Raw genomic sequence first — 57,144 nt, 5'->3', positions numbered from 1 at the left:
GTGCCCCAGGTCCACGGATGCTTGATCCGCTCACTGGGGCCACCGCGGGGCCGGTCCTCCGGCAGGACGTGATGGGCCGGGCGGTCGCTCGCGTAGAACTCCGCGTCGGTCGGGTAGCGGTTGCGCGGATCGCTGAGCGCGCGTGGATCGATGCTGTGCAGGCTGGCCATGACGACTCCTGGCGCGAAATACACCTCAGTGTCAGGATTCCCCGGCGGACGCCTGGCCACACGTCATGACCGGCGCCTCATCACCACTTGCCCGGGGCGTAGTCCTTCAGGAAGACGCCGTACAGGTCCTCGCCCGCCTCGCCGCGCACGACCGGGTCGTAGACGCGGGCGGCGCCGTCGACGAGGTCGAGGGGGGCGTGGAAGCCCTCCTCGGCGAGCCGCAGCTTGTCGTAGTGGGGGCGCTCGTCGGTGATCCAGCCGGTGTCGACGGAGGTCATGAGGATGCCGTCGGTCTGGAACATCTCCTGGGCGCTGGTGCGCGTGACCATGTTCATCGCGGCCTTGGCGGCATTGGTGTTCGGGTGCCCCGCGCCCTTGTAGCCGCGGCCGAAGACGCCCTCCATGGCGGAGACGTTGACGACGTACGCGCGCTTCGAGGACGCCTTGCGCGCGGCCTCCGCCATCGACGGGCGGAGCTTGCTGATGAGGATGAACGGCGCCGTGTAGTTGCACAGCTGGGTCTCGAGGAGCTCCACCGGGGAGATCTGCTCGATGGTCTGCACCCAGGTGTTGGTGTCGACGACGTCGGGGACCAGGCCGCCGGCGTCGATGGCGGTGCCGTCGAGGTGCCTCGCGACGCTGGCGTTGCCCGCGACCAGGGCGAGGTCGGCGACCTGCTGGGCGTCGAGGCCGGAGATGCCGACGGGCAGGGCGGCCAGGCCGTCGACCGCGCCGGAGCCGAAGGCGCCGATGACGTGGTGGGCGGGGAGCTCACCGGCCGGCAGCGGGGCGCTCTCGCCCTCGACCAGGGCGGCGTACGCGGACGGCAGACGCCGTACGGTCTGGGTCGCGTTGTTGATCAGGATGTCCAGCGGGCCCGCCTCGGCGACCTGGTCGGCGAGGGCCACGGCCTGGGCCGGGTCGCGCAGGTCGATGCCGACGACCTCCAGGCGGTGCATCCAGTCGCCGGAGTCGTCCATGGCCTTGAAGCGGCGGATGGCGTCCTTGGGGAAGCGCGTGGTGATCGTCGTGTGGGCGCCGTCGCGCAGCAGCCGCAGCGCGATGTACATGCCGATCTTGGCGCGGCCGCCGGTGAGGAGGGCGCGCTTGCCGGTGAGGTCGGCGCGGACGTCGCGCTTCTCGCGGTTCACACGGGCGCAGTCCGGACAGAGCTGGTGGTAGAAGTAGTCGACTTCCACGTACCGGGTCTTGCAGGTGTAGCAGGAGCGGGGGCGCTGCAGTATCCCCGCGATCCTGCCCTCCTCGGTGATCGACGACGGCAGGATGCCTTCCGTCTCGTCGTCGATGCGCTGGGCGGAGCCGGTCGCCGTGGCCTCCGTGACCGCCTTGTCGTGGGCGGTCTTGGCGGCCCGGCGCTCCTGGCGGCGGCGCTGCTTGACCGTGCGGTAGATGCCGGCGGTGGCGCGGCGCACGGCGATCGCGTCGGGGTGGTCGACCTCCAGCTCGTCGAGCTCGTCGAGCACGCTGAGGCAGACGGCGAGCCGCTCCGGGTCGATGCCGGGGCCGTACTCGATCCCGTCCACGGCCGCTTCCGTGGCCGTCGGGCCGTCCTCTGTCACCGTCATCGCGCTGTCGTTTCCTTGGCTCACCGTGCGGCGCTCCGACCGCGTCCGCTTTCGAACGGGGAATTCTACGGAGCGCCGGGCCGGTCCTCCAAAAACGCGGAGGGTCAACCCTCGCAGGCGGTGATGAGCGTCTCGACCTCCTCGGTGATGGCCTTGGCCAGCACATCGAGGTCCGGTACCGCTTCGGCGTCGGCGACGAGGCCGTAATGGACCTGCCCCCGGTAGGTCGAGACCGCCACGGCCAGGGACTGTCCGTGGGCGAGCGGAGCGAACGGGAAGACCTCGACGACCGGGTTGCCGCCGAGTTTCAGGCCGAGGCTGGGCAGCGGGACGCTGGTGACCAGGATGTCGAACCAGAGCCGGGCGGCCTGGCTCACCAGGGGTCCGCCGAGCCGGTGGCCGAGCGCGGGGACGTGGTCGGCGAGCAGGGCGACGGCACCGGCGCCCCGGTTGGGTCCGGCGTCCTTGTTGCGGTCCATGGCCGTGCGGACCGTTTCGAGGCGGGCGAGCGGGTCGGGGTCGTCGACCGGGAGCCGTATCAGGTACCCGGAGAGCCGGTTGCCCTGTGGGTGCGCGGTGCGCGGGCGGCGCTTGGAGACGGGGATCAGGGCGCGGGGCGCGACGCCGTCGCTGCCGTCGCCGCGCTCGTCCAGCCAGCGGCGCAGGGCGCCTGCGACGACGGCGATCAGTACGTCGTTGACGGTGCCGCCCCGGGTCTTGCGCACCCGGTGCACGCCGTCGAGGTCGACGACCACGCCTGCGGTACGGCGGGTTCCGCTCGGCTCGGAGGTCAGTGCGGAGGACGAGCGCACCCCGACGGTGGACAGGGCGACCGACGCACCGATGTCGAGGGCGCGGCCCACGTCGGAGACGGTGCCCTTGATGAGGCCGGGCAGTTTGCGGACGTCCGGGAAGAAGCCCTTCGACGGCTCCTCGGGGCGCGGCTTGCGGGCCGGCAGGTCCATCGGGTCGAGGATGGCGGCGGCCAGGGTCAGCGCGCGCAGTCCGTCGGCCAGGGCGTGGTGGAACTTGAAGAGCACGGCGAAGGAGACGCCGTCCTCCCCCGGCAGCACATGCGCCTCCCACGGCGGCCGGCCGCGCTCCAGGGGGCGTTCCATGAGCCGTCCGGCGACGGTGTGGAAGTCGGGGGTGGGGGCGTGCAGCCGTACGTGGTCCAAGGGCTCGAAGTCGGGGGCGGGCTCGCGCGTCGCACCCCCGAAGGCCAGTGGCTGCCAGACGTCCCGGATCCGCATCCGCAGTCCCGGCACCGCCGCGGCGCGTGCGGCGAGCAGGTCGGCGGCGTGGGCGCCCGCGGTGGGCGAGTGCGCCGAGAAGACGCCGAGGGCGCCCAGGTGCATGGGGTGTTCCGCGGACTCGATGTTCCAGAAAGCCAGGTCGAGAGGTGCGAGCAGGTCAGAAGTCAATGGCTTGCCTCGCGTCGACGACGGGTGAGCAAGCAGTCAATCGCCCGCACGCGATTACGGTCAAGTACGATCAAGCTACGCACAGTTAACAGCAGATTAAGTCCGGCCATGGGCACCCCAGGGGTCACAGGGGTGCCCTGAGATGTGTCTCGCGGGGCGTCTCGTGCTGGGTCGTGGCGTGTTCAGGACACCTGTCGGCCCTTGCCCAGGGCGATCACCCCGCCCTTGGAGACGGTGTAGAGCTCCGCGTCCCGCTCCGGGTTCACCCCGATCGTCGCGCCCGGCGGCACCTCGACGTTCTTGTCGAGCACGGCCCCGCGCACCACCGCGCCCCGGCCCACGCGGACGTTGTCGTGCAGGATCGAGCCCTGGACCACCGCCCCCGGGTCGACTCTGACGCCCGGCGACAGAATCGACCGCGTGACCTGGCCGCGGATCAGACAGCCTGCGCTGATGATCGACTCGCTGGCCATGCCGCCCGCGTTGAACCGGGCCGGGGAGAGCTGTCCGGAGTGGGTGTAGATGGGCCACTGCCGGTTGTAGAGGTTGAACGCGGGGCGCTCGGCGATGAGGTCCATGTGGGCGTCGTAGTACGCGTCCAGGGTGCCCACGTCCCGCCAGTAGCCCTGGTCGCGCGTCGTCTCGCCGGGCACGTGGTTGAGGCTGAAGTCGTACAGCTGGGCCTCGCCGCGGTCGGTGAGCTGGGGCAGGATCGAGCCGCCCATGTCGTGCACCGAGTCCTCGTCGTCGGCGTCCCGCTGGAGCGCCTCTATCAGGGCCTTGGTGGTGAAGATGTAGTTGCCCATGGAGGCGAAGACGGTCTCCGGGTCGTCCGCGAGGCCGGGCGGGTCGGCGGGCTTCTCCAGGAAGCGCTCCACGCTCAGCCCGTCCGAGCCGGGTGTGATCACCCCGAACTGCGAGGACTCCGAGCGCGGCACCCGGATGCCGGCCACCGTCACCCCCGCCCCGCTCTCGATGTGCTGGGCGAGCATCTGCCGCGGGTCCATCCGGTACACGTGGTCGGCGCCGAACACCACGACGTACTCGGGCCCTTCGTCGTGCACCAGGTTCAGCGACTGCAGGATGGCGTCGGCGCTGCCCAGGTACCAGCGCTTGCCGAGCCGCTGCTGGGCCGGGACCGGGGTGACGTAGTTGCCGAGCAGGCTCGACATCCGCCAGGTGGTGGTGATGTGCCGGTCCAGCGAGTGCGACTTGTACTGCGTCAGGACACAGATGCGCAGGATGTCGCCGTTCACTAGGTTGGAGAGGACGAAATCGACGAGGCGATACGTTCCTCCGAAGGTGACCGCTGGTTTCGCGCGGTCCGCGGTCAGGGGCATCAGGCGTTTGCCTTCTCCGCCCGCCAGTACGATTCCGAGCACCGAAGGTCCACCACGACGCATGGCCGCTCCCCTCACCCTGGTTGAACCATGCCTGCCCCTGCCCGGGGCGCGCTACGCCTGTTTGAGGATCTCCTCGTAGAGCCGCACCGTCCGCCGCGCCACCGCGTCCCAGCCGAACTCGCCCACCGCGCGCTCCCGTCCGGCCTCGCCCATCCGCCGGGCGCCCTCCGGATCGGCGAGGACCGAGTCCAGCGCGCGTGCCAGCGCGGGCTCGAAGTCGTCGTCCACCGGGACGAGTACGCCGGTCTTGCCGTCGTCCACGACCTCGGGGATGCCGCCGACCTGGGAGGCGACGACGGGGGTCCCGCACGCCATGGCCTCCAGGTTGACGATCCCGAGGGGTTCGTACACCGAAGGGCAGACGAACACGGCGGCGTGCGTGAGAAGTTGGATCACATCCGGGCGCGGCAGCATCTGCGGGATCCAGTGGACGCCCTCGCGGACACTGCTCAACTCCCGGAAGAGGTCGCGGAACTCGCGGTCGATCTCCGGGGTGTCGGGGGCTCCGGCGCACAGCACGACCTGTGCCGCCGGGTCGATGTCCCGTACCGCGCGCAGCAGATGGGGCACGCCCTTCTGCCGGGTGATGCGGCCGACGAAGAGCACGAAGGGCCGGTCCGGGTCCAGGCCGATGCGGGTGAGGGCCTCGGTGCCGTGGTCGGGCCGGTAGAGCGTGGTGTCGATGCCGTTGTGCACGATGTGCACCCGGGCCGGGTCGAGCGCCGGGTAGCAGGCCAGGATGTCCTCGCGCATGGCGCCGGAGACCGCGATCACCGCGTCGGCGGACTCGATCGCGGTGCGCTCGGCCCAGCTCGACAGGGCGTAGCCGCCGCCGAGTTGCTCGGCCTTCCAGGGGCGCAGCGGCTCCAGCGAGTGCGCGGTCATCACATGCGGGATGCCGTAGAGCAGCTTGCCCAGGTGGCCTGCGAGATTGGCGTACCAGGTGTGGGAGTGCACGAGTTCGCGGCCTTCGAGGCCCGCGGTCATCGCGAGGTCCACGGAGAAGGTGCGCAGCGCGTCGTTGGCGGTGTCCAGCGCGGACCAGGACCGATGGCGTGCCACGCCCACCGCGCGTCCCTCGCCCCAGCAGTGCACCTCCAGGTCGATCAGGGAGTGCAACTCCCGGGCGAGGAACTCGACATGGACGCCCGCGCCGCCGTACACGTCCGGCGGGTACTCCCGGGTCAGCAGTCCCACTCGCACCCGGAACCCCCTGTTCTCAGCGGCTGGTTGCACCTCATGGTCACCCAGATGCGGCGCGCGGGGAAGACCGCGGGGGCCGGGTGAAGCAGCAGTCTCCGCAGACACCGCCGCCGGGGACGCGGTAGTAGAGGCAGCAGCTGCGGCGCCGGAGGGTCGCGGGGTCGAGCCTGCCTGCGAGGGCGGGGCGGGCCAGCAGCTCCGCGGTCAGGGCGCGGGTACGGGCGGCGACGTCGGTACGGCCGTTCGCGTGCGCCCATCCCAGCAGCTGACGGGCGGCGCCGGCGAGCGCCGAGGCCGCGTTGCCGCGCAGCAGGCCCGTGGCGACCCGGTACCGGTCCCGGAGGGCCGTGGCCAGGGGTTCGAGGTGGCCGTCCAGGACGACCGCCGCGAGGGTCGCCGCGTCCCCGGGCAGCGGGCGGAGCTCGGTGAGCCAGAGGTCGTCGGGGGCGCCGGCGTCCCAGTGCAGGAGCCGGGGGTCCAGGTCGGGGATCCGGCCGTGCAGGGCGGCGCAGCCCAGGGAGACCGACCAGAGCCGGGCGGCGAGCCCCTGCTGGGCCACCGAGGCCGCGATCCGCAACTCGGGGGCGCGGAGGGCGTCCGCCACCTTCTGGACACGGAAAGTCATAGAATTTTCGTAAACCTCCGGCCCAGGATTTTCATAGGCCTCCGCGAGCGTCGACGGCGTCGGACGAGGCACTGCGTCCGTGCGTAGTACGAAGAAACCGCCGAGCGGGCGGAGGGCGGCGAGATCGAGGTCGAGGTCCACGAAGAGCAGTAGTACCAAGGCCCCTAGGGGACACCTCCAAGTGGGCCAGGGCCGGACTCACCCACCCTGGGGAGGACGGTGCCCGATTCGTACTCCATCGGCAGTAGGACCCAATGCCTGCTCAGGTACGACGACGGGAACAGCTTTTCGCGGCATCGTGTTGCACATGGAAGCCGACCGTTCGCCACGCCGGGGTCACTGCCCCCGCTTCACGCAGAGGAGCAGCTCATGAGTGCCCTCGCGTTGTCCGTGGTCCTGTCGCTCGTCTCCGCCGTCGCGTACGCGGGTGGGGCGATCGTCCAGGAGCGCGTCGCGGAATCCTCCCCCGAGCAGCAGTTCGCCCCGCTGCGCCGGGCGAGCTGGTGGGTGGCGGTCGGGCTGAACGGCCTCGGCGGTCTGCTGCACGTGGTCGCGCTGGCCTACGGCCCGCTGAGTGTGGTGCAGCCGCTGGGCGCGCTCACCATCGTGTTCGCGCTGCCCATGGCGGCGCTGTTCGTCGGCCGCAGGGCCGGGACGACGGCCTGGCGGGGCGCGATCATGGCGACCGTGGGTCTGGCCGGTCTGCTGGCCCTGGTCGGCGCCTCCGACGCACAGTCGCTGGACACGGCCCAGCGGGTGGCGGTCGCCTCGGTCACCGGTGCCGCGGTCGTGGCGCTGATGATCGCGGGCCGGGCGGCGCACCGGCATCCGGCGGTGCGCAGCATCCTGCTCGCCACCGCGTCCGGCATAGCGTTCGGCATGTCCTCGGTCTTCACCAAGACCGTCGCGGTCGACTGGACGGGCGGGGTGAGCGCGGGCGACCTGCCCTCCCTCGCCGTGATCGGCGTCCTGGCCACGGCCGGCATGCTGCTCTCCCAGGCCTCCTACCGCGGCGCGGGCCTCGCGGCCCCGCTGGCCACGCTCACGGTCGTGAACCCGGTGGCCGCGGCCGCGGTCGGCATCACGATGTTCGGCGAGACCTTCCGCCACGGCACCATCGGCACCGTGCTCGCACTGAGCTGCGGAGTGGTGGCGACGGGCGGCCTGATCCTGCTCACGACGGAGCGCATCGCACGCGCCGAGACGCTGCCGCTGCCGCTGCCCGAGCAGACCCCCACCCGGGCCGCCGAGGAGCTGCCCGCGGACCTGTCCGGGCCCCTGACCGCCGAGACACTGCTCGCCGGCCTCCCCGAGCAGTCGGGGATCCCGGCGGACGCTCTGGTCGCGGCGGACGCTTCAGCGGCGGACCGCGAACTCCCGGACCCCGACGACGGCTCCCCGGTCTACCTCTACGGCCCGCTCTACGGAGCCTCGTACGTCCCGATGCCGGTCCTGGACCGGCATCGCATGCGCATCAAAACCTGACCGCCCCGACCGGACCACGCCGCCTACCGGAACAGACCGAAGCAGACCTCAGAGCCTGACACCGCCGGCCCGCAGATACGCGACCGGGTCGATGTCGGTGCCGAAGCCGGGCCCCGTCCGCACCTCGAAGTGCAGATGCGGGCCCGTGCTGTTGCCCGTGGACCCGGAGCGCCCGATGCGCTGTCCGCCGCCGACGCTCTGCCCGCTCTTCACGGAGATCGCCGAGAGATGGGCGTACTGGCTGTAGCGCCCGTCGGCATGCCGGATGACGACCTGGTACCCGAAGGACCCCGCCCACCCGGAACTGACCACCCGCCCCGCCCCGACCGCCTTCACGGAGGTGCCCGTCGGGACGGCGAAGTCGACACCGGTGTGGTAGCCCTTCGACCAGGAGGAGCCGGCCTTGTGGTACGGCGTGCCGGTGGGCGCGCTCACGGGGGCGACGAGGGAGCGACTGCCCTGCTCGGTCCCGGTGTCGGTGTCGTCGTCGGAAGCGGTCTTCTCCGGAGACGTCTGAGAGGACGACTGGGAGGACGTCTGCGTGGTGGCGGTGACCGACTTGCCCCGCAGATGCAGCCGCTGCCCGGGGACGATGAGGTCGGGATCGGACCCGACGGTCTTCCGGTTCGCGGCGTAGAGCCGCTGCCAGCCACCCTTCACGTCCTGCCGGTCGGCGATGCCGGAGAGGGTGTCGCCGTGGACGACGGTGTACATCTCGGCGGTCCCGGCCCGCGACTGGGGCGTGGTCTGCGGCTGCACGTCCGGCACCGAGCTCTTGGCCGACCCTGCGGGGTGGACGTCCGGGGTGTCGCCGCCACGGGTGAGCCCGGCCCGGACCGAGCAGACCGGCCAGGCGTCCGGCCCCTGCCCGTCCAGCACCTTCTCCGCGACGGCTATCTGCTGGTCCTTGGTGGCGAGATCGGCCCGCGGCGCGTACCTCGTGCCGCCGAACGCCTCCCATGTGGACTGGGCGAACTGCAGTCCGCCGTAGTACCCGTTGCCGGTGTTGATGCTCCAGTTGTTGCTCGACTCGCACGCGGCGACCTTGTTCCAGGTGTCCACGTCGGCCGCGTGAGCCGTACCGGAACCCGCGCCGATGAGCGGGACCACCATTCCGGCGCCGCCCGCCGTGACGGTGAGTGAGGCGCGGTTGATCCTGTTCGGCTGATACCGGCGGTGCCGGCCGCGTACGGCCATGGAGCTTCCCCCTCGACACACGTGCACATGGGCATACGTCAGGAGGGCCAAAAGTAAACGCCGCGAACAGGCCATGACAAGACGGCAATCGGCCGCCCTTCGGCGGTGCCGGGACGGTGGCAGGGCGGTCCCGTCCCGGCGGATGCGGCGGTGCTGAACACAACGGGGCCGACGGACCGTATCTGCATCTGCGTAGGCTGCTAACCAGCACAACCGGCACCACCGATACACGACCTACGCGATCCACTGGATCTTTGGGAGCAGACGGTATGAGCACTACAGCGCAGATCGGCGTCACGGGCCTCGCGGTCATGGGCAGCAACCTCGCCCGAAACTTCGCCCGCAACGGATACACGGTCGCGGTGCACAACCGGACGGCGTCCCGTACGCACGCCCTCGTCGAGGAGCACGGCCACGAGGGCGACTTCATCGCGGCGGAGACCGCGAAGGACTTCGTGGCGGCGCTGGAGCGGCCGCGCCGCCTGGTCATCATGGTGAAGGCCGGCGGTCCGACGGACGCGGTGATCCAGGAGTTCGCCCCGCTCCTGGAGCCCGGCGACATGATCATCGACGGTGGCAACGCCCACTTCGCGGACACCCGGCGCCGCGAGCGCGAACTGCGCGAGCAGGGCATCCACTTCGTCGGCACCGGCATCTCCGGCGGCGAGGAGGGCGCGCTCAACGGACCGAGCATCATGCCGGGCGGCTCGAAGGAGTCGTACGAATCGCTCGGTCCCATGCTGGAGAAGATCTCGGCGAAGGCGGCGGACGGGGCGCCCTGTGTGACGCACGTCGGGGCCGACGGCGCCGGGCACTTCGTGAAGATGGTGCACAACGGCATCGAGTACGCCGACATGCAGCTGATCGGCGAGGCGTACCAGCTGCTGCGCGATGTCGCCGGGTACTCGCCCGCGCAGATCGCGGAGATCTTCCGGACCTGGAACACCGGCCGCCTCGACTCCTACCTGATCGAGATCACCGCCGAGGTGCTGTCCCACGTGGACGCCGCGACCGGCAAGCCCTTCGTGGACGTCGTCGTGGACCAGGCCGAGCAGAAGGGCACCGGCCGCTGGACCGTGCAGATCGCCCTCGACCTGGGCGTTCCGGTGTCCGGCATCGCCGAGGCCGTCTTCGCGCGCTCGCTGTCCGGGCACGCGGCGCTGCGGGACGCCTCGCGGGGGCTGGCGGGTCCCAGGGCGACCCCGTTGAGCGAGGCGGAGGCCGGCGCGTTCGCCGACCGGGTCGAACAGGCGCTGTACGCCTCGAAGATCGTGTCGTACACGCAGGGCTTCCATGAGATCGCGGCCGCGCGGGACGAGTACGACTGGGACATCGACCTCGGTGCGGTGTCGTCGATCTGGCGCGGCGGGTGCATCATCCGGGCCGCGTTCCTGGACCGGATCCGGGCCGCGTACGACACCCGCGCCGATCTGCCGAGCCTGCTCTCCGACGAGACCTTCGCCCGCGAGATCGCCGACGCGCAGGACGACTGGCGTGAGGTGATCGTCGCGGCGACGCGTCAGGGAGTGCCCACGCCCGGGTTCTCGGCGGCGCTGGCGTACTACGACGGGCTGCGGTCCGAGCGGCTGCCCGCGGCGCTCACGCAGGGGCAGCGGGACTTCTTCGGGGCGCACACGTACCGGCGGGTGGACCGGGAGGGGTCGTTCCACACGCTGTGGGGCGGCGACCGGTCCGAGGTGTCCGCCTGAGGGCTTGTGTGTTCGCGTCGCGGGTGCGGCTGCAGGGGCGTGGGGGCTGGTCGCGCAGTTCCCCGCGCCCCCAGAGGCGTTGGCCCCTAGAGGTGTTGGTGGCCCCTAGGCGCGTTGGCCAGCCGTTTCTCAGGAGAGCGGCGGTCCCGGCTCAGGGTTCGGCACCGGTTCCGGGCCCGGTGGGATCGGGGACGGGGTCGGGTCCGGAGTCGGCACCGGGCCGGGACCCGGCGGCGGGGTCGGTGCCGGCGGCTCCGGGTTCGGTCCGGGGGGCGGCGGCTCCGGGGTCGGGCCCGGGGTCGGCCCCGGCGGGACGGGGTCCGGGTACGGGTTGGTCATCGTGTCCTCCAGCCAGTGGTGACGTCGGCTCTGGACTACTCCCCCGCGTACCCGCCGCCCGGCCCCGCAGTCACCCGGATGGGCCGGGTCAGAAACGGCCGGGATGGGCCACCAGCCACTCCTTCGCCGCGCGCAGCAGCTCGGGGTCGGCGGCCGGGGCCTCGTCGGGGTGGCGTTCGGCCCACTTGACGACGTAGGGGCAGAGGGGGGCGACCACGATGCCCTCGCGCTGTGCGATGGCGTACAGCTCGCGGGCCAGTGAGCCGGCGATGCCCTTCCCCTCGTGGGCCGGTTCCACGATCGTGTGGACGGGGACCAGGGCGCGCTCGGGCGATTCGAGGACGAAGTACTCGATGTGGCCGACGACTTCGCCGTCGCCGACGGCCTCCAGACGGCCCGCCGGCCGGTCGTCGCGGATCTCGATGTCGCTCATGGGCACGCTCCTGGTCTCGACCGTCTCTGACTCAGGCCGGTACGGCCTGCGGGCTGCGCTGCTGGTCCGAGCCCGGCACCGGCTCCGACGGGTCCGCGCCCAGGGCCACGATCCGGTTGTCGCGGTCCACGTGCACGACCCGGGGTTCCAGCGCCCGTGCCTCGGCGTCGGTCACCTGAGCGTAACTGATGATGATCACCAGATCACCGGGGTGGACGAGATGGGCGGCGGCCCCGTTGATCCCGACGACGCCCGATCCGCGTTCGCCCTCGATGACGTACGTCTCCAGACGGGCGCCGTTGGTGATGTCGACGATGTGGACGAGCTCGCCGGGCAGCAGGTCGGCGGCGTCGAGGAGGTCCGCGTCGATGGTCACCGATCCCACGTAGTGCAGGTCGGCCTGGGTGACGGTGGCTCGGTGGATCTTGGACTTGAACATGGTGCGCAGCATGAAGTGCTCCGAGGTGTCGGCTCCCTGCCTGGTCCCGCCAGGTCAAGGGCTCTGTGTGCACGGGCGCGTCCAGGGTACGGAACGGGGCCCCGGCCGCGCACCGAGACCCCCGTCACGTCACAGGCGGTGCTCGGCCTTCCCGGGGTCCGGCAGGCGTGCACCGCCCGTCAGCGGCCGTCTCGGCGTGCGTACGCCTCCGCCAGCAGCAGGTAGCCGGCGGCGGTCCAGGTGTAGGCGCGGTCGCGCAGTCCCGTTCCGGTCAGCGCGTCGAAGTTCTCCGCGAAGCCGTGCGTCTCGCAGAGCGCGCGGAAGCGGGCGCTGATGTCGTCGGCCAGCCGGTGGTGCCCGGCTCGGCGCAGTCCGTCCTCGATGAGGACGGTGGCGGGTGCCCAGATCGGGCCGCGCCAGTAGCCGTCGGCGAGATAGTGCGGGGAGGTCGTGAGCTCGGTGGCCAGGCCGTACGGCGTCAGGTGGGCCTTGATGCGGTCGGCGAGGGCGCTGCCGATCTCGGCGGGCAGGTGCTCGCCCAGCACGATGGGCATCAGGTCGAGCAGGCTCGAGCTGCTCCAGGTGTTCCCCGTGGCGGCTCCCCGGGCGACGAACCGGTCGCCGGTCCAGAGCTGGTCGAGGAGCGCGGCCTGCGTCTCCTCGGCCGCTCGCGTCCACCGGCGCTCGTCGTCCCGCTCGTCCAACTCTGCGGCGAGAGCGGCGAGTTCCCGCATCTGGAGGGCCAGGAAGGCCGCCAGGTCCGCGGTGACGACCACGCGCTCGGGGTCGAAGGTGGTGGCGTTGTCCCAGCCGCTGTCGTTGCCGTGCTGGTAGTGGGGCAGTTCGGCGCCGGGGGCGCGCCGCGCGGTGAGCCAGAAGTCGGTCCAGCGCTCCAGTCGTTCGTAGGACTGCGCCAGTTCGGCCTGGTTCGGCGGCATCGGCAGCCGTCGGCGCAGATGTCCGGACGCCCAGCCGTGGATGGGCGGTTTGACGAAGTTGTGGAGCACTTCGGAGTGGGTGACCGAGTCGGGCAGGGCGCCGGTCTCGTCCTGGTGGTCGAAGGGGAGGTGGAACTGGTCGACGGCCAGCTCGGGGCAACCGGGGGCCAGCGCCAGGGCGTTGAAGCAGTGGTCCCAGCTCCAGACCTTGTCCATCCAGTGCTTGGACATCAGCACGGCGGGCCGGGTGACCAGACCCGCCGGCCGTACGGTCGCCGACCACAGGACGTAGGCGGCGAGTTCGGCGGCGGGGGTGGCGGCCGAACGCCAGGGGGCGACGGCGTCGACGAAGTCCGCGAACGCGGCCCGTGCCGACTCCACGACCTTCTCGAAGGACAACTCGGACGTGAACGGCGGCCGGGCGGTGTCGAGTTCCTCGACGGCGATCTCCCACACCCCGTCCGCCTCCGCGGTCACCGTGAGGCCGCGGTCGGCGCTGCCCAGGGTCTGTTCCCCGGCCGTCTCTGCGACGGCGCCGCTCAGCACGGTGACCCGGTAGCGGCGTCCGGTCTCGTACGACGTGAACACGTAGGCGTCGGCCGCCGGATCGTGGAAGAAGTAGGTGCCGCTGAACGGGGTCAGGGCCTCGGCGGCGGCGAACAGCCCCATCCCGAGGCCTCTCCCCCGCAGGCGGACGGTGTCCGGCGTCTCGTAGGCGAGGCCGACGCCGCCGCTTCCGCCGGTCCAGGTGAGCAGTCCCGGCGTCGCCTCGACGCGGGTCTCCGCCCGGTCGCCGGTCGCCTGGCCCACGGGCACCAGACGGAGCACGGCGTGCATGCCGTTCTGGTGGGAGACGAGGTGGAGGTCCTCGGCGTATGTCTTCTCCGCCACCACGGGCGAGATGTCGAACCAGGATCCGTACGTGCTGAACGGGATGTCGTGGACGGAGAAGGCCGGGCCGGGAAGGGCGGCGGTCATGAAGTACGACTCGTTTCTCGAGCACGGGGACTCGAACAGAGGGAAGGGGCGCGGTCCTTGACGGGCTCAGTCCTTGACGGCTCCGGCGGTGACGCCGGCGGCGATGTAGCGCTGGGCGAGGACGAGGATGACCGTGGCGGGCAGTGAGGCCACGACGGCGGTGGCCATGATGGCGTTCCACTCCTGGTTGTTGTTGCCGATGTAGTGGTAGATGCCGAGCGTGATCGGCTCGTGGGCGCCGCCGTTCACGAGGGTGCTGGCGAGGACGAAGTCGGACCAGGACCACAGGAACGCGAACAGCGACACCGTGACGACGGCGTTGCGGCTCATCGGCAGCACGATCGACCAGAAGGTGCGCAGGGCGCCGGCGCCGTCGGTCTTCGCCGCCTGGAGGAGTTCGCCGGGGATGCCGGACATGAACGCGGTGAAGACGAGCACCGCGAAGGGGACGGCCAGGGTGGAGTCGGCGACGATCAGGCCGGGGACGGACTGGAGCAGGCCGAGTTGGAGGTAGATGGCGTAGAAGCCCATCGCCATGATGATGCCGGGGATCATCTGGGCGGCGAGCAGGAGGAAGTTGAGGACGCCTGCTCCGCGTGGGCGCAGTTTGGCCAGGGCGTAGCCGGCGGGCGCGGCGAGGACCACGGTCAAAAGGACGGTGCCGAGGCCGATGACGAGGCTGGTGCCGAGGTAGGGCAGTTGCTCGCCCAGCACCTTGCGGTAGCCGTCGAGGGTGCCGTGGACCGGGAACAGGTCGGGTGGGCTCTTGCGCATGTCCTGGTCGCGGGTGAAGGACACGTTGACCATCCAGTAGACCGGGAAGAGCATGATTCCGGTCAGCAGGACGCCGAGGGCCGTCTTCCATCGAGTCTTCATGACAGCGCCTGCTTTCTCTGCGCCCGGACGTAGATCAGGCCGAAGACCAGCGCGGCGACCACGAGCAGGTTGCCGACGGCCGCGCCGGGGCCGAAGGCGGGCACCAGGTTGCCGAAGCCGAGCTGGTAGGACCAGGTGGCGAAGGTGGTGGACGCGTCGGCGGGACCGCCCTTGGTCATGATCCAGATGATGTCGAAGACCTTGAGCGTGTAGACCAGGCCCAGCAGCAGGGTGATCGCGGACACCGGGCGCAGCAGCGGGAAGGTGATCCGCCAGAACCGCTGCCAGGCGTTGGCCCCGTCGATGGCCGCCGCCTCGTACAGCGAGGTGGGGATGGACTGCAGGCCGCTGTAGAGGACGACCAGGTTGAACGGGACGCCGATCCAGATGTTCGCGATGATCACCGAGGTCAGCGACCAGTCCGGCGAGGTCAGCCAGTTGACGGGGTCGATGCCGACGGCGCTCAGCAGGGCGTTCACGACACCCGATTCGCTGTTGAGCATCCACGACCAGGTGGACGCCGACACGATCAGCGACAGCAGCCACGGCACCAGGAACAGGGCCCGCAGGGTCGCCGAGAGCCGGAAGTGCTGGTGGAAGAAGACCGCGAGGGCGAGGCCGATGGCGTACTGGAAGAGCAGACACACAGCGGTGAACACCGCGGTGTGCAGCAGGGCCGGGGCGAAGGTGGGGTCGTCGAAGACAGTGCGGTAGTTGGCGAGGCCGGTGAAGGGGGCGTCGCCCTGGACGAAGGAGCGGACGGTGTAGTGGCGCAGGCTCAGGTCGAGGTTGCGGTAGAGCGGATAGGCGTAGAAGAGGATCAGATAGAGGGTGACCGGGGTGAGGAAGGCCCAGGCGGCCCACTGCTGGGAGGCGGGGCGGCGGCGCGGTGCGGCGGGGGCCGGACCACCGAGCGTGGCCCGGTGGTCCGACTTCTGGAGGGTGGCACTCATCAATTCGCCCTGAGATCCGGTCACTTGACGGCGGACTGGGCGGCGGCCAGTGCGTCCTTCGGGGACTGCGCGCCGCTGAGCGCGGACTGGACCGCCTTCCACATCTGCTCGGAGATCTTCGGGTACTTGGTGCCGAGGTCGTCGCTGGTGCGGCCCTTGGCGGCCTTGACCGCCTCGACCCACGGCTTCAACTCCGCGTTCGCCGCGACCTGCTTGTCCTGGACCTCGCTGGTGGGGGCGACGTAGGACAGGGTGGTGTCCGTCTCGAAGAGGTTGTCGGTGCTGGTCAGGCAGGTGACCAGCTTCTGCGAGGTGGCGTAGCGGCCGGTGTCGCCCTGCACCGGGATCGTGACGAACTCGCCGCCGGTCGGAGCCGCCGCGTCACCGCCCTTGGCTCCCGGTATCGGCAGGACACCGTAGTCGAAGCCCGCCTTGTCGGCGTTGGCGAGCTGCCAGGTGCCGTTCTCGGCGAACGCGTAGTCACCGCCGGCGAACTCCTGCCAGCTGGTCGTCTGGGTGTTGTTGATGACCGAGTTGGGCGCGTACCCCTTCTTCAGCCAGTCGCTCCACAGGGCCAGCGCGGAGACGCCCTCGGCGGAATCGAGTTCGGTCAGCTGGGCGCCGGAGCCCCACAGCCACGGCAGGAACTGGAAGCTGCCCTCCTCGGTGCCGATCGCGGAGAAGGTGATGCCCTTCTTGCCGGCCTTGTCGACCTTGGCCAGGGCCGCCGTCAGCGAGGCCCAGTCCTTGACCGAGGCGATGTCGACGCCGGCCTCCTTCAGGACCTCCTTGTTGTAGTACAGGGCGAGGGTGTTGGCGCCGATCGGGGTGCCGTAGGTCTTCCCGCCGGCCTGGCCGGCCGCCAGCAGGTTGGGGTCGACCGCGGAGGTGTCCAGTTTGTTGTCGTCGGTCGTGGTGAGCACCCCCGCCTCGGCCAGCGTCGACACCACCGGGTTGTCGACGATGAGGACGTCCGCGGAGTTGTCCTGCTGCGCCGCCAGCAGCGCCTTGTTCGACAGATCGCTGGTGTCGAACCCGGTCCGCTTGACCTTCACCCCGGCCTCAGTGCCGCAGGAGTCCAGCAGCTTGGCCCAGGCCGAGCTCTTGTCGAACTGCGGGTAGGGGTCCCAGATCGTGTACGTACCGCTGTCCGCGGCGTTCGCCCCGCCACCACCCGAGCCCGAACCGCAGGCGGTGGCGGTGGCGGTGGCGACGAGGGCCAGGGCGGTCAGGGTGGCTGCGGTCAGACGGCGGTGACTCAGGGTGCTGTTCATCGCGGGTTCCTTCGGTTCTTGGCATGCGGGTGCCGAGGCACGGGCTTTTCGGGCATGGAGGTGCCGAAGCGGTGAGGTGCCGGCCGGAAACGGGTACGGCGAACGGGGCCGTGGTGCGATGGCGCTGAAAGAGATCTCTGCGTGCTGTGAATATGGGGGCGGGCCGTCGGTTCGGCCCTGGTGACTCCCGGGGGTCAGTCCGTCGGTTCGGTCCTGGTGACCCCCGGTCAGTCCGTCGTGTCGGCCCGCGTCACTCCGGCGGGCCCTGTGCTGGCCCGCAGCGAGATCGGCGGCGTGAGCAGATGGTGCCGGGGTGGTCCAGCCGCTCCACCAGCAGTTCGACGGCGAGCCGTCCCAGGTCGGCGGCCGGTACGTCGGCGGCGGTGAGCTGCGGGGTCACCGTCTCCGCCCAGCGGCCGGCCACCACCCCGGTGACGGAGAAGTCCCGCGGGACATGGCGGCCCGCCCGGGCGAGCCCCCGGTAGAGGCCGCCCAGGGCGGCCTCGTTCAAGGTCACCAGGGCCGTGGTGGCCGGCTCGTCGTGCAGGATGCGTTCCACACAGGACTGCCCGGACGCGGCGTCGTCCCCGCAGCAGTACGTCCGGACCGTCAGCCCACGCTCGGCCGCGGCCTTGGTGAAACCGTCCAGGCCCCGCTGCGCGGACTCGTACCCGGCCCGCAGCAGCTGCTCCGGCCGGTTGACGAAGGCGACCCGGCGATGGCCGAGGTCCGCCAGGTGGTGCACGCACGCCGCCGCCAGGGCGGTGTGGTCCAGAGCCACCCACCAGCTGCCCTCGGGACGGGCGGTGCGCCCGATGGCGACGGAGGGGAAGCCCAGCTCGGCCAGGTGATCCACCCGGTCGTCGGCCAGCCTGATCTCCATCAGGATCGCGCCGTCGACCCGCCGCTCCCCCAACAGCCGCTGGAAGGAACGGTCGCTGTCCACGCCGCTGGGTGAGAGCAGCACGTCGTAGTCGAAGGCCGCGGCCGCCTCCACCACACTGCCGATGAAGTCCAGCTGCATGCCCGTGTAGTGGTTCCCGGCCGGCGGGAAGACCAGCCCGATCGTGCTGGTCCGCCCGTTGGCCAGGGCACGGGCGCTGGCACTGGGCCGGTAGCCCAGCTCGTCGACGACCCGCTGGATCCTCCGCCGCGTCTCCTCCGACACCGGACGCTTGCCGCTCAGCGCATAGGACACGGTGCTCCGCGAGACACCGGCCCGCCGGGCGATCTCACCGATGTTCACGGGAACTCCTTGCTCGAACAGATTCCAGTGCGAACCGTTGTCGAACCGGTTCGCGTGAAGTGACGGTAGAAACGGTCCGAGCGGCTGTCAACGCCTCGGACGGCATCAAGAGTTCCTTGCTCCAGGGGATTGTCCGCCGCTTGTCCCGGTGCTAGCTTGCCGAACCGGTTCGACAGGAAGATCCACAGCAGATCCGAAACAGCCGCCGACCGTCACGCCCGGTGTCGTCGAACCAGTTCGAGTTCCCGAAGAGTCGCCGAACTCAAGGATTGAGGACGCAATCCATGTCATCCCCCGAGAGATCCGCCCGGCGCCACGCCCCGGCCGCCGTCGCACTGACCCTCGGCGCGGGTCTGCTGGCCGCACCCGCCGTGTCCGCGCAGGCGGCCGAGACCCCCCAGCCCACCGCCCGCTACACCTTCGACCAGGACGACCTCGCCTCCGGAAGGATCACCGACAGCTCCGGCAACGGCCTCACCGCGACCCTGGTGAACGGTTCCACCGCCCGGTCGGTCGACGGCACCGGCGGCGGAAAGGCGCTCGCCCTGCCCGGCGGGGCGCCCACCTCGGACGGCGCCTACGTCCGTCTGCCCCGTGAAGTGGTCGGTGACGCCAGCGACCTGACAATCTCCGCCCGTGTGAAGTGGAGCGGCGACAAGTCGTCCTGGCAGCGCATCTTCGACCTCGGCACCAACACCACCAGATATCTGTTCAGCACGCCGTACAGCGGCAGCGGCCTGTTCCAGACCTCCGTGACCACGGGCGGCGGCGGTGCGGAGACCCAGGTCCGCGGGTACGCGCCGCTGCCCGCGGACGAGTGGCGCACGGTCACCGTCACCCTCGACACCGCCGCCGGCCGGCTCACCACCTATCTGGACGGCGTGGCGGTCTCCTCCTCCGCGACCGGCATCAAGGCCAAGGAACTGCTGGAGGACCAGGCCACGGCGGCCGGTTACATCGGCAAGTCCTTCTGGCCGGACCCGCTGCTCAAGGGCGCGATCGACGACTTCGCCGTGTGGCACTCGGCCCTGAGCTCCGCGCAGGTGGCCGGCCTGGTCGAGGCGGTACCGACCGTCGGGGAGCTCTCCCGGACCTCCTTCGACGTCCGTACGACGACCGGGACCGCCCCCGCCCTCCCCACCGCCGTCCGCGCCGCCTTCTCCGACGGCTACGACCGTGACACTCCGCTGACCTGGGACGCCGTCCCGCCGGAGAAGTACGCCCGGCCGGGAACGTTCACCGTCGCAGGCGCGGCGGCCGGGCGGGAGGTGAAGGCGACGGTCACCGTGGTGCGCGAGGGGCAGCTCACCGTCGACCTCGGCTCGGACACCGGCGCCTTCCACGGCGGCGCCTCCGGCACCCTCTACGGGGTGTACGGGCCGGACGTCCCCACCAACAACCTCATCGAGGGCATGGGCCTGCGCACGGTCTCCACCAAGGCGCAGGACGGCCCGCAGCACCCGGGCGCAGACGCCCTGGAGGTGGTGCAGCCGCTGGCCGACTCCACCGACGGTGATGTGTACATCTACATGACCGACATCCACCGCGGCTTCCCGTACCAGTGGCCGGGCGACACCCCCGCCGAGAAGGTCGAGTTGTACGAGGAGAAGCTCGCCAAGCAGGTCGACCAGGTCCTCCGACTGCCGAAGCGGTACCAGGACAACGTCGTCTTCGTGCCGTTCAACGAGCCCGAGGGCAACATGTTCGGCACCGGCGAGTGGAGCTACGACAAGGTCAGCTGGCTCGACGACCCCGACGACTTCTTCGCCGCCTGGGACTCCGCCTACCGGCTCATCAAGGACAGGATGCCGAGCGCCCGGACAGCCGGGCCCAACACCAGCATCCTGTACGACCAGGTGAAGGGCTTCCTGACGCACGCGCTGGCCGCCGGCACCCTCCCCGACGTCATCACCTGGCACGAGCTCAGCCACCCGGAGGCGGTGCGCGAGAGCGTCGCCAAGTACCGGACGTGGGAGAAGGATCTTTTCCGGGGCACGGACCGCGAGGGCACCCGGCTCCCCGTCAACATCAACGAGTACGCCTTCAACTACCACACCTCGGTCCCCGGCCAGATGATCCAGTGGGTCTCCGCGATCGAGGAGTCCAAGGTCGACGCCGACATCGCGTACTGGAACATCGACGGCAACCTCTCCGACTCCGCGGTGCAGTCCAACCGCGGCAACGGGCAGTGGTGGCTGCTGAATGCGTACGCCTCGATGAGCGGGCACACGGTGGCCGTGAGCCCGCCGTTCCCCGGCGAGAACTACAGCATGCAGGGCGTCGCCACGCTCGACGAGAGGAAGAAGCAGGCCCGGCTGGTCTTCGGCGGGTCGGACGGCAAGGGCCACATCGTCTTCGACGACGTCCCGAAGAAGGTCTTCGGCGGCCGGGTGCACGCCTGGGTGCGGGAGATCGAGTGGAGCGGACAGGTCGGCGACCACTCCGGGCCGAAGCTGCTGACCGAGACGAGCCTCGAGGTCGGTGACGACGGCAAGGTGATCGTCGACTTCGGCGACGGCGGTCTGCCGACGCTGAAGGAGTCCTCCGCGTACGAGATCGTCCTCAGCCCGGCGGGCGAGGCGAAGGGCACCCTGGCCGCGCCCACCCGCTGGCAGGGCTCCTACGAGGCCGAGGACGCCGCGCACACCGGATCCGGCTGGTCGAAGAACGGTCCCGAGGGCTCACCGCGTGACGTGTCGAAGTTCTACACCTCCGGCGGCTACGACGTCGGCGGACTGCGCACCGGCTCCGACGTCACGCTCGACTTCACGGTGGACGTGCCCGAGGACGGCACCTACGACCTGAGCGTCTTCGCCAACTCCCTCAACACCTTCGACAAGGTGACGGAACAGGGCCCCACCAATGTCTTCCTGCGTGTGGACGGCCGGGCGGAGACCGAGCAGGAGCTGTATCTGCCGCTCGGCTACAAGTGGGTGGTGTGGGACCACACCGACACCCGGGTCGAGCTCACCCGGGGCAGGCACACCCTGACGCTCGCCGCTGAGAGCCTCGACGGCAAGCGCGTCACGAAGGGCGACGCGATCGTCGACCGGCTCACCCTGTCCCTGCCGGACGCCTCGGCCGCCAGCCGGGTGTACGAGGGCGAGCTGGCCTGGCTGGGCGGCGGGGCGAAGCCCGTCTACGACCTCCCGAAGCAGGACACCCCGGCCACCGGATCGGGCGCGGCCCGGCTCGCCAAGGGGCAGACCGCCACGTTCTGGGTCTACTCCCCCGCCGACCGCGAGGCCACGATCGACGTGGCCACCCTCGGCGGCACCGGTGCCCGGCTCTCCGTCAACGGACATGACGTCCTGCGCCTCGCCAAGCGCAGGAGCAGCGTCGCGGTCTCCCTCTCCGGCGGGGTCAACAAGGTGACGCTGACCGGCGGTTCGGCCCCGACCCTCGTCGACCGGCTCACGGTCACGCCCACCGAGGGCACGCTCCCGGTGCGCACGTACGAGGCCCAGGACGCCCGACTGGCCGGTTCGGCCTCGCTCGCCCAGCTGTCCCTCGCGACGGGCGGGACCGCGATCACCGGGATCGGCGGCGACCCGGGCAACGGCAACACCGCCACCTTCAAGGTCACCGCGGACCGGGCCGGCCTCCATGCCCTGCGCATCCGCTACTCCAACCCCGAGCAGTCCGAGGCCACCCACTACAACCCGGACCCGCTGGCCCGGCACGCCGACATCACCGTCAACGGCGGTGAGACACGCCGCGTGGGCTTCCCGCACAGCTTCCACCGGAACAACTTCTGGGAGCTGACCGTCCCCGTCCAGCTGAAGAAGGGCGAGAACACGGTCACCTTCCGCTCCGAGGAACTGCCGAACTTCGACGGCACGACCTACGCCTCGGACACCTTCCCGGGGGTGCTCCTGCGCTCCCGCTACGCCCCGCTGATCGACCGCATCAGCGTGGCGCCGTACGCGAGGGAGGTGCGGTGAGCCGGTAGCCGGTGACACGGGTCGGCGCGGACGGTCCGCGCCGGCCCGTGCTCCCGTCACTCCACCCCGGTGGGCCGCCGCGACGCCGCCGTCGCCTCCCGTACGTCCGTCAGCGGCCGCAGCCGGTACGTGTACGCGTAGTCCCGGTTCGCGAACAGCTTGTACTCGTCGTGCGTGTGCGCACCCCAGCTGTTGTCGCCGCCGACGCCCATCTGCCGGTACGCCAGCCGCAGGACGACCTCGTCGCGCGGGGTGAGCTGGTAGTCGTGGCGTGCGCCGACCGAGAGGTCCTCGGGGGTGAAGCGCGAGGCGTTGACGTCCAGCAGGGGCTCGCCGGAGACGAGCAGGCCCGTGCCGTCCGTGCCGGTGAGGGCGATCCAGCGGATGTCGCTCCTGCCGCCGTTCTCCTGGGGGCGGATGTAGGGGGTCCACTGGCCGGAGACGGTGCCGGACCAGCGGCCGACGTCGGTGCCGTTGTTGCGGTCCCACTGGTTCTCCTCGGGACCACGGCCGTAGTAGTGGAGCTTCTCCAGACGGCCGGGGAGGAACAGCATCGTGCCGACCTCGGGGATGTACGGCAGTGAACTCGCCCCGGGGTGCAGGGTGTTGTCGACCTTGATCTCGGCATTGCCGAAGACCGTGTAGGTGGTGGTGTAGGTCGATTCCGTCGTGGTCGGCAGCGTGCCGGTGACCTTGATCTGGACGGCCCGGTCGCGCAGCGCGCGCACGTCGACGGATGTCACCTTGCGGTGCGCGCCCGCGTCCCGCCAGGTCTGGTTGCGGGTGTGCTGGCCGTTGCCGCGGTCGTTGTCGGTGGGCGCCCGCCAGAACTGCGGGGCGGGACCGGAGGTGATGAGCTGTCTGCCGCCGGCCCGGTAGGAGGTGATGACCCCGGTGGCCTTGTCGACCGTCACCGAGAAGCCCTTGCCCGTGACCGTGACGGTCGTGTCGCCGTCCTCGTGGGTCAGGGCCGGGACGCTGTCCAGCGGCGCCGGGGTGACGGCGGGGCTGTGGGCGTCGACGGTGAGCTGGGTGCGGGCCGTCTCGAAGCCGGCCTTGGCCCACTTCGTGGATTCCCTGGTGGTGAAGGAGAGTTCGAGGTGGTACTCAGTGCCCGGTGCCGGGGCGGACGGCACCTCGAAGGGGATCACGACGTCCTTGCTCGACAGCGGTGGGACGTCGAGCTGGGCACGGCTCAGCTTCCCGCGCCGCACCGCCCTGCCGTCGGCGAGGAGCGCCCAACTGCCGTCGAGTTCCCGGAGGTTGGTGAACAGGTTCTCGTTGGTGAGGGTCACCGCCGGTGAACCGGCGGGCGCCCAGGCCGCGTTGACGGTCTGGTAGATCCGTTTGACCTCGGCGGCCTTGCCGGTGTGGCCGCGGTCGGCGGTGACGATGCCGTCGGCGACGAAGTTGCCGTCGTTGGGGTTGTCGCCCCAGTCGCCGCCGTAGGCGAAGAAGGTCTTCGCGCGCGGCCGTTTCTCGGTCAGGCCGGCCGTGGCCGCGTCGAACCAGAACCGCACCCCTTCGTCCCCGGGACCGCGGCTGCCGTCGGCCAGTTCGGCGGCGCTCAGGGCGCGGGCGTAGACCCGGGCCCGGCGGACGGTGCCACTGAACTCGCGCGTGGAGTTGTCGACGTCGGTGGCGAGGGAGAGGGGGGCGGTGTTGCTGCCGGGGCGGCGGGTCGTGGTGCGGACGGTCTTCGGGTCACCGTCGACGTAGAGGGTGAGCGTGCCGGCGTCGGCGTCGAAGACGCCCGCGACGTGGTGCTCGGTGCCGGTCCAGTCGTCGGGCACGGCCCAGCCGGCCGAGATCCACTGGCCGCCGCCGTGGATGAAGAACTCGATGGTCCTGTCGGTCTGTTTCAGGGCGTACTGGGTGTCGCCCTTGGCCAGGATCGGCTGGTGGTAGCCGGTGACGTGCGGGGTGATCCATGCTTCCAGCGTCAGGGAGCCGGTGAGGTCCAGGCTCGGGTCGCGGGGGAAGACGGTGCCCCCCGAGACGCCCCTGCCGCGGTCGAAGGTGCCGCCGGGGGCCATGATCTCGCCGCGCAGCCCGCCGGGGCCGGTCTCGGTCAGCAGCTTGCGCGTCGGGGTGGGCCAGCTCAGCGCCTGGTCGACGAAGTCCCAGATCCAGCCGCCCTGGAGAACGGGGTAGCGGCGGACGACGTCCCAGTACTTCTTGAAGTTGCCGCCCGAGTTCCCCATCGCGTGGGAGTACTCGATCATGACGTACGGCCGGGTGTCGGCGGTGTTCTTCGCCCGTGCCTCCACGGTGGCGGGGCTGTCGTACATCTCCGAGCGGATGTCGCTGACGGCCGGCCGGTCGTCGCCCTCGTACTGGACGACGCGGGTGGTGTCGTACGACTTGATCCAGTCGCGCATGGCGACGAAGGTGCTGCCGCCGCCGGCCTCGTTGCCCAGGGACCAGATGACGGCGCAGGCGTGGTTCTTGTCGCGGTGGACCAGGTTCTGGGCGCGGGCGACGCACGCCTCGGTCCAGTCGGCGTGGTCGCCGGGGTACTCGCCGCGGATGCCGTGGGTCTCCAGGTTGGTCTCGTCGACGACGTAGAGGCCGTACTCGTCGGCGAGTTCCATCCACGCGGGGTTGTTGGGGTAGTGCGAGGTGCGGACGCTGTTGATGTTCATCCGCTTCATGACCGTGATGTCCTCGATCATGTCGGCGCGGGTGAGGGACATACCGCGCTCGGGGTGCATCTCGTGGCGGTTGGTGCCGCGGAAGGAGACGGGCTTGCCGTTGATCCGCATCAGGCCGTCCCTGAGCGCGAACTCACGGAAGCCGACCCGGTGCGAGAGGGTCTCGATGACCTTTCCCGCCGGGTTCCGCAGCCTCAGCACGGCCGTGTAGAGGTAGGGGTGTTCGGCCGACCACAGTCGGGGCGCGGGCACGGCCTTGGCGGACCGGACCGTCACGTCCTCGCCGGTCCCGGTCACCTCGGCCCGCTGGAGCAGCGGCCGGGACCAGACGGGGTGTCCGGCCGCGTCGTACAGCTGGGTCTCCACGGTGTGGCGTCCGGTGCCGCCGTCGGCGTAGGCGCGCACGGTCGAGGTGACCGACAGTTCGGCGGAGGTGTGATCGTCGCCGAGCGGGGTGTCGAGGCGGAAGTCGCGCAGGTGGACGACCGGGGTGGAGTAGAGGTGGACCGAGCGGAAGATGCCGCTCAGCCGGATCATGTCCTGGTCCTCCAGCCAGTCGCCGTCGGAGTAGCGGTAGACCTCGACCGCGATCTGGTTGGTGCCGGGCCTCAGGTGCTCGGTGATGTCGTACTCGGCGGGGCTGAAGGAGTCCTCGTGGTAGCCGACGAGCCGGCCGTTGATCCACACGTAGTGGGCCGACTTGACGCCCTCGAAGTGCAGGAAGGTGCGCCGCCCCGACCAGTCCCGGGGGACGGTGAAGGTGCGCCGGTACTGGCCGACGGGGTTGCGGCGGGTGGGCGCGGCGGGCGGCTGCGCCTCCTCGCCCAGGCCGTTGGGACCCCACCAGGGGTAGGTGATGTTGACGTAGATGGGGCGGTCGTAGCCGTGCAGTTGCCAGGCGGAGGGGACGGGGATCGTGTCCCAGTCGCGGTCGTCGAGGTCGGTGCGGTGGAAGTCGGGGTCCCGGTCGTCGGGGCGGTCGGCGTACGCGAACCGCCATGTGCCGTCCAGGCTCAGCCGGTACGGGGAGCGGGTGCGGTCGGCGGCCAGGGCCTGTCTGACGTCGGCGTACGGCATGAGGGTGGTGTGCGGTGGTTCGGCGCCGAGCCGGAAGAGCGCGATGTTGCCGTTCCACTCCGGGGTTTCGGCCCTCGCCCCGGCCGCGTGTGCCGCGGTGATCGGGCCGGGCAGGGCGAGTGCGCCGAGGGCGGCGGCTCCCCCCTCCAGCAGACGGCGGCGGCTGACGGGAGACACGGGAAACTGCGGCATGACCGTGGCCTTCCTCGAAACGACAGTGTGGGGGCACTGCTTGAGTGGGCGTCAGATCCTGTTCGGTGCTGTGGGGAAACCGAACGCACACTAGGGTCTCGAGCAAGGCGAAGCAATGATGCTGTCGGTCTTTGTGTGATCCTGCGGGGTTGACGTTGCTCGCGAGGCGTGCGATGCCGCACGCGCGGTGACCGGCCTGCGAGGGGCGCCGCGCCTACGCCGCGACCTCCCTCACCGCCCCCGTCCGCTCCGCGAACTGCGTCCGGTGCAGCTCCGCGTACCGTCCGCCCAGTGCCAGCAGTTCCTCGTGGGTGCCCCGTTCCGCGATCCGGCCGCCCTCGACCACCAGGATCTGGTCGGCCGCGCGGATCGTGGACAGCCGGTGGGCGATGACGATCGCGGTCCGTCCCTCCAGAGCCTCCGTGAGCGCCTCCTGGACGGCCGCCTCCGAGGTGTTGTCGAGGTGGGCGGTCGCCTCGTCGAGGATGACCACGCGCTGGCGGGCCAGCAGCAGCCGGGCGATGGTCATGCGCTGGCGTTCGCCGCCGGAGAGGCGGTAGCCGCGTTCGCCGACGACCGTGTCGAGACCGTCGGGGAGGGAGTCCACGAGGGTGTCGAGGCGGGCGCGGCGCAGGGCGTCGCGGAGTTCGGCCTCGGTCGCGTCGGGGCGGGCAAGCAGCAGGTTGGCGCGGACGGTGTCGTGGAAGAGGTGGCCGTCCTGGGTGACCATGCCGAGGGTGGCGCGCAGGGAGCTCGCGGTCAGATCGCGGACGTCGGTGCCGCCGATGCGTACGGCGCCCTCGTCGACGTCGTACAGGCGCGGCAGCAGCCCCGCGATCGTCGACTTGCCCGCGCCGGAGGAGCCGACGAGGGCGATGGTCTCGCCCGGCTCGGCGCGGAATGAGATGCCCTTGAGGACCTCTTCGCCGCCCCGGGTGTCCAGGGACGCGACCTCCTCCAGGGAGGCCAGGGAGACCTTGTCGGCGGCCGGGTAGCCGAAGCGGACGTTCTCGAACTCGACCGCGACCGGCCCGTCGGGGGCGTCGACGGCGTCCGGCTTCTCCTCGATCAGCGGCTTGAGGTCGAGCACCTCGAAGACCCGCTCGAAGCTGACCAGCGCGCTCATCACCTCGACACGGGCGCCGGCGAGGGAGGTGAGCGGGGCGTACAGCCGGGTCAGCAGCAGGGCGAGGGAGACGACGGCGCCGGGTTCCAGGGTGCCGCGCAGGGCGAACCAGCCGCCGAGGCCGTAGACGAGGGCCAGGGCGAGGGCGGAGACCAGGGTGAGGGCGGTGATGAACACCGACTGGGCCGTGGCCGTGCGGACGCCGATGTCGGCGACCCGGCGGGCGCGGGCGGCGAACTCCTCCGATTCCTGCTCGGGGCGGCCGAAGAGCTTGACCAGGGTGGCGCCGGGCGCGGAGAAGCGTTCGGTCATACGGGTGCCCATCGCCGCGTTCAGCGCGGCCGCCTCCCGCTGCATCCGGGCCATCCGGGTGCCCATGCGGCGGGCCGGGATCACGAAGACCGGGAGCAGGGCGAGCGCGAGGAGCGTGATCTCCCAGGACAGGGTGAGCATGACGGCAAGGGTGAGCAGCAGGGTGACGAGGTTGCTGACGACCCCGGAGAGTGTGTTGCTGAACGCCCGCTGGGCCCCGATGACGTCGTTGTTGAGTCGGGAGACCAGCGCTCCCGTACGTGTGCGTGTGAAGAACGCGACCGGCATGCGCTGCACATGATCGAACACAGCCGTCCGCAGATCGAGGATGAGTCCCTCCCCGAGCGTCGCCGACAGGCGCCGCCCGAGGATGCCGAGGGCCGCCTCCACGACCGCGATGAGCGCGATGAGCAGGGCGAGTCGTACGACCTTGCCCTCCTCGTCGCCCGTCACGATCGCGTCCACGACGTCCCCGGCCAGCACCGGGGTGGCGACGGCGAGCAGCGCGGTCGCCACCCCCAGCACCACGAACTGTGCGATACGGGTGCGGTGCGGCCGGGCGAACGCGCCGATGCGGCGCAGCGTCGCGCGGGCGAAGGGGCGGGTCTGCTCCTGGGCGTTCATGACGCCCTGAAGCTGTGTCCAGGCTGTGGTCTCCATGCTCATGGGAGCGAACGTAGGACCTCAAGCGTTGTTGAGGTCAACACTTCTCGGACGTCCCCCCGCTCGAAGGATCCGATGACCGTACGCAATCCCCCGGCCGCCCTTCTGCAACCCGTGGTTGGCACGGCCGGGGAAACCTCCTCTGACGTGAGCCCCCGTCGCGTCCCCGCCCGCAGGATCCGCCAGATCCTGTGTCTGCTTCCGCTCCTGCTGGTCACGGTGGTCGCCGTGCAGCACCGCTCGGTCCTCGCCGAGGGCTTCGGGCATCTGAGGTCCGCCGAGTGGCCCTGGCTGCTGGTCGCGGTCTGCGCGACCGGCCTGACCTGGGTCGCGGCGGCCTGCACCCGGCAGGGCGCGGTCGTGCAGGGTCTGCCCAAGCGGCGGCTGCTGGCCACCCAGTTCGCGGCCGGCGCGGCCAACCATCTGCTGCCGACCGGCCTGGGCGCGAGCGCGGTCAACCTCCGTTTCATGACGGTGTGCGGGCTGCCGCTGGCCCGTTCCTCGGCCGCGCTCGCCCTGTATCTGCTGGCGGAGTCGGTGGGCCGCCTCGGTCTGCTGGCCGCCCTGCTGATCGCCTTCCCGGACGCGCTGAGCCTGGGCACGCTCCTTCCCGAGGGGGCCGTCGGCGCCCTGCTGCCCGCCGTCGGTGTGGTGCTGCTCGGGGCGGCGGGCGTCCTCGTGGGGGTACGACGGGTGCGTACGGCCGTGACGTCGTTCCTGCGCACCGCTCTCTGCGAGGCGCGCGAGGTGCACACCAGGCCCGCGCGGGCCCTCGCCCTGTGGGGCGGCTCGTTCGCGTTCCCGGCGCTGCAGGCGGCCGGGCTGGCCGCGGTGGGGCAGGCGCTGGGGCTGCCGGTGCCGCCGCTGCACATGGCGGTGGCGTATCTCGCGGCCACGGTCGCCGTGGCGCTGGTGCCCACGCCGGGCGGGATCGGCTCGGTCGAGGCGGCGCTCGTGGTGGCGCTGGTGGCGGCGGGCGGTCCGGCGGCGATCGCGACGGCCGTGGTGCTGGCCTATCGGATCATCACCGTCTGGCTTCCGCTGCTTCCGGGGGCGTTGACGCTCGGGGCCCTGGTACGAATGAAGGTCATCTGATGCAGGTGGCCTGACCGAAGGAGCCCGCGATGCCCGTCCGGACCGAACGCAACGGCCCCGTCACCACCGTCGTCCTGTCCCGCCCCGCGGCCCGCAACGCGGTCGACGGCCCGACGGCCGCGGAACTCGTCGCCGCCTTCCGGGAGTTCGAGGCGGATCCCGGGGCGCGGGTGGCGGTGCTGTGGGGCGAGGGCGGTACGTTCTGCGCGGGCGCCGACCTCAAGGCCCTCGGTACCGAGCGCGGCAACCGGGTCACCGAGGACGGCGACGGCCCGATGGGACCGACCCGGCTGCGGCTGTCCAAGCCGGTGATCGCGGCGGTCGCCGGGCACGCGGTGGCGGGCGGTCTCGAGCTGGCGCTGTGGTGCGATCTCCGGGTGGCCGAGCAGAACGCGGTCTTCGGGGTGTTCTGCCGCCGCTGGGGCGTTCCGCTGATCGACGGCGGCACGGTACGGCTGCCCCGGCTGATCGGCACGAGCCGCGCACTGGACATGATCCTGACGGGCCGGCCGGTCACGGCCCCGGAGGCCCACGCGATGGGCCTCGCCAACCGGGTCGTCCCCACCGGCACCTCGCGCACGGCCGCCGAGGAACTGGCCGCCGCTCTCGCGGAGTTCCCGCAGGCGTGCCTGCGCTCGGACCGGGCGTCGGTCCTCGACCAGGAGGGGCTGGCCGAGGAAGCCGCCCTGCGCCGGGAACTCGGCCATGGCATGGGTGTGTTGGCGGAAAGCCTGGAGGGGGCGGCCCGGTTCGCCTCCGGGGCGGGGCGGCACGGTTCGTTCAAGGACGGGTGAGCCACTCCCGGGTGGCCTTCGTCACGGTGCTGTTCCGTCTGCCGCAGGTGCCGCCGGTGACGGTCGACACGATGAACTACGCGTCCCTCGCCGTCGTAGTCGTCCTCGTCACCGTGTGGTGGTACGCCGCCCGCCGTTCGTACGGATCGTCGTCCGGGCGGGGGCATCCGCCGGGCTGGCCGGCTACGAACTCCTGTGCCCGATACGGCAGGATGAGCGGTCGCGTCGCCGTGGCGCCGGCACGGTCGCGCGGTCGCTCATCCGGCAACCCGAACAGGTGGCAACGTGACAGCTTTTCAACGGGATCTCACCATGGACGACCTGGTCGTCCCCGGAATCGCCGTGGTCGCGGGCCTGATTGCCGCGTTCCTGCTGCGGGTCCTCCTCAAGTGGCTCGGAAAGCACGCCGACCGCACGAAATGGAGCGGTGACGACGTGATCGTGGCCGCGCTGCGCGTGGTGGTGCCCGCGGCGGCGATCGCGGGCGGCACGGCCGTCGCCGCGGCGGCGCTGCCGCTGACGAAGACCACCCAGCGCACCACCAACCAGATCCTGACCGTCCTGCTGATCTTCGTGGTCACGGTCGCGGTGGCCCGGCTGGTGGCCGGTCTGATGCGGTCGGTCACCCAGTCCCGTCCCGGCGTCGCCGGATCCGCCACGATCTTCGTCAACATCACCCGGGTGCTGGTCCTGGCGATCGGCTTCCTGGTGGTGCTGCAGACCCTCGGCATCTCCATAGCGCCGCTGCTCACCGCCCTGGGCGTCGGCGGTCTCGCGGTCGCGCTGGCCCTCCAGGACACCCTCGCCAACCTCTTCGCCGGCATCCACATCCTCGCCTCCAAGACCGTCCAGCCCGGTGACTACATCCGGCTGAGCAGCGGTGAGGAGGGCTACGTCGAGGACATCAACTGGCGTCAGACGACGGTCCGCGCGCTCTCCAACAACCTCGTCGTCATCCCCAACGGGGAGCTCGCGAAGTCGAACATGACCAACTTCATGCGCCCCGAGCAGCAGTTGACGATCCTCGTCCAGGTCGGCGTGGGCTACGACAGCGACCTGGAGCAGGTCGAGCGGGTCACCATCGAGGTCGTCGCCGAGATCATGACCGAGATCACCGGCGCCGTCCCGGACCACGAGCCGCTGGTCCGCTTCCACACCTTCGGCGACTCCCGCATCGGCTTCACCGTCATCCTGGGCGTCGGCGAGTTCAGCGACCAGTTCCGCATCAAGCACGAGTTCATCAAGCGCCTCCACAAGCGCTACCGCCAGGAGGGCATCCGCATCCCGGCACCCACGCGGACGGTGGCGCTCCAGCAGGGCGCGGTGGTGATCCCGCAGCAGCGCGGTGCGGAGACCGAGCTGGAGCCGGGCGAAGTGTCCTCCGCCCGGCTGGACTGATCGCCGCGCGGCGCCGATCGCCTTACGGCACCGATCGCCCTGCACGCGCCGTGCGCGCGTCGAGGGAGAGGCGGCTCGGCTCCTGGGTGGGGGCGATGTTCACGGTCACCACCGCGTTCACGAGCTTCGTCGAGGCGACGTGCTCGAAGGCGATGTCGTACGACGACACCCGGTAGCCGTCGTTGCCGAGGCTCGGGAGGACGGGGTCGCCGAGGGTCTCAGGGCCCGGGGCGCCGGCCGTGGGGGCCGCCTGTGCCGGGATTCCCGCGGACAGTGCCGCGGCCGTGCCGGTCAGGGCGGCCGAGACCGTCACTCCGGTGCGATGTCCCATGGTCCGCATCCCATGGTCCGCTTTCGCCCGGGCGGCCGACCGGCCGGGGCCGGCCGTCGGATGAGGTGCGGTCAACACGCACGACCACAAGATCAGACGCCTCACCCGGCACAGGAGATGCACCGGTTCTCGGACCGCGTGTGCGGACCCCTGTCGAGCCCCGCTCGATCACGAGATATCTTGATGTCGAGCAATGTTGCAGACGCGGAAGACGTGGAGCGGAGCACCCGGTGACTGACTCGACCATCATCTATACGCACACTGACGAGGCCCCGGCCCTGGCGACGTATTCCTTCCTGCCGGTGGTCCAGGCGTACGCCTCGCAGGCGGGTGTCGCCGTGGAGACGCGGGACATCTCGCTGGCCGGCCGCATCATCGCGGTGTTCCCGGAGTACCTGACCGAGGACCAGCGCATCCCGGACGCCCTGCACGAGCTGGGCGAGCTGGCGAAGACGCCCGAGGCCAACATCATCAAGCTGCCGAACATCTCGGCGTCGATCCCGCAGCTCAAGGCCGCCATCGCCGAGCTGCAGGCGCAGGGCTACGCGCTCCCCGCGTACCCGGACGACCCGAAGACCGACGAGGAGCGGGACATCCAGGCCCGCTACGACAAGGTCAAGGGCTCCGCGGTGAACCCGGTCCTGCGTGAGGGCAACTCCGACCGCCGCGCCCCCGCCTCGGTCAAGAACTACGCCAAGACCCACCCGCACCGCATGGGCGCCTGGTCCTCGGACTCGAAGACCAATGTCGCGACCATGGGTGAGAACGACTTCCGCTCCACCGAGAAGTCCGTCGTGATCTCCGAGGCCGGCGCGCTGAGGATCGAGCTGGTCGCCGAGGACGGCACCACCACGGTCCTGCGTGAGTCCGTACCGGTCCTGGAGGGCGAGGTCGTCGACGCGTCCGTGCTGCACGTGGCCGCGCTGCGGGAGTTCCTCACCGCGCAGATCGCCGAGGCCAAGGCCCAGGGCGTGCTGTTCTCCGTGCACCTCAAGGCCACGATGATGAAGGTCTCCGACCCGATCATCTTCGGCCACGTGGTCCGCGCGTTCTTCCCGAAGACCTTCGAGCAGTACGGCGCCACGCTGGCCGCCGCCGGTCTCTCCCCGAACGACGGTCTGGGCGGCATCCTCAAGGGCCTCGACGCCCTGCCCGAGGGTGACGCGATCAAGGCCTCCTTCGACGCCGAGCTCGCCGAGGGCCCGGCCCTGGCGATGGTCGACTCCGACAAGGGCATCACCAACCTGCACGTGCCGTCCGACGTCATCGTCGACGCCTCGATGCCGGCCATGATCCGCACCTCCGGCCACATGTGGGGCCCGGACGGCCAGGAGGCCGACACCCTCGCGGTGCTGCCGGACTCGTCGTACGCCGGTGTCTACCAGGTCGCGATCGACGACTGCCGCGCCAACGGCGCCTACGACCCGTCGACGATGGGCTCGGTCCCGAACGTCGGCCTCATGGCGCAGAAGGCCGAGGAGTACGGCTCCCACGACAAGACCTTCGAGATCAAGGCGGCCGGTACGGTCCGTCTGGTCGACCAGGCCGGCAACGCGCTCATCGAGCAGCCGGTCGCCGAGGGCGACATCTTCCGCGCCTGCCAGACCAAGGACGCGCCGATCAAGGACTGGGTGAAGCTCGCCGTCACCCGCGCCCGCGCCACCGGCGACCCGGCCGTCTTCTGGCTGGACGAGACCCGTGCGCACGACGCCAACCTGATCGCCAAGGTCAACGCCTACCTGCCGGAGCACGACACCGAGGGCCTGGACATCCGCATCCTCGCCCCGGTCGACGCGACCAAGCTGTCGGTGGAGCGCATCCGCCGCGGCGAGAACACCATCTCGGTCACCGGCAACGTCCTGCGCGACTACCTCACCGACCTCTTCCCGATCCTGGAGCTGGGCACCAGCGCCAAGATGCTGTCGGTCGTCCCGCTGATGGCGGGCGGCGGCCTCTTCGAGACGGGCGCCGGCGGCTCCGCCCCGAAGCACGTCCAGCAGCTGGTCAAGGAGGACTACCTGCGCTGGGACTCCCTCGGTGAGTTCTTCGCGCTGGTCCCGTCCCTGGAGCAGTACGCGACCGCCACGAACAACCCCAAGGCCAAGGTCCTCGCCGACACCCTCGACCGCGCCACGGCGACCTTCCTCAACGAGGACAAGTCCCCGACCCGTCGCGTCGGCGGCATCGACAACCGCGGCAGCCACTTCTACCTGTCCCTGTACTGGGCCCAGGAGCTGGCGTCGCAGACCGAGGACGCGGACCTGGCGAAGACCTTCGCCCCGCTGGCGGAGACCCTCGCCTCCAACGAGCAGAAGATCGTCGACGAACTGCTCGCCGTCCAGGGCAAGCCGGCCGACATCGGCGGCTACTACCAGCCCGACCCGGCCAAGGCCGCGAAGATCATGCGCCCGTCGGCGACGTGGAACGAGGCGCTCGCCTCGCTGAGCTGACGCCGGGCCCTACGGGGCTCATCGCGTGACCCCGCCCCGGTCGGCAGTTGCCCGGCCGGGGCGGACCGCGTCTCACCAGTTCCGCCCGGCGATCAGCTCCTCCGGGTCCGCGTCCACGAAGCCGTAGGCGTGGGCGACGAACCAGAACTGCCCGCCTATCTCCTCCCTCGCGCAGGTCTCGATCTCGCTGCCCGCCGCGTCGAAGGCGGCCTCCAAGTCGTTGAACTCCTCGGTGGCCGCATGCGTCAGCGCATAGAGCGCGACGAGATCTGCGGGGCGCTCCGCCTCGATCCGCTCGCACAGCCGCAGCAGGATCTCCCTGCCCCGGTCCAGCACGTGGTCGGGGTAGTAGTCGTCCTCGTAGAGCGCCTTGAGGAACGGGTGCGCGGCCACCTGCTGGTTGCTGATCGTCATGCTGTGATCGTGCACCACGCCACTGACAACGCCCCCGGAGCCGCCGCATGACCTCCCCGGAACCGTCCTTCGAGCTGCTCCCCGGTGCCGCCGACTCCCCCGTGATCCTGCATGTGCCGCACTCCTCGCGCGCGATTCCGGCCGACGTACGCGCGGGGATCGTGCTGGACGACTCCGCGCTGGAGGGGGAGCTGGACCGCATCGTCGATGCGCACACCGCGGAGCTGGCCGAGGTGGCGGCCGGGCTGTGCCGGGGGCGGCCGTGGCGGTTCGTGAACCGGATCTCGCGGCTCGTCGTCGATCCGGAGCGGTTTCCGGACGAGCGGGAGGAGATGCTGGCCGTCGGGATGGGGGCCGTCTACACGCGGACGACCGGTCGCGCGACGCTGAGGGCCGAGGGCTTCGATCCCGAGCCGTTGATCGGGCGGTACTTCCGGCCGTACGCGCGGGCCATGACCGAGGCCGTGGCCGATCGGCTCGCCGCCGTCGGGCGGGCCGTGATCGTCGATGTGCACTCCTATCCCAGCGAGGCGCTGCCGTACGAGCTGCACGGGGCGGGACCGCGGCCGCCCGTCTGTCTCGGCACCGACTCCTTCCACACCCCTGCCGCGCTGATCGCCGCGGCCCGTGACGTGTTCGGCGAGGTCGGGCTCGACACCCCGTTCAGCGGGACGTACGTGCCGCTGGAGTTCCACGGCCGTGATCCCCGCGTCAGCGCCCTCATGGTCGAGATCCGGCGGGACACCTACATGACCGAACCCGGCGGACCCGCCGGACCCGGGCTCGGCCGGCTGGCCTCCGCCCTGGCCGCCCTCGTCGACGGCGTGACCCCCTGACCTCCGCCTGGAGCACTCCCGCGCGACAGCGCACCGAGCGGCCGGTGAGGGTGGACGCATGACCGAGGAGACCAGCACGCTGACCGGCCAGGACCTGCCCGACGTACGGGAGTGGCCCACGCTCGAGCTCGACGGGACCGAGTTCGATCCGATCCTCGCCGATCTCATGCGCGAGGGGCCGATCACCCGGATCCGGCTGCCGTTCGGCGAGGGGTGGGCGTGGCTCGCCACCCGGTACGAGGACGTCAGGACCGTCACCAACGATCCACGGTTCAGCCGGGCCGAGGTCACCACACGTCAGGTGACCAGAATGGCCCCGCACTTCAAGCCCCGCCCCGGCTCGCTCGCCTTCGCCGACCAGCCCGACCACAACCGGCTGCGCAAGCCGGTCGCGGGGGCGTTCACGGTGGGGCGGATGAAGCGGCTGCGGCCCCGGGCCCAGGAGACACTGGACGGGCTGTTGGCGGACATGCTCCGGCACGGGCCGCCCGCCGATCTCGTCGAGCACGTCCTCGAACCGTTCCCGATCGCCGTCGTCAGCGAGGTGATGGGCGTACCCGACGGCATGCGCGAGCAGGTCCACGCCTGGACCCGGCAGATCATCTCCACCTCGGGCGGCGCCGAGGCCGCCGAGAAGGCGAAGAACGGCATGTACGCGTGGATCACGGAGACCATCCGCGACCGTGCCGACAGCACCGGCGACGATGTCTGCTCCCTGCTGGGAGCCGCCGTCGCCCGCGGTGAGATCAGCGAGGCGGAGGCCGTCGGGCTCGCCGGGCCGCTGCAGATCGGCGGCGAGGCCGTCACCCACAACTGCGGGCAGATGCTGTATCTGCTGCTCACCCGGCCCGAGTTGCTGCAGCGGATGCGGGAACACCCCGACGCGCGCGGGCCCGTTCTCGACGAACTCCTGCGCTACATCCCGCACCGCTCCTCCGTGGGCCTGGCCCGGATCGCCCTGGAGGACGTCGAGCTGCACGGGGCGCGGATCGGGGCGGGCGAGGCGGTGTACGTCTCCTACCTCGCCGCCAACCGCGACCCCGACGTCTTCCCGTCCCCCGACCGGATCGACGCCGACCGTGACCCCAACCCGCACCTGTCCTTCGGCAACGGCCCGCACTACTGCACCGGCGCGGTCCTGGCCCGCCTGCAGACCGAGCTGCTGGTCGACACCCTGCTCGACCGGCTGCCCGGCCTGCGGCTCGCGGTCCCGGCCGAGGCGGTCGTCTGGCGCCGCAGGACGATGATCCGCGGGCCGCAGACGCTCCCCGTCACCTGGTAGGCCGGCCCCTCAACAGCGGTTCACACCCGCAGCCACTCCGTGACCACGACCTCCCCGCCCGTCCGCAGCCGCAGCGCGAAGGGGCCGACGGGGGGTGCGTCGCCGGTGAAGCGGCCCATGTCGTCGGCCACGAGCGGCGCGCTCGTCTGCGGGCCGGTGAGCACCTCGATCAGGGCCTGCTGGGGCGGCAGCACCTGCCCCAGCAGCCCGTCCCCGGTGACCTCGACGTCGACGGTGACCTCACCCGCGCGGAAGGTCAGCATCCGCGGTACGTCCGTGGCCCCCCGCACCGGGATGGCGTCCACCACGGAGTCGAAGGTCAGCTCGGCGATGCGCGCGTCGAGGTCGTGCAGCGCGAAGGCCTCCACCGCGATCCGCCGCAGCTCGGCCGGCACCGGGTCGAGGATCGCGGCGGCCCGGCGGAGCTCCTCCTCCAGCGGGCCGACGTCGAACGCGTCATCCGCCTGGACGTCCTGACCGAACTCGTCGTCCCTCATGCCGCTCACACCGCACCCCTCGCTTCCATCCGTGCCCGCAGCCGGCGCAGACAGCGCTGCCGCAGCGGTCCGATGCTGCCCACGGCGATGCCCAGCGCCGAGGACACCTCCTGATAACTGGGCGGCGGCGAGGCCATCAGGATGCGCAGCAACTGCCTGCAGCGGTCGCCGAGTTCCTCGAACTCCTGCCACAGGTGCCGGATCCGCTCGCTCTCCACGGCCGCCTCCTCGGAGTCGAGGACGGACTGTTCGGGCGTACGGTCCTCGCTGATCCGGTCGAGCAGCTGCGGATCGTCGGTGGGCGTGAGCCGCCTTAAGCTCTTGAGCACCTTCAGACACTCGTGCCGCGCGGTGCTCGCCAGCCAGGAACCGGCCTTCTGGGGTTCGCGGATCCGCCCGAGGTGCTGGGCGAAGCGGAACCACACCGTCTGGTACACCTCGTGCGCGTCCGCGTCGGAGAGCCGGTGCGCGCGCACCACGGACCACACCAGTGGGCTCAGCCCCTCCACGAGCGCCTTCCAGGCCGCAGCGTCGCCGTCGACGGCGGACTGGACCAGCGCGCCGACATCTGCTCGGTCCACGGCCCCACCCCTCGTGTACGGCAAGTCATCGTACGCCGTGGAGGGGGCGAGTTCGGCCCTCATGCCCCAGGAGAGAGCTGTACGACCGTGCCCTGGTGCCAGGTCGGCGGGATGAGCGCCGGGACGTGCGCCCCGCGCACCTCCGCGAACTCGGTGTTGGCCGCGAGCAGTTGCTGCCGGGCGACCCTCGGGTCGCTCTCCTTGTTGGCGGTCATGTAGGCGGCCACCAGGCCCGCGGCGACCGGGGTCGCGAAGGAGGTGCCGCTCCACTGCGCGAACCCGTCGAACATCACCCGGCCCGGCGTTGCGGTGCCGCCGGTGTCGCTCAACACGCCGGAGTGGCGGGGGTGCTGGCAGGTGCAGAGGTAGGTGAAGTTGAAGCGGCAGGCGTCGTACGTGGAGTGCTGGTACACGTACGGGACGGGTGCGTCGAAGCCGGTGAGGGTGCTGGTGAGGCGCTCGCCGGGGGCGTAGGCGTTCACCCAGTAGCCGTGGTTGCTGAAGCAGGCGCCGTGGTCGCCGTCGTCGCGCAGGGCGCCGATCGACAGCACGGAGCTCGCGTATTCGGGCAGTGAGGCGTAGGCGGCGGGCCAGAAGGGCGACGCGCTGGCGTTGTTGCCGGCGGCGGCGACCAGCAGGGTGCGCTGCTGCCTGAGTTCGCGCATGAAGGCGTCGACGCCGAGCAGACCGTCGGTGCGGCCGTTGGAGGTGCCGGCGGAGAGGCTGATGATGTCGGGCCAGCCGTTCTGGTCGACGGCGGCGAACAGCGCCTCGCCGAAGTCGGATTCGAGGATGGCGCCGGCGTCGTTGAGGGTGTTGCGCACCGTGATGTCCGTGTTGGGTGCGACGGCGGCGAGGATGCCCGCGATGAACGTGCCGTGGCCGACGTACTGCTTGAGGTTGCCCTGCTCGTCGGTCTCGGTGCCGTGCAGGTCGCCCTGGACATGGGAGAGGAGCGGGACCAGCGAGTAGTCGTGGGTGAGGCCGTTGTCGATGACGAGGACGCCCACGGCGGTGTCGGAGGTGTGGGCGGCTTCCGCCGGGGCCGGGTTGGTGCCGCGGTTGAGGGGCGCGGGCACGGGCTCGTCACCGGGGCAGGAGTTCACCGCGATCGACACGACGTGGTTACGGCTGACGAGGCGGCGGCGGGCGCGTCCCTCGGGCTCGCGCATGGCGCGCAGGGCGTTCGCGACGGCCCGGTCGGCGAGGCGGTCGCCGTGGTTGGGGTCGCCGACCTGGATGCGGGTGATGCCGGAGCGGTTGGTCTGCGGGCTGACCCGGCTGACCTGGTCGCCGCTGAGGCCGGTCGCCGCGGTGAAGTGGTCGCGCACGGTGTTCTCGACGAGCGCCGCCTCCTCACCGTCGCGGGCGAGGACGACACCCTTCTCGTAGATGAACTCGGCCGCGTCGTCGGGCCCCATGGCCAGAGGGACGTCGGGCATCGAGCGCTGGATCTGGTCGAACTGCTCCGGGAATCGCTGAGGTGCCATGGCGTGTCCTCCCACTGGGGCGGTGTTCGTCAGTCAGAGTCGCGGGGCTGTTGATTGATACAGCGCCAAACCGGTGTGGCGCACCACCCGGGCCACTACCATCCGTGGAGTGACGGCGAGAAGCGACTCGGTTCTCGAACTGCTGCCCATGGTGTTCGCCGCCCCCAACCAGGCGCTGGCGAGGGCGGAAGAGGTGCTCGGCTCCGATCCCCCGCTGCTGCACGCCTCCGTCGCCCACCAGGTCATCGGTATCTGGCAGCGGGACTGGGGCGACCTGAGGATCGCCCTCCACCATCTGCGGCGCGCCCGCGATCTGGCGGCCCGCGCGGAGTCGGCGGACCGGGAGGCCGACGTCCTGGCCGCTCTCGGGGTCGCACTGGTGCACGCGGGGCGCACCCGGCAGGGTCTGGACGCGCTGGAGCGCGGGGTCGCGATCGGCAGCGGCCACACCCGCGCGCGCGTCCTGTTCCGGCGGGCGTTCGCCTCCTGGGTGCTCGGCCTGCACCGGGAGGCGCTGGAGGACGTACGCCGGGCGGTTCCGGTGCTGCGGCAGGCGGACGACGTGATCTGGACGGCCCGGGCGCTGACGCTGCGGGCGACCGTGCATCTGGCGCTCGGCGCGGTGGAGCGGGCGGAGGCCGACTTCGCCGCCGCCGAGGAGATGTGGGACACCACGGGCCAGGACCACGACAAGGCGGACGTGGTGGAGAGCCGGGGGCTCGCCGCGTTCCGGTCGGGTGATGTGCCGGCGGCGCTGCGGCTGCTGGACGAGGCCGAGGAGCGGTACGCCAAGCTCGGCACGCCGTCCTTCATGCTCTACATCCGGCGCTGCGAGGTCCTGATGGCCGCCGGCCTGGCCCAGGAGGCGCTCGCCGAGGCGGACGCGGCGATCGGCCTGCTGGACCGCAACGGCGGGCAGTCCACGCGCAAGGCGGAGTTGCTGCTGGTCGCCGCGCGCGCCGCCCGGCTGGCGGACGATCCGCACACCGCGATCGCGCGCGCCGCGCTGGCGGTGCGGCTGTTCGCCGGGCAGCGGCGCCCGTGGTGGGAGACGCACGCCCGGCTGGTGCTGATCGAGGCGCGGGCCGCCGCCGGGCGCGGCTCGGGCCGGCTGGTGGCGGACGCGGCCGAAGTGGCGGACCGGCTGGCCTCGTTCGGCGCGCCGGCGGCTCCGGAGGCGTCGCTGCTCGCGGGCCGGATCGCGCTGGGCCTCGGCTGGACGGCGGACGCGGAGCGGCACTTGGCCCTCGCGGCGCGCAGCAGACGCAGTGGTCCGCCGCTGGCGCGGATGACGGGCTGGGCGGCGCAGGCGCTGCGGGCCCGGGCGGCCGGATCGGGGCGCGGGGTGCTGGAGGCCTGCCGACGCGGCCTCGACGTGCTGGACGACCACCGGATGACACTGGGCGCCTCCGAGCTGCGGGCCCGGGCCACCGCGCAGGGCGCCGAACTCGCCGCACTGGCGCAGCAGGCCAGCCTCGACTCCGGCAGCCCGCGGCGGCTGCTGGTGTGGAGCGAGCGCTGGCGGGCCACCGCGCTGTCCACGCCGCCCACCCGGCCGCCGTCCGATCCGGCGCTGCTGAGCGACCTCACCGCGTTCCGTGAGATCGCCGCCCGCGCGGAGGAGGCTCGGATGGAGGGGCGGCCCGTTCCGGCGCTGGAGCGTGAACAGCGGCGGCTGGAGCGGGAGATACGCTCCCGGACCCTGCACATCCGCGGTGACGCGCCCGGCGAGGGCCACCGGTTCGACCCCGGCAGGCTGCTGGAACGGCTCGGGGACGACGTACGGCTGGTCGAACTGGCCGTGCTCGACGGGCGTGTTCAGGTGCTGCTGTGCGGGCAGGGGCGGGTGCGGCGGTTCGAGGCCGGGCTGCTGGCCGAGGCGGAGACCGAGGCGGAGCATGTGCAGGCCGGGCTGCGGCGGCTGGCCCATCCCGGGGCGGAGGCACGGCTGCCGCTGGTGGAGGCGGCGGGGCGGCGTCTTGAGGAGCTGCTGCTGGGACCGGCGGCGGCGCATCTCGGCTCCGGTCCGGTCGTCGTCGTACCGCCCGCCAGGCTGCACCGGGTGCCGTGGGCGCTGCTGCCGTCGCTGCGGGAGCGGGTGCTGAGCGTGTCGCCGTCGGCGAGCGGCTGGCTGCGGGCCCGGGAGACCGAGGCGCCGGCCGGGGGGCGCCATGTGCTGGTGCGTGGGCCCGGCCTCGCGACCGAGGGGGCGGAGGTGCCCGAACTCGCGGGCCGGTACGCCGGATCGACGGTACTGGAGGACGACGAGGCGCGCGTGCCGCGGGTGTTGGCGGAGCTCGACGGGGCGGCGCTCGCGCACATCGCCGCGCACGGGACGTTCCGCGCCGACGGACCGCTCTTCTCGTCGCTGCGGATGGCCGACGGGCCGCTCATCGTCCACGACTTCGAGCGCCTCGACGCGAGCCCGTACCGGATCATCCTGTCCTGCTGCGACACCGCGCGCTTCGCCTCGGTCGGCGCCGATGAACTGCTCGGCCTGGTCACCGCGTTGCTGCCGCTGGGCACGGCGGGGGTGGTGGCGTGCACGGCGCCCGTCAACGACGCGGCCGTGGTGCCGCTGATGCTCGCGCTGCACAAGGGGCTGGACGCCGGGCTGTCCCTGGCGGAGGCGCTGCGCGACGCGCGGGCGGCGCTGCCGGGGGACACGGTGCATCAGGCGACGGGGTGGGCGTTCTCGGCGTTCGGGGCGGCCTGAACGCTCCGCTGACTGTGTCGATGTGCGGCTCCGCCGCGAGGCAGCGAGGCAGCGAGGGTTGACGGTCGGCTGCGGCGCCGTCGCGGCTGGTCGCGCCCGCGCGGCGGAGCCGCATATCGCTACAGCCCCGCGCCCCTTCAGGGCGCTGCCGAACCGCAGTTGACTTCACCGGGTCCGCTTCAGGCCGACGGGGTCGGGGTGGCGGCCTCAAGGCCCCCTCCGGACACGGGGTGGCGGCCTGACCCCTCCCCCGATCACGGGGGTCAGACCGCCGGTCGTAGGGCCGGCCCGGTTCAGGCCGACTGTGCGGTGGGCAGTTCCACCAGCCACGGCAGCGAGCCCCGGCCGCCCGCGCCGAGCCGGGCGTACGCGCTGTACAGGTGGTTGCCGACGGTCCGGATGGACAGGGTCAGCTTCTCCGCGATCTGCCGGTTGCTGAGTCCGGCGGCGGCGAGGGTGACGATCTGCCGTTGACGGGCGGTGAGTTCACCGAGCACGAGACCGGACAGCGCCGGGGTACGGGCGCCCTGGCAGCGGCCGGCCAGCGCGACGGCCCGGGTCCGTGAGGTGCGCGCGGCCCGCGGGTCCCGGTGGGCGTGCACGGCCTGGGCGTACGCCTCGGCGGCGAAGAGCAGGAACCCTCGCTCCTCCAGCCGCCCGGCCGCCAGATCGAGGGCGGGCCCGTCAGCACGGGCGAGCGCGTCGGCGTGCAGCGCGAACACGTCGTCCCGGCGCGGAGCCGACTCCTCCGCGTGCGTGGGCTCACCGGCCTGCCGTGCGGACCCGACCTGCCCGGCCGGGGCCGGATCGCTCCCGTGCGCGAGCCCGCCGGCGTGCGGGGCCGATACGGACTCCCCGGCCGGGGCCCGTCCGGATGCGGGCGCAAGCCGGTCGGCCTGCGGTGCGGCAGCGCCGGGCGCCTTGCCGGGGGTGCCCAGGCGTACCGCGTCGTAGGCCTCGGTCACGGCCTCCAGCGCCCCGTCGATGTCACCTCGCGCCGCCGCCAGCCAGGCCGCCACACGGGGGTCGGCCCCCGGGTCGGTGTCCGTCGTCTCGCCGGACTGCATGACGGCCAGGGCGAGTTCGGCACGGCAGGCCGGGTCGCCGGCCGTGTCCCGCAGTCCCTCGCCCGCCCAGGCCGCCGCCTCCCGCAGTTCTCCCCGCAGCCGTGAGAACCGCGCCCGGACGGCGGCGTAGGCGGCCGGCACCGGCGCCCCCTCCGCCACGAGCCACTCCCCCACCGGTGCGCACGACTCCCGCACGTCGGCCCGCTCGATCCGCCGGGACAGGGCGGCCGCCTCCGTCTCCAGGGCCGCCTTGCACTCCTCCGGGGTACGGGCCAGCCGCCGCGCCCGCAGCCGTCCGGCCGCCGCGCGCAGGACCGGGCCGTGCAGGGGATCCGCGAGGTGTACGGTGCCGTGGTCGTCGACCAGGACCAGGCCGTCGGCCTCCAGGTCTTCCAGGACGCGCAGGTCGAGGCCGTCGAGGTGCAGGGGCAACGGCTCGGCGAACGCGAGGAGTTCGAGGGTCTCGCGGTCCGCGCGGTTCAGGACCTGTGCCGTGCGTTCCCGTACGGTCGCCGTCACCGGGACCGGGCCGCGCCACGCCCACTCGTCCGTGCCCGGCACCCGGGCGAGCAGGCCGGCCTCGCGGACCGCGCCCAGGAGGTCGCGCAGCAGGCGGAGATCGCCCTGGCACAGGCGGTGCAGCCGGTTGGCGGTGAGCGGCTCCAGGCCGCCGCCGGCGCCCGCCGTGAGCAGCTGGGCCGTCTCCTCGTGGGGCAGGGGTTCCAGGGCGAGGCGCGGGAGCAGTTCGCCGGTCCACAGGCGGGAGACCGCGCCGGGGACCTCGGTGCCGTCCGTGGCGACGACCAAGAGGCGGGTGCGGCCGTGCACCGCGAGCTGGTGGACGAGGGCGGCCGAGGCGTCGTCGAGCAGATGGGCGTCGTCGACCAGCAACAGCCGTACGGCGGACAGGAGTTGGACGGCCCGATGCAGGGAGACCGCCTCGGGCAGCAGATGGGCGAACGCGGCGAAGGGAATGTGCCGGATCTCGGGTGTCCCGGCGACCCGGGCGCAGTCGGTACCGCGGACGGCCTCCGTGACGAGCCGGGTCTTGCCGCAGCCCGCCGGGCCGGTGACCACGATGCCGTGGTGACCTGCGGCCGAGGAGCGGCGGATGAGCTCGAGTTCGTTCTCCCGGCCGGTGAAGGGCCAGGGCAGTTCCAGGGTCTTCGCGTCGCGTTCGAAAGTCGTCACGCATACATGAGCGCGAGTACTCACGCCTGATACACAGGGACTTGAGTAGCCCTCGACTCAGGCGCCCCGGCCCCTGTGACGGCAACCTTGGCGCATGGCTTTCCGCTACTGCTCACTCGCGCAGCAGTCGGCCCCCGTCTTCACTCCGGGGCTGACCGCCGAGCGGCTGAGCGCGCTCATCGGCGGAAACCGGATGTGGGTCAACAACACCGTGCTGCACTACTACTTCTTCGACGGCGAGTCCGACGCCTCGGTCATCGCCGTCCCGGGCAGCGGGGCGACCCGACGGGTGTCGTGGGTCGGCTCGGAGAAGCAGCGGGACGTCGTCCGCGGCTGCTTCCAGGAGTGGCAGGACCTGGGGCTCGGTGTCACCTTCACCGAGGTCGGCGACCGCACCGAGGCGGAACTGCGCATCGGGTTCCAGCTCGGCGACGGCTCCTGGTCGACGGTGGGCAAGGACGCACTACGGGTAGGACTGCACGAGCGCACCATGAACTTCGGGTGGGACCTGACCGCGCAGGGGGAGCGCGGGACGGCCCTGCACGAGATCGGGCACGCGCTCGGCATGCACCACGAGCACCAGAGTCCGTTCGCGGGCATCCACTGGGACGACGAGGCCGTCTACGCCGAGCTGGCGGGCCCGCCGAACTTCTGGACCCGCGACCGGACGTTCGGCAACATCCTGCGCAAGCTCGACCCCGACGAGGTCAACGGCTCCGCCTGGGACCCGCAGTCGATCATGGAGTATCCGTTCCCGGCAGGGCTGATCCTGGAGCCGGAGCAGTTCCGCGCGGGCCTGGGCCCGCCCGGCACGCTCTCGCCCTCCGACAAGGAGTACGTCCTGCGCTGGTACCCGCCGGCCGAGCCGGCGCCGCCCGCGCTGGTGCCGTTCCGTTCGGCACCGCTCGGTCGTCTCGGCCCGGGCGAGCAGGCCGACTTCACCGTCGAGCCGTCGGAGACCCGCGAGTACAGCGTGGGCACCTTCGGCGAGAGCGACACCGTCGTGGTGGTCTTCGAGGAGCGGGACGGGGAAGCCCGCTACCTCGCCGGCCAGGACGACGGCGGCACACCGCGCAACGCCACCGTCAGGGCCCGACTCGTCAAGGGCCGCCGTTACTTCGTCCGTGTGCGCCTGTACTCCGCGTGGGGTTCGGGGGAAACCGCGGTCATGTGCTGGTGACAGCGCAGACAGGCCGCACACGGGCGATGCCGGGTCCACTGTCCGGCGCCGGGGGAAGCGGCGGCGTCAGTCTCCTTCGGGGGAGGGAGACTGACGCCGCCCACACCTGTGTCCGCCTACCCGTGGGGTACGTCGTCGGGTACGCGCTCGCCGAGGAGCATCTGCGGCAGGGGCTGAGCGTCGTCGCCGAGTCGGTCAATCCGCCGGCCGTCACGCGGGACGCCTGGCGGGACGCGGCCGTGCGGGCGGGCGCCGGGGTCGTCGAGGTGGAGGTGCGCTGCTCCGACCCGGCCGGGCACCGGCAGCGGGTCGCCTCGCGGACGGTCGATGTGCCGGGGCTGCCGCTGCCCGGCCGGCGGGAGATCGTCGAGCGGGAGTACGAGCCGTGGGCGCGCGAGCGCGTGGTGATCGGCACGGCAGGCAGGCGCCGGAGGAGTCGCCGAACGTCCTGCTCACGGCCGTTGCCGGAGGCTGAGCCCCCGGCTTATGATCCGATCATGCTTGCGACGGAGGGCAGCACGGTCGGCGGTCTCGCGGACTTCTTCCTGTCGATCCTGTGGCTGTTGCCGATCACGGCGGGACTGTGCGCGGTGTCCGCTGTGGCGTTCCTCGGTGCCGGGCGCAGGCTCCGGGCGGCGGGTGAGACGTACGCCGCCACGGCCAGGGCGCGCAATGCCGTGGCGACCGGGATCCTCGCCGTCTTCCTCGTAGCCTGCTGGGGAGCAGCCGCCCTGGTGATGCAGTAGCGGATCAGCTCGGCATAGGGCTCTATGGAGTTGGTGACGTTCGCCGAGAACAGCGGGTCGCCGTAACGGGCGGCCAGGTCCACCGCCTGCCGCCAGATCTGCCGGAACACCTCGTAGCTCTCGGCGTTGCGGTCCCCCTGGTCCTCGGGCGTGGCCTGGAAGAGGTCGAGGCGGCCCTCGCAGAGGTGGTCGAGGGTGGCGTAGTCCCCGTAGGCGCGGACCGGGTCGAGCAGGCTCAGGGTGGTCACGGCCGTGAAGAGGCGGATGCGCCGGGTGAGGGCGGCGATGTGGCTGAGCACGACGGTCAGCGAGGAGGAGATGAACGGCCGCTCGTGCCGCTCCCCCACGCCGAAGCCATCGAAGCCCGGCTCCTCGGCCAGCAGCGCGTTGTCGAGTACCTCGCGGAACCGTTCGTGCGTCGGCTTCAGCACGCCCGTGACCGGGTCCGGCCGGTGCACGATCAGCGTGATGGCGAGAACTTCACGACGCCACCCGCTGCTCGCCCCGCGCCTCGTCGGGGTGGTCGATGCCGAGGTGGTCGCGCAGGGTGGGGCCCTCGTACTCCGTGCGGAACACGCCCTGTTCCTGGAGCAGCGGGACGACCTTGTCGGCGAAGACGTCGAGGCCGCCCGGGGTGATGTGCGGGACGAGGATGAAGCCGTCGGCGGCGTCGGCCTGGACGTAGTCGTTGATGGTCCGCGCGACCGTCTCCGGGGTGCCGACGAAGTTCTGCCGGTTGCCGGACTCGATGACGAGGTCGCGGATGGACCAGTTGTTGGCCTCGGCCAGCTCGCGCCACTCACGGGCGGTGGCCAGTGGGTCACGGTACATGCGGACCTGGGCGCGGCCCTTGGAGATGTGGTCGCCGCTGACGTCGGGGTCGATGTCGGGGAGGGGGCCGTCCGGGTTGTACGAGGACAGGTCCCGGTTCCAGACGAACTCCAGGTGCTTGAGCGCCGTGGCCCCGCTGACCTGCCGGCGGCGCACCTCCTTGGCGAGCTCCTCGGCCTCCGCGTCGGTGTCGCCGAGGACGAAGGTCGCCGCGGGCAGGATCAGCAACTGGTCGTGGCGGCGACCGTACTTGGCGAGGCGCTTCTTGACGTCGGTGTAGAACGCCTGGCCGCCCTCCAGGGTGGCGTACCGGCTGAAGATGGCGTCGGCGCTCGACGCGGCGAACTCGCGGCCCTCGTCGGAGTCGCCCGCCTGGAAGATGACGGGGCGGCCCTGCGGGGAGCGCGGGACGTTGAACTGGCCGTGGATGTCGAAGTGCTGCCCGGTGTGGACGAAGGAGCCGGCTTTGGCGTCCCGCAGGAACTGGCCCGACGCCTCGTCGGCGAGTATCTCGTCGCCGCGCCAGGAGTCGAAGAGCTCGTTCGCGGTGGCGAGGAACTCCTTGGCGCGGGAGTAGCGCTCCTCCTGGGGCAGGAAGCCGCCGCGGCGGAAGTTCTCGCCGGTGAAGGCGTCCCAGGAGGTGACCACGTTCCAGGCCGCGCGGCCGCCGGAGAGGTGGTCGAGGCTCGCGAACTGGCGGGCCACCTCGTAGGGCTCGTTGAACGTGGAGTTGATGGTGCCGGTCAGGCCGAGGTGCTCGGTGACGGCGGCGAGGGCGGTGAGGATCGTGAAGGTGTCGGGGCGGCCGACGACGTCCAAGTCGTATATCTTGCCGCCCTGTTCACGGAGACGGAGACCCTCGGCGAGGAACAGGAAGTCGAACTTGGCGCGTTCGGCGGTCTGCGCGAAGTGCACGAAGGAGCTGAACTCGATGTGGCTGCCGGCCTGCGGGTCGCTCCACACGGTGGTGTTGTTGACGCCCGGGAAGTGGGCGGCCAGATGGATCTGCTTCAGCGGCTTGGTCATGGCTGTGCGGTCCTTCCCGTTTCAGGCAGCGGCGTAGCGGTTGGCGGGGCGGGCCAGGCCCAGCAGGCCGCGCAGGGTGTCGGCCTCGTAGGCGGTGCGGAAGGCGCCGCGGCGCTGGAGTTCGGGGACCAGGCCCTGGGTGATGGCCGGGAGGTCGTGGCCGAGGACGCCGGGGCGCAGCCGGAAGCCGGTCAGCCCGGCGGAGGCGAACTCCTGGAGCAGATCGGCGAGTTGGGCGGGGGTGCCGGTGAAGATGCGGGCGTCGCTGGTGTACTCGCCGCCGTCGAGGGCGTCCAGGCGCTCCTTGCGGGCCACGGCCTCCGATGAGTCGTCGTCGAGGAAGACCACCAGGTCGGCGAAGACGTGCAGGGGCTCTCCGGCGCGGCCCGCGGTCTCCTGCTCGGCGCGGATCTCGGCGACGATCGCCCGGGCCTGGCCGGTGTCGAACGGGGTGACGTACCCGATGTCGGCCTGGCGGGCCACCAGCCGGTAGGGGACGGTCTGGTGGGCGAGGGCGGTGACGAGGGGCTGGCCCTGTGGGGGGCGCGGGGTGATGGAGGGGCCCTTGACGCTGAAGTGCCTGCCCTCGAAGTCGATGTAGTGGAGCTTGTCGCGGTCGATGAAGCGGCCGGTGGCGACGTCCCGGATCTCCGCGTCGTCCTCCCAGCTGTCCCAGAGCCGGCGGACGGCCTCCACGTGGTCGGCGGCCTCGTCGAAGTACTCGCTGACGAGTTCCTGTCCGGCCGGGCTCTGCAGTTCGTCCAGGGTCAGCGGCGGGATCGTGCGGCGTCCGAAGTGGTCCGCCTCGTCGGGGCGGGGCGCGATCTGCACCCGCAGTCCGGCACGGCCGGTGCTGACGTAGTCGAGGGTGGCGATCGCCTTGGAGATGTGGAACGGCTCCGTGTGGGTGGCGATCACGGTCGGCACCAGGCCGATGTGCCGGGTGAGGGGTGCGATGCGGGACGCGATCAGTACGGCGTCCAGGCGGCCGCGGACCTGGTCGGTGCGGCCGTCGAGCCCGCCGAAGACCGAGGACTGCAGGCCGAGTCCGTCCTCGATGGTCACGAAGTCGAGCAGTCCGCGCTCGGCCTCGGTGACCAGATCGGCCCAGTAGCCGGCGGTGAGAAGGTCACGGGGACGGGCGACCGGCTCGCGCCAGGAGGCCGGGTGCCAGCCGGTGCCGTCCAGGGCGACGGCGAGATGCAGAGGAGACGAAGGGGACACGAGTGGGTGCCTTCCTGGAGATCCGTACGAGAACACCGGCCCAGGGCGTAGGGCACTCAGGGCACGGCGGCGGAGCGACCGTAGGGAGATGGGGTCCCCCCAGCCGGAGGCTGAGGGAGGTCAGGGGCGACAGAGGGAACCGGCGACGCGCTGCAGATCGATGTGCGGCCGGGAGTGGAGGCGGATGCGGCGGCGGGGGTTCAGGGCACGGGGATGGCGGTCCGTGTGTCGCACGTGTCCACCTCCGGGAGCCGCGGAGCGCATCTCGTCGTGAGTCACAACGCCCCGGTCCGCGGATCTGTTCCTGGCGAGCGCACCTGGAGGATGGCCGTACGGCGGCGAAGGGTGAAGCCCATCGACTCGTACAGCCGGATCGCGGTGGCGTTGTTCGCGGCGGCGTGCAGGAACGGGGTCTCCCCGCGCTCCCTGATGCCCGCGGCGACGGCCCGGACCAGCCGGGTGCCGAGGCCCCGGTGCCGGTGCCGGATGCCGAGGTAGGTGCCGAGGTGGACGGTGCGGGCGAAGGGGCCGGGTCCGGTGCGGGCGACGAGGTCGAGGATGTCGGGGACGGTCTCGACTCCCTTGAGGCGAGCGGTGGTTGCCGGGCCGAGCAGGGTGTGCAGGTCGGCCCAGGCGGCCGGGTCCGCCGGGTCGGCGAGCGCGGCGAACGCGTACACGTTCGCCGGACAACGCGCCGCCCGGCCGACCCTTTCGGCGAAACCGGCGTGCGGTCCGTCCAGTCCGGCGGCCCAGACGGGATTGTCCAGGAGGCGGACGCCCAGGGCTCCGTGAAGGTCTATCTGGTGGACCACAACTGCCTTTCCCACTACAGGCGCTGACGAATGATCAGGAATTGGTGAGCGGCAGCCCGGGCGGGTTCACCTCGGACTTGGCGACGGCCTCGCCGGAGAGGTTCCAGGCCTTGAGCCACTTCGCGTACTGCCCGTTGTCGATCAGGTGGTTGATCGCGGCCGCGAGGGGCTCGGCGAGCCCGCTGTCCTTCTTGGCGGTCGCGGCGATCAGGCCCTGGAGGGTCTCACCGGCACCGGAGAACTGGCCCGCGATACGGGTCGCCTGGGGCGTGTTCGCGGTCTGCGTGGTGTGGTACGAGAGGTTCGGGCTGGGGCCGAAGTAGGCGTCGATCTTGCCGCTGTTGAGGGCGAGGTAGAGGCTGTTGGTCTCCTGGAAGTACTTGACCGTGAGCTTCTTGCCCTCCTTCTCCAGCTTCGCCTTCCACTCCAGGAGGATCTTCTCCTGGTTGGTGCCGTTGCCGACGGAGACGGTCTTGCCGGCGAGGTTCTCGTAGTTGTTGTCGAAGTTCCAGGTGTTGTCCTTCTTCACCTCGAACGCGAGGTCGTCCTTGCGATAGGAGGCGAACTCGTACTTCTGCTTGCGCTCCTCGGTGTCGGTGACGTTGGAGAACGCCACGTCCACCTTGCCGCTGTCGAGGCCGATGAAGAGGTTCTCCCAAGTGGAGCGCTGCACCTCGGGCTTGAGGCCGAGGACGGCGGAGACCAGGCGGCCGAGGTCGATCTCGGAGCCGGTGAGCGTCTTCTGGTCGCTGCCGATGAAGCCGAGGGGCGGGCTGCCGGAGGGCAGGGTGCCGGAGCCGATGACCAGCTTGCCGCTCTTCTTGATGCCGTCCGGGAGCAGGGCGCTGATGGACTTCACCTCGGCGACCTTCAGCTCGGTCTCGGTGGCCGCGCCGTTGGACAGCCGGCCCACGGTCACCGTGTCGGCGGCGTCGTCGGTCCGGGTGGCGGCATCGCTGTCGCCCCCGCAGGCGGCGAGCCCGGTGGCGAGGGTGGCGACGGCGGTGGCCGCGGTGATGCCCCGTATCAGGCTGCGTCGGGTGAACTGGGTAGGCATGACTGTCCTTTGTGGCTGGGAGCGGGTGGTGAGGGTGATGCGGTGGGGGGAGGTCGTGGGTGGTGTCAGAGCACCTTGCTGAGGAAGTCCCGGGTCCGTTCGTGCCGGGGCTTGTCCAGCACCTCGGCGGGCGGGCCCTGTTCGACGATCTTTCCGCCGTCGATGAAGACGACCCGGTCGGCGATCTCGCGGGCGAAGCCGATCTCATGGGTGACGATCACCAAGGTGGTGCCGCTCTTCGCCAAGTCCTTGATGACGGCGAGGACTTCACCCACGAGCTCCGGGTCCAGGGCGGAGGTCGGCTCGTCGAAGAGGATGACGCCGGGCCGCAGCGCGAGCGCGCGGGCGATGGCGACGCGCTGCTGCTGTCCGCCGGACAGCTGCCGTGGGTAGGCGGCCTCCTTCTCGGCGAGGCCGACCCGGTCCAGGAGTTCCCGGGCGAGCTTGTGCGCCTCGTCCCGGCCGAGCTTCCCGGTCGCCACCGGGGCGGCGGTGACGTTCTCCAGCACGGTCAGGTGCGGGAAGAGGTTGAAGTTCTGGAAGACGAAGCCGATGTTGCTGCGCTGGGCGAGGATCGCCCGCTCGCTCAGCTCCTTGAGGTGGTCGCCCTGCTTGCGTACGCCGATCAGCTCGCCGTTGACGCTGACGTACCCGATCTCGGGCTTCTCCAGGTGGTTGATGACCCGGAGCAGGGTCGACTTGCCGGAGCCGGACGGGCCGAGGACGACGGCGACCTCACCGGCCCTGACGGTCAGGTCGACGCCGTCCAGGACCCGGTGGGAGCCGTACCACTTGTGCACGTCGTGGACCTCGACGGCGGCAGGCACGATCTGGAGGGTGTCGGTGCTCATACGGCGGCCTCCCGGCGGATACGGGCGCGCAGGTCGCTCACTCCGGTGCGCAGCTTCTGGAGCGGGGTCGGCGGCAGGGTGCGGGTGGCGCCCCGGGCGAAGTACCGCTCGACGTAGAACTGGACGACGGAGACGACGGTGGTCAGGATCAGGTACCAGACGGTGACGACGAGCAGCAGCGGCACGATGTCGCCGGGGTAGGTGGCACCCATCGTCTGCGCGGCGCCGAACAGGTCGAGCAGGGAGACGTAGAAGACCAGCGAGGTGGCCTTGACCAGGTCGATGAGCTGGTTGACGTAGTTCGGGGTGATGGAGCGCAGCGCCTGCGGGAAGACCACCTTGCGGAACTGGTAGCCCTTCGGCAGCCCGAGGGCGGCGGCCGCCTCGTGCTGGCCCTGGTCGACGGAGAGGATGCCGCCGCGGACCGCCTCGGCCGCGTACGCCGCCTGGTTCAGGCTCAGTCCGACGACGGCGACGACGATGTCGGTGGCGAGCCGGGACTCGTCGAAGGTGAAGAAGGCCGGGCCGAAGGGGACGCCCACGCTGAGCGTCTGGTACAGGGCGCTGAAGTTGTAGAGGAAGAGCAGGATGACGATCAGCGGGATGGAGCGGAAGGTCCAGATGTAGACCCAGCTGACCGCCCGCAGGACCGGGCTCCTGGAGAGCCGGGCCAGCGCGAGCACGACACCGCCGAGAAGGCCCAGCACCGCGCTGTAGGCGGTGACTTCGAGCGTGATGAGCAGCCCGTCGAGGATCGTCGGCCGCAGGAACCAGTAGCCGAACCGGTCCCACTGGTAGAAGGGGTTGGACACCAGGCCGTGCACGAACTGGGCGGCGAGGACCAGGACGACGGCGGTGGCGATCCAGCGGCCGGGCCGCCGCAGCGGGACAACTCGCTGCGCGGTCAGTTGTTTTGACGGGGAGTCGGATGGCGGCGGTGCCTCGGTGACGGATACGGCGGCGCCTGGGGATTCACTCATGAGGGGCTCCGGCGGGATCGGATCCCCCGGACACGGGCGCACGGGACGCGGGCCACGACGCCGTCTACGGCGGGTCAGGGCACACGGGGACGCACGGGAACCGGGAGCTGGGCGGACAACGGCACACCGCTTCGGCGGTGTTCGTCGGGAACGCTGGGGCTGCGGAGGGGGACGTCAGCCCCGACAGCGGGCTCGGCCCGGTGCGGTACACAGTGCGCTGTTCACGCGCAGGAGATCGACGGCCCGGTCGGCGACGAGCGGGCTGGCGTACGGCAGTACGCAGCCCGAGGCGCGGCGCGTGGCCGTCCTGGGAACTGCGTACATGTCCGTCACCGTTTCTTCCGGGCCCCGTGGGCCCTCGCGCTTACCGAGACTTCGTCGGTCCGGTCGTCACCTGGGGCACCCCACCGCGGAGCGAGGGTTGCCGGTCAGCCAGCCAGGGCTTGTCGCTGACGCTCATGACCGTTCTGGGGCGTAAGTAAAGACATCTGCCCGAACGGATGTCAATGCCGGTCCACCACATGGGCGGTGTGCGCCGCCCAGTCGAGGATCTGCACGGCGGCACCGGCGGCCTCCAGGCCCCGGCAGCGGGCGTGGTGGCGGCGGGCGATGCCGTCGAGGTCGAGGTGGGCGCCGCAGTCGGTGTGCGCGGCGAGCCGGCGGGCGTAGGCCCACAGGGTCGGGTGGCCGGCGATCCGCTGCACGGCCGAGGCGTCCAGGTGATGGCGGTGCACGGTGTCCAGTTGGACCAGTGTCACCCACAACTCCACGTCCGCGGCGGTGATGTGATCCCGGATCAGGTGGTCGCGGCCCACGAGCCATCGCTCCAGCGCGCCGAGCGTCTCCAGGAGCTTGTCGAGCGCCGCCTCGCGTTCGGCGGGTTCGGCGTCGGGGGTGCCGGCGCGCTGTGCGGCCTGTTCCAGGTCCTGCGCGCACAGCCGCTCCACGGCCTCGATCTCCGACTCCGCGCCGCACGGGTACAGCGCCGGACGGCCGCCGCCGAAGTGGCGGGCGAGGTCGCGGGTGATGTCCGGGGCGTGGGTGCTCACGATGCGTCCGGACCAGTCGTCGCTGAGCACCGGCCCGGTGGCGGCGCCCCTGTACCGGTGCGCGCTGGCCTCGTACAGCGGGCGCAGCACGGAGTGTCCCCCGTCGGAACAGTCGGGGACCGCGTCCAGGAAGGTCACGGGACAGGCGTCGTCGAGGCCGAGGAGGCTGTGCACGACGGCGATGCGCAGTCCGTCCGGACATGCGGTCGACAGATGGAGCCGGTAGCGGCGCGGCACGGCGTAGTGCCCGCTGCGCGCGTCCCGGCCGATCCGGCCCCGGAACACCGGGGCGGGCTGCGCGGTCGAGGCGGGAGCGAGCGGTGTGACGGACATGGATCTCCCCGGGTATGGGCGCGCGGACGTACGCGCGGCGGAAGCGACGTCGGGCCAGGACAGGGGTGGCCCCCGGCTGTGGCGGCAGGGGCGGCGACGGGTACGGGGGGGCTCAGCCCCGGCGGCTGATGGCGCTGCAGACCCGCTGCAGGTCGATGTGACGGCGGGAGGTGAGAAGAGGCGACGGCCCGGACGTACGGCTCACTCGGCCGACAGCCGTTTCAAGGCGCCCCATGTTTCCCTACCTGTTCACTAGGATTCCCATCTGGAGTGTCGATCGGGCTCCGGTCGACGTCAAGAGGGCGTCCACGAGACGGTCACCGGCGGGGTGGCGGGCAGGTGTCTTCTGGGGTGGGGCGCCGCTGGCTACTCTGGGAGCGCGGCCGACGATCCAGGCGGGGGCGGGCTCCATGGCATTGCTTCGCGAGCGCCAGCTGAGCGCGTACAGGATCGGTGCCGCGGGCAACGCGTCCGCCGCGTTGCGGCTGCTCACCGGGCTGGAGGCCGACTGCCGCACCCGGCTCGGCGACGACGCCTGGTTCACGCTCGTGGTACGGCACGGCATCGCGTACTGGACGGGCGTGTGCGGCGGGGCTCTGGAGGCGAGGGAGCAGACGCGGCGGCTGCTGGACATCTACCGGGGCCGCCTCGACGCCCAGGACCACGAACGCTCCCGAGGCCACGAGCACGACCGCGACCACAGTCACACCCACGGCCACGGCCGCCGCGCCCTGCGTCTGCTCCGTGACGACCTCGCCCGCTGGACCGGTGAGGCGGGCGACCCCGGGGAGGCCGCCCGGCAGTACGCGGAGCTCCGCCGCGACACCGAACGGGCGCTGGGCCCGGACGCCCCGGAGACCCTGCTGGCCCGCCACAACACCGCGTACTGGACCGCCGCCCAGGGCGCCCACGCCCGCGTCGTCGCCCTGGCCGACTTCCGGGCCCTCCTCGACGACGAGCACCGGGTCAACGGCCCGGCCCACCCGCACACCCTCGCCGTACGCCACAACATCGCCCACTGGACCGAGGCGGAGGGCGATCCGCACACCGCCCACCGCCTCTTCACCGCCCTCCTCCACGACCGCACCACCGCCCTCGGCCGTGAACACCCGCACACCCTGCTCAACGCCTTCCACGTGGCCCGGCTGACCCGGGACCACACCGACACGGCGGCCGGAGCCACGGGACTTGTACAGCTGTCACCCCACTTCGCGCGCGTCTTCGGCGACGACCACCCGTGGACGCGGCGGCTGCGCCGGGAACTCGGTGCGGGAGACTGACCTCATGGAGCTCTCCTTCACCGGTCGTGTCATCGAGTGGCGTGGTCCGGCGCCGTACTACTTCGTGCCCGTGCCCGACGAGGAGTCCGGCGACATCCGTGAGGTGGCCGCGCTGGCCACGTACGGCTGGGGGGTGATCCCGGTGCGGGCGCGGATCGGTCAAGTCGCCTTCGAGACCTCGCTGTTCCCTAAGGACGGCGGCTATCTGCTGCCGCTCAAGAAGGCCGTGCGGGGGCCGCAGAGCATCACGACCGGGGACGAGGTCTCGGTCGGGATGACCGTCCTGCTCTGATTCAGGCGATCGCCTCGGCGAGCAGGTCGATCTGGTCGAGCCCGGATCCGGTGGGGACGAAGATGAGTTCGTCGCAGCCGCCGGCCGCGAAGGCGTCGACGTAGGACTTGACCATCTCCGCGCTCACCGCGGCGCTCCCCGCGATCTGCTGGGCGAAGTCGCCGAGGAAGTCGTAGTAGTCCAGGAGGTAGGTGTCCGCCTGGGCGCGGGCGTCGGGGCCCAACCCGAAGTAGGCGAGCGACAGTTTGCGCGGTGTGCCCGCGCGGTGTGCCTTCTGCCAGGCCGCGTCGACACCGGCGGCGGCCTCGGCGAACATGTCCGGCGAGCCGCCGCCCATGATCCAGCCGTCGGCGTACTCGGCGACGCGCCAAAAGCTCGCCTCCGTGGAGCCGCCGAGGATGAGCTCGGGGCCGCCGTCCCGGACGGTCCGGGGCCCGATGGCTCCGGCCAACCCGCGCTCCTCCCCGGCCCAGACGCGCTTCAACTCGGCCAGCTGCTCCTCCAGTCGGCGGCCCCTGCCCTTGGTGGACACGTCACTGGCCGCGTAGTCGTCGTCGCGGCTGCCCAGGCCGACCCCCAGGACGAACCGCCCGCCGGATATCCGCTCCAGCGAGGCGGCCTGCTTGGCGAGCAGCGCGGAGTTCGTGTACAGCGGCCCCAGCAGCACGCTGGTGGTCAGCCGTATCCGGCTGGTCACCGCGGCCGCGGCGGAGAGGGCGATCAGCTCCTCGTAACCGCCGTACACCAGACGCCCGATGGTGCCGAGGGTGCTGAACCCGGCCGCTTCCGCCCGCCGGGCCCAGTCGAGGAGGGACTGGGGGTCGGTGCCGGGCACCGTGTTGGGCAGGCCGATTCCGATGTCCATATGCGTCTCCGATCAAAGGGAACACACAGTCGACGCCATCATGCCTGCGCGTACCGCGTTCGCGGCATGGGCGCGCGTTCGCAGACCGGCCGAAAATCATCGGCGACCAGGACTGGACCAATGCCGAGCCACCCACCATGATGACGCTGCCATGACAACAAGGCGGCAACGCCAACGCGGTCCTCGGGATGGTGGCCATGCTCGGATTCCTCGTCAGGGCCGTACTGGCC

46 protein-coding genes, 1 pseudogene and 1 riboswitch (2 of these 48 cut by a window edge) are annotated in these 57,144 nt (G+C 71.4%); of the genes and pseudogenes, 14 read left to right on the top strand and 33 right to left on the bottom strand.

Translation table 11 applies throughout. From position 1 onward, the window contains the following. The 6 genes from PH203_RS27630 to PH203_RS27605 all read right to left on the bottom strand — a co-directional run. Positions 1 to 170: the 5' portion of a hypothetical protein gene (locus PH203_RS27630; protein WP_289923207.1), read on the bottom strand. 61 nt of this gene lie to the left of the window's left edge; the window shows 170 of its 231 coding nt (coding positions 1-170); its start codon is at positions 168 to 170; the stop codon falls past the left edge of the window. A gap of 80 nt (positions 171 to 250) precedes the next feature. Then, positions 251 to 1,756 (bottom strand): SDR family NAD(P)-dependent oxidoreductase, encoded by a 1,506-nt coding sequence (locus tag PH203_RS27625; RefSeq protein WP_289923206.1) that lies wholly within the window; start codon positions 1,754 to 1,756, stop codon positions 251 to 253. A gap of 104 nt (positions 1,757 to 1,860) precedes the next feature. Next, complete coding sequence (locus PH203_RS27620; protein ID WP_289923205.1) at positions 1,861 to 3,180, bottom strand: wax ester/triacylglycerol synthase family O-acyltransferase; 1,320 nt, start codon at positions 3,178 to 3,180, stop codon at positions 1,861 to 1,863. Between the two features lie 182 nt (positions 3,181 to 3,362). After that, positions 3,363 to 4,583: a glucose-1-phosphate adenylyltransferase gene (glgC, locus tag PH203_RS27615; RefSeq protein ID WP_289923204.1), complete on the bottom strand. Its 1,221-nt coding sequence runs from the start codon at positions 4,581 to 4,583 to the stop codon at positions 3,363 to 3,365. Between the two features lie 51 nt (positions 4,584 to 4,634). Then, the gene (glgA, locus tag PH203_RS27610; protein ID WP_289923203.1) at positions 4,635 to 5,786 is read right to left on the bottom strand and encodes a glycogen synthase; all 1,152 of its coding nucleotides are present in this window, start codon (positions 5,784 to 5,786) and stop codon (positions 4,635 to 4,637) included. Between the two features lie 40 nt (positions 5,787 to 5,826). Beyond that, entirely contained in the window at positions 5,827 to 6,570 is a 744-nt protein-coding gene (locus tag PH203_RS27605; RefSeq protein ID WP_289923202.1) for a (2Fe-2S)-binding protein, read from the bottom strand. A gap of 210 nt (positions 6,571 to 6,780) precedes the next feature. Between PH203_RS27605 and PH203_RS27600 the strand changes: the two genes are divergently transcribed. Continuing rightward, a complete protein-coding gene (locus PH203_RS27600) occupies positions 6,781 to 7,896 on the top strand; it encodes a DMT family transporter (RefSeq protein WP_289923201.1) in 1,116 nt (371 codons plus the stop codon). Between the two features lie 48 nt (positions 7,897 to 7,944). Here the strand turns inward: PH203_RS27600 and PH203_RS27595 are convergent, their stop codons facing one another. Continuing rightward, the gene (locus PH203_RS27595; RefSeq protein WP_289923200.1) at positions 7,945 to 9,093 is read right to left on the bottom strand and encodes a transglycosylase family protein; all 1,149 of its coding nucleotides are present in this window, start codon (positions 9,091 to 9,093) and stop codon (positions 7,945 to 7,947) included. A gap of 269 nt (positions 9,094 to 9,362) precedes the next feature. Between PH203_RS27595 and gndA the strand changes: the two genes are divergently transcribed. Beyond that, on the top strand, positions 9,363 to 10,802 hold the full coding sequence (gene gndA / locus PH203_RS27590; protein WP_289923199.1) for an NADP-dependent phosphogluconate dehydrogenase: 1,440 nt from the start codon (positions 9,363 to 9,365) through the stop codon (positions 10,800 to 10,802). Positions 10,803 to 11,229: 427 nt separating this feature from the next. Here gndA and PH203_RS27585 read toward each other — a convergent pair whose 3' ends face one another. The 7 genes and pseudogenes from PH203_RS27585 to PH203_RS27555 form a co-directional block, all read right to left on the bottom strand. Then, on the bottom strand, positions 11,230 to 11,574 hold the full coding sequence (locus tag PH203_RS27585) for a GNAT family N-acetyltransferase (RefSeq protein WP_354671264.1): 345 nt from the start codon (positions 11,572 to 11,574) through the stop codon (positions 11,230 to 11,232). A 31-nt stretch (positions 11,575 to 11,605) separates the two neighbouring features. Continuing rightward, positions 11,606 to 12,025, bottom strand: coding sequence for an aspartate 1-decarboxylase (panD, locus tag PH203_RS27580; protein WP_289923198.1), 420 nt, complete (start codon positions 12,023 to 12,025; stop codon positions 11,606 to 11,608). A gap of 167 nt (positions 12,026 to 12,192) precedes the next feature. Beyond that, positions 12,193 to 13,929, bottom strand: coding sequence for a trehalase family glycosidase (locus PH203_RS27575; RefSeq protein WP_289923197.1), 1,737 nt, complete (start codon positions 13,927 to 13,929; stop codon positions 12,193 to 12,195). Between the two features lie 66 nt (positions 13,930 to 13,995). Continuing rightward, positions 13,996 to 14,805 (bottom strand): carbohydrate ABC transporter permease, encoded by an 810-nt coding sequence (locus PH203_RS27570; protein ID WP_289923196.1) that lies wholly within the window; start codon positions 14,803 to 14,805, stop codon positions 13,996 to 13,998. Further along, positions 14,802 to 15,758 (bottom strand): sugar ABC transporter permease, encoded by a 957-nt coding sequence (locus tag PH203_RS27565; RefSeq protein WP_289923195.1) that lies wholly within the window; start codon positions 15,756 to 15,758, stop codon positions 14,802 to 14,804. Before PH203_RS27565 ends, PH203_RS27570 begins: the two co-directional genes overlap by 4 nt. 20 nt (positions 15,759 to 15,778) lie before the next feature. Continuing rightward, positions 15,779 to 17,032 (bottom strand): extracellular solute-binding protein, encoded by a 1,254-nt coding sequence (locus PH203_RS27560; RefSeq protein ID WP_289923194.1) that lies wholly within the window; start codon positions 17,030 to 17,032, stop codon positions 15,779 to 15,781. Positions 17,033 to 17,259: 227 nt separating this feature from the next. Beyond that, positions 17,260 to 18,278 (bottom strand): annotated as a pseudogene (locus tag PH203_RS27555) (LacI family DNA-binding transcriptional regulator). Between the two features lie 284 nt (positions 18,279 to 18,562). Here PH203_RS27555 and PH203_RS27550 point away from each other — a divergent pair. Next, positions 18,563 to 22,222 (top strand): LamG-like jellyroll fold domain-containing protein, encoded by a 3,660-nt coding sequence (locus PH203_RS27550; RefSeq protein WP_289923193.1) that lies wholly within the window; start codon positions 18,563 to 18,565, stop codon positions 22,220 to 22,222. 56 nt (positions 22,223 to 22,278) lie between these two features. Here PH203_RS27550 and PH203_RS27545 read toward each other — a convergent pair whose 3' ends face one another. After that, positions 22,279 to 26,145: a glycoside hydrolase family 2 TIM barrel-domain containing protein gene (locus PH203_RS27545; protein WP_289923192.1), complete on the bottom strand. Its 3,867-nt coding sequence runs from the start codon at positions 26,143 to 26,145 to the stop codon at positions 22,279 to 22,281. 214 nt (positions 26,146 to 26,359) lie between these two features. After that, the gene (locus tag PH203_RS27540; RefSeq protein WP_289923245.1) at positions 26,360 to 28,243 is read right to left on the bottom strand and encodes an ABC transporter ATP-binding protein; all 1,884 of its coding nucleotides are present in this window, start codon (positions 28,241 to 28,243) and stop codon (positions 26,360 to 26,362) included. A gap of 180 nt (positions 28,244 to 28,423) precedes the next feature. Between PH203_RS27540 and PH203_RS27535 the strand changes: the two genes are divergently transcribed. The 3 genes from PH203_RS27535 (at position 28,424) to PH203_RS27525 (ending at position 31,533) form a co-directional block, all read left to right on the top strand. Then, on the top strand, positions 28,424 to 29,341 hold the full coding sequence (locus PH203_RS27535) for a lysylphosphatidylglycerol synthase transmembrane domain-containing protein (protein WP_289923244.1): 918 nt from the start codon (positions 28,424 to 28,426) through the stop codon (positions 29,339 to 29,341). Between the two features lie 29 nt (positions 29,342 to 29,370). Beyond that, positions 29,371 to 30,135: a crotonase/enoyl-CoA hydratase family protein gene (locus PH203_RS27530; protein WP_289923191.1), complete on the top strand. Its 765-nt coding sequence runs from the start codon at positions 29,371 to 29,373 to the stop codon at positions 30,133 to 30,135. A 312-nt stretch (positions 30,136 to 30,447) separates the two neighbouring features. Continuing rightward, positions 30,448 to 31,533 carry a mechanosensitive ion channel family protein gene (locus tag PH203_RS27525; protein WP_289923243.1) on the top strand — a complete coding sequence of 362 codons (1,086 nt, stop codon included), beginning with the start codon at positions 30,448 to 30,450 and terminating at the stop codon, positions 31,531 to 31,533. Positions 31,534 to 31,555: 22 nt separating this feature from the next. On the opposite strand, the gene PH203_RS27520 is transcribed toward PH203_RS27525, so the two are convergent. Further along, positions 31,556 to 31,864: a hypothetical protein gene (locus PH203_RS27520; RefSeq protein WP_289923190.1), complete on the bottom strand. Its 309-nt coding sequence runs from the start codon at positions 31,862 to 31,864 to the stop codon at positions 31,556 to 31,558. Between the two features lie 230 nt (positions 31,865 to 32,094). On the opposite strand from PH203_RS27520, the gene PH203_RS27515 reads away from it, so the two are divergent. Next, positions 32,095 to 34,314 carry an NADP-dependent isocitrate dehydrogenase gene (locus tag PH203_RS27515; RefSeq protein WP_289923189.1) on the top strand — a complete coding sequence of 740 codons (2,220 nt, stop codon included), beginning with the start codon at positions 32,095 to 32,097 and terminating at the stop codon, positions 34,312 to 34,314. A gap of 72 nt (positions 34,315 to 34,386) precedes the next feature. Here PH203_RS27515 and PH203_RS27510 read toward each other — a convergent pair whose 3' ends face one another. Then, positions 34,387 to 34,728, bottom strand: a complete 342-nt coding sequence (locus PH203_RS27510) for a DUF5713 family protein (protein ID WP_289923188.1) — start codon at positions 34,726 to 34,728, stop codon at positions 34,387 to 34,389. Between the two features lie 47 nt (positions 34,729 to 34,775). Between PH203_RS27510 and PH203_RS27505 the strand changes: the two genes are divergently transcribed. Both PH203_RS27505 and PH203_RS27500 read left to right on the top strand, forming a co-directional pair. Then, positions 34,776 to 35,564 carry an N-formylglutamate amidohydrolase gene (locus tag PH203_RS27505; protein ID WP_289923187.1) on the top strand — a complete coding sequence of 263 codons (789 nt, stop codon included), beginning with the start codon at positions 34,776 to 34,778 and terminating at the stop codon, positions 35,562 to 35,564. Between the two features lie 58 nt (positions 35,565 to 35,622). Then, positions 35,623 to 36,846, top strand: coding sequence for a cytochrome P450 (locus PH203_RS27500; RefSeq protein WP_289923186.1), 1,224 nt, complete (start codon positions 35,623 to 35,625; stop codon positions 36,844 to 36,846). Positions 36,847 to 36,866: 20 nt separating this feature from the next. On the opposite strand, the gene PH203_RS27495 is transcribed toward PH203_RS27500, so the two are convergent. The 3 genes from PH203_RS27495 to PH203_RS27485 are packed head-to-tail and all read right to left on the bottom strand — an operon-like array spanning position 36,867 to position 39,414. Beyond that, the gene (locus tag PH203_RS27495; RefSeq protein WP_289923242.1) at positions 36,867 to 37,343 is read right to left on the bottom strand and encodes a hypothetical protein; all 477 of its coding nucleotides are present in this window, start codon (positions 37,341 to 37,343) and stop codon (positions 36,867 to 36,869) included. A 5-nt stretch (positions 37,344 to 37,348) separates the two neighbouring features. Continuing rightward, positions 37,349 to 37,924: a sigma-70 family RNA polymerase sigma factor gene (locus PH203_RS27490; RefSeq protein ID WP_289923185.1), complete on the bottom strand. Its 576-nt coding sequence runs from the start codon at positions 37,922 to 37,924 to the stop codon at positions 37,349 to 37,351. A 59-nt stretch (positions 37,925 to 37,983) separates the two neighbouring features. Beyond that, positions 37,984 to 39,414, bottom strand: coding sequence for a S8/S53 family peptidase (locus PH203_RS27485; protein ID WP_289923184.1), 1,431 nt, complete (start codon positions 39,412 to 39,414; stop codon positions 37,984 to 37,986). Between the two features lie 148 nt (positions 39,415 to 39,562). Here PH203_RS27485 and PH203_RS27480 point away from each other — a divergent pair, with 148 nt between their 5' ends. Further along, positions 39,563 to 42,130, top strand: a complete 2,568-nt coding sequence (locus PH203_RS27480) for a CHAT domain-containing protein (protein ID WP_289923241.1) — start codon at positions 39,563 to 39,565, stop codon at positions 42,128 to 42,130. Between the two features lie 293 nt (positions 42,131 to 42,423). Here the strand turns inward: PH203_RS27480 and PH203_RS27475 are convergent, their stop codons facing one another. After that, complete coding sequence (locus PH203_RS27475) at positions 42,424 to 44,388, bottom strand: LuxR C-terminal-related transcriptional regulator (protein ID WP_289923183.1); 1,965 nt, start codon at positions 44,386 to 44,388, stop codon at positions 42,424 to 42,426. A gap of 94 nt (positions 44,389 to 44,482) precedes the next feature. On the opposite strand from PH203_RS27475, the gene PH203_RS27470 reads away from it, so the two are divergent. Next, entirely contained in the window at positions 44,483 to 45,568 is a 1,086-nt protein-coding gene (locus tag PH203_RS27470) for a M12 family metallopeptidase (protein WP_289923182.1), read from the top strand. A 484-nt stretch (positions 45,569 to 46,052) separates the two neighbouring features. Here the strand turns inward: PH203_RS27470 and PH203_RS27465 are convergent, their stop codons facing one another. The 10 genes from PH203_RS27465 to PH203_RS49705 form a co-directional block, all read right to left on the bottom strand. Beyond that, entirely contained in the window at positions 46,053 to 46,772 is a 720-nt protein-coding gene (locus PH203_RS27465) for an LLM class flavin-dependent oxidoreductase (protein ID WP_289923181.1), read from the bottom strand. Between the two features lie 22 nt (positions 46,773 to 46,794). Next, a complete protein-coding gene (locus PH203_RS27460) occupies positions 46,795 to 48,171 on the bottom strand; it encodes an NtaA/DmoA family FMN-dependent monooxygenase (protein WP_289923180.1) in 1,377 nt (458 codons plus the stop codon). A 21-nt stretch (positions 48,172 to 48,192) separates the two neighbouring features. Then, positions 48,193 to 49,395 (bottom strand): LLM class flavin-dependent oxidoreductase, encoded by a 1,203-nt coding sequence (locus PH203_RS27455; protein WP_289923179.1) that lies wholly within the window; start codon positions 49,393 to 49,395, stop codon positions 48,193 to 48,195. A gap of 120 nt (positions 49,396 to 49,515) precedes the next feature. Then, positions 49,516 to 49,659 carry a putative leader peptide gene (locus PH203_RS49710; protein ID WP_354671265.1) on the bottom strand — a complete coding sequence of 48 codons (144 nt, stop codon included), beginning with the start codon at positions 49,657 to 49,659 and terminating at the stop codon, positions 49,516 to 49,518. 11 nt (positions 49,660 to 49,670) lie between these two features. Further along, a complete protein-coding gene (locus tag PH203_RS27450; protein WP_289923178.1) occupies positions 49,671 to 50,207 on the bottom strand; it encodes a GNAT family N-acetyltransferase in 537 nt (178 codons plus the stop codon). Positions 50,208 to 50,241: 34 nt separating this feature from the next. After that, entirely contained in the window at positions 50,242 to 51,264 is a 1,023-nt protein-coding gene (locus PH203_RS27445; protein WP_289923177.1) for an ABC transporter substrate-binding protein, read from the bottom strand. A 65-nt stretch (positions 51,265 to 51,329) separates the two neighbouring features. Then, positions 51,330 to 52,115: an amino acid ABC transporter ATP-binding protein gene (locus tag PH203_RS27440; protein WP_289923176.1), complete on the bottom strand. Its 786-nt coding sequence runs from the start codon at positions 52,113 to 52,115 to the stop codon at positions 51,330 to 51,332. Further along, a complete protein-coding gene (locus tag PH203_RS27435) occupies positions 52,112 to 53,095 on the bottom strand; it encodes an amino acid ABC transporter permease (protein ID WP_289923175.1) in 984 nt (327 codons plus the stop codon). Before PH203_RS27435 ends, PH203_RS27440 begins: the two co-directional genes overlap by 4 nt. A gap of 355 nt (positions 53,096 to 53,450) precedes the next feature. Further along, a riboswitch (SAM riboswitch) is annotated at positions 53,451 to 53,559 on the bottom strand. Between the two features lie 39 nt (positions 53,560 to 53,598). Further along, a complete protein-coding gene (locus PH203_RS27430) occupies positions 53,599 to 54,477 on the bottom strand; it encodes a glutathione S-transferase C-terminal domain-containing protein (protein WP_289923174.1) in 879 nt (292 codons plus the stop codon). Between the two features lie 112 nt (positions 54,478 to 54,589). Then, on the bottom strand, positions 54,590 to 54,712 hold the full coding sequence (locus tag PH203_RS49705; RefSeq protein ID WP_354671263.1) for a putative leader peptide: 123 nt from the start codon (positions 54,710 to 54,712) through the stop codon (positions 54,590 to 54,592). Positions 54,713 to 54,887: 175 nt separating this feature from the next. Between PH203_RS49705 and PH203_RS27425 the strand changes: the two genes are divergently transcribed. Beyond that, a complete protein-coding gene (locus tag PH203_RS27425) occupies positions 54,888 to 55,757 on the top strand; it encodes a hypothetical protein (protein ID WP_289923173.1) in 870 nt (289 codons plus the stop codon). Between the two features lie 4 nt (positions 55,758 to 55,761). Beyond that, positions 55,762 to 56,049, top strand: a complete 288-nt coding sequence (locus PH203_RS27420; RefSeq protein WP_289923172.1) for a DUF1905 domain-containing protein — start codon at positions 55,762 to 55,764, stop codon at positions 56,047 to 56,049. 1 nt (position 56,050) lies between these two features. Here the strand turns inward: PH203_RS27420 and PH203_RS27415 are convergent, their stop codons facing one another. Beyond that, on the bottom strand, positions 56,051 to 56,914 hold the full coding sequence (locus tag PH203_RS27415; protein ID WP_289923171.1) for an LLM class flavin-dependent oxidoreductase: 864 nt from the start codon (positions 56,912 to 56,914) through the stop codon (positions 56,051 to 56,053). A 197-nt stretch (positions 56,915 to 57,111) separates the two neighbouring features. Here PH203_RS27415 and PH203_RS27410 point away from each other — a divergent pair, with 197 nt between their 5' ends. Then, positions 57,112 to 57,144: the beginning of a cellulase family glycosylhydrolase gene (locus PH203_RS27410; protein ID WP_289923170.1), read on the top strand. 1,860 nt of this gene lie beyond the right edge of the window; the window shows 33 of its 1,893 coding nt (coding positions 1-33); the start codon lies at positions 57,112 to 57,114; the stop codon falls past the right edge of the window.

It is taken from the genome of Streptomyces sp. S.PB5 (genome assembly GCF_030403745.1).
GTDB lineage: Bacteria > Actinomycetota > Actinomycetes > Streptomycetales > Streptomycetaceae > Streptomyces.
This window is presented reverse-complemented; position numbering and strand designations above follow the sequence as displayed.

What these genes read in the sequence shown, in the direction of transcription:
- PH203_RS27435 (WP_289923175.1), bottom strand. Translation starts at nt 53,095, where the DNA reads ATGAGTGAATCCCCAGGCGCCGCCGTATCCGTCACCGAGGCACCGCCG.
- PH203_RS27530 (WP_289923191.1), top strand. Translation starts at nt 29,371, where the DNA reads ATGCCCGTCCGGACCGAACGCAACGGCCCCGTCACCACCGTCGTCCTG.
- PH203_RS27460 (WP_289923180.1), bottom strand. Translation starts at nt 48,171, where the DNA reads ATGACCAAGCCGCTGAAGCAGATCCATCTGGCCGCCCACTTCCCGGGC.
- PH203_RS27560 (WP_289923194.1), bottom strand. Translation starts at nt 17,032, where the DNA reads ATGAACAGCACCCTGAGTCACCGCCGTCTGACCGCAGCCACCCTGACC.
- PH203_RS27470 (WP_289923182.1), top strand. Translation starts at nt 44,483, where the DNA reads ATGGCTTTCCGCTACTGCTCACTCGCGCAGCAGTCGGCCCCCGTCTTC.
- PH203_RS49710 (WP_354671265.1), bottom strand. Translation starts at nt 49,659, where the DNA reads ATGCGCTCCGCGGCTCCCGGAGGTGGACACGTGCGACACACGGACCGC.
- PH203_RS27425 (WP_289923173.1), top strand. Translation starts at nt 54,888, where the DNA reads ATGGCATTGCTTCGCGAGCGCCAGCTGAGCGCGTACAGGATCGGTGCC.
- PH203_RS27550 (WP_289923193.1), top strand. Translation starts at nt 18,563, where the DNA reads ATGTCATCCCCCGAGAGATCCGCCCGGCGCCACGCCCCGGCCGCCGTC.
- PH203_RS27420 (WP_289923172.1), top strand. Translation starts at nt 55,762, where the DNA reads ATGGAGCTCTCCTTCACCGGTCGTGTCATCGAGTGGCGTGGTCCGGCG.
- PH203_RS27500 (WP_289923186.1), top strand. Translation starts at nt 35,623, where the DNA reads ATGACCGAGGAGACCAGCACGCTGACCGGCCAGGACCTGCCCGACGTA.
- PH203_RS49705 (WP_354671263.1), bottom strand. Translation starts at nt 54,712, where the DNA reads ATGGGGCGCCTTGAAACGGCTGTCGGCCGAGTGAGCCGTACGTCCGGG.
- PH203_RS27445 (WP_289923177.1), bottom strand. Translation starts at nt 51,264, where the DNA reads ATGCCTACCCAGTTCACCCGACGCAGCCTGATACGGGGCATCACCGCG.
- PH203_RS27440 (WP_289923176.1), bottom strand. Translation starts at nt 52,115, where the DNA reads ATGAGCACCGACACCCTCCAGATCGTGCCTGCCGCCGTCGAGGTCCAC.
- PH203_RS27520 (WP_289923190.1), bottom strand. Translation starts at nt 31,864, where the DNA reads ATGGGACATCGCACCGGAGTGACGGTCTCGGCCGCCCTGACCGGCACG.
- PH203_RS27415 (WP_289923171.1), bottom strand. Translation starts at nt 56,914, where the DNA reads ATGGACATCGGAATCGGCCTGCCCAACACGGTGCCCGGCACCGACCCC.
- PH203_RS27565 (WP_289923195.1), bottom strand. Translation starts at nt 15,758, where the DNA reads ATGAGTGCCACCCTCCAGAAGTCGGACCACCGGGCCACGCTCGGTGGT.
- PH203_RS27585 (WP_354671264.1), bottom strand. Translation starts at nt 11,574, where the DNA reads ATGAGCGACATCGAGATCCGCGACGACCGGCCGGCGGGCCGTCTGGAG.
- gndA (WP_289923199.1), top strand. Translation starts at nt 9,363, where the DNA reads ATGAGCACTACAGCGCAGATCGGCGTCACGGGCCTCGCGGTCATGGGC.
- PH203_RS27540 (WP_289923245.1), bottom strand. Translation starts at nt 28,243, where the DNA reads ATGGAGACCACAGCCTGGACACAGCTTCAGGGCGTCATGAACGCCCAG.
- PH203_RS27505 (WP_289923187.1), top strand. Translation starts at nt 34,776, where the DNA reads ATGACCTCCCCGGAACCGTCCTTCGAGCTGCTCCCCGGTGCCGCCGAC.
- PH203_RS27625 (WP_289923206.1), bottom strand. Translation starts at nt 1,756, where the DNA reads ATGACGGTGACAGAGGACGGCCCGACGGCCACGGAAGCGGCCGTGGAC.
- PH203_RS27485 (WP_289923184.1), bottom strand. Translation starts at nt 39,414, where the DNA reads ATGGCACCTCAGCGATTCCCGGAGCAGTTCGACCAGATCCAGCGCTCG.
- panD (WP_289923198.1), bottom strand. Translation starts at nt 12,025, where the DNA reads ATGCTGCGCACCATGTTCAAGTCCAAGATCCACCGAGCCACCGTCACC.
- PH203_RS27570 (WP_289923196.1), bottom strand. Translation starts at nt 14,805, where the DNA reads ATGAAGACTCGATGGAAGACGGCCCTCGGCGTCCTGCTGACCGGAATC.
- glgC (WP_289923204.1), bottom strand. Translation starts at nt 4,583, where the DNA reads ATGCGTCGTGGTGGACCTTCGGTGCTCGGAATCGTACTGGCGGGCGGA.
- PH203_RS27495 (WP_289923242.1), bottom strand. Translation starts at nt 37,343, where the DNA reads ATGAGGGACGACGAGTTCGGTCAGGACGTCCAGGCGGATGACGCGTTC.
- PH203_RS27600 (WP_289923201.1), top strand. Translation starts at nt 6,781, where the DNA reads ATGAGTGCCCTCGCGTTGTCCGTGGTCCTGTCGCTCGTCTCCGCCGTC.
- PH203_RS27510 (WP_289923188.1), bottom strand. Translation starts at nt 34,728, where the DNA reads ATGACGATCAGCAACCAGCAGGTGGCCGCGCACCCGTTCCTCAAGGCG.
- PH203_RS27595 (WP_289923200.1), bottom strand. Translation starts at nt 9,093, where the DNA reads ATGGCCGTACGCGGCCGGCACCGCCGGTATCAGCCGAACAGGATCAAC.
- PH203_RS27545 (WP_289923192.1), bottom strand. Translation starts at nt 26,145, where the DNA reads ATGCCGCAGTTTCCCGTGTCTCCCGTCAGCCGCCGCCGTCTGCTGGAG.
- PH203_RS27575 (WP_289923197.1), bottom strand. Translation starts at nt 13,929, where the DNA reads ATGACCGCCGCCCTTCCCGGCCCGGCCTTCTCCGTCCACGACATCCCG.
- PH203_RS27525 (WP_289923243.1), top strand. Translation starts at nt 30,448, where the DNA reads ATGGACGACCTGGTCGTCCCCGGAATCGCCGTGGTCGCGGGCCTGATT.
- PH203_RS27430 (WP_289923174.1), bottom strand. Translation starts at nt 54,477, where the DNA reads ATGTCCGTCACACCGCTCGCTCCCGCCTCGACCGCGCAGCCCGCCCCG.
- PH203_RS27480 (WP_289923241.1), top strand. Translation starts at nt 39,563, where the DNA reads ATGGTGTTCGCCGCCCCCAACCAGGCGCTGGCGAGGGCGGAAGAGGTG.